This is a genomic window from Streptomyces sp. NBC_01233 (assembly GCF_035989305.1).
In the GTDB taxonomy this organism is placed as follows: Bacteria; Actinomycetota; Actinomycetes; order Streptomycetales; family Streptomycetaceae; genus Streptomyces.
In genome coordinates this window covers 1,636,285-1,692,633 of the sequence record NZ_CP108514.1, presented here as the reverse complement: position 1 = coordinate 1,692,633, position 56,349 = coordinate 1,636,285, and the positions used below count along the sequence as shown (strand labels likewise).

The 56,349-nt window shown below is 70.5% G+C and carries 51 protein-coding genes and 6 pseudogenes (1 of these 57 only partly in view); 34 read left to right on the top strand and 23 right to left on the bottom strand.

Annotation, left to right across the window (positions count from 1 at the left end; all coding sequences use genetic code 11):
* Nucleotides 1-328 precede the first annotated feature (328 nt).
* Nucleotides 329-646 (top strand): IS3 family transposase, encoded by a 318-nt coding sequence (locus OG332_RS07690; protein ID WP_327412738.1) that lies wholly within the window; start codon nucleotides 329-331, stop codon nucleotides 644-646.
* A gap of 318 nt (nucleotides 647-964) precedes the next feature.
* Here OG332_RS07690 and OG332_RS07685 read toward each other — a convergent pair whose 3' ends face one another.
* The 6 genes from OG332_RS07685 to OG332_RS07660 form a co-directional block, all read right to left on the bottom strand.
* Nucleotides 965-2,101 carry a cytochrome P450 gene (locus OG332_RS07685; RefSeq protein ID WP_327412737.1) on the bottom strand — a complete coding sequence of 379 codons (1,137 nt, stop codon included), beginning with the start codon at nucleotides 2,099-2,101 and terminating at the stop codon, nucleotides 965-967.
* A complete protein-coding gene (locus OG332_RS07680) occupies nucleotides 2,088-3,071 on the bottom strand; it encodes a terpene synthase family protein (RefSeq protein WP_327412736.1) in 984 nt (327 codons plus the stop codon). The genes OG332_RS07685 and OG332_RS07680 overlap by 14 nt, the downstream gene beginning before the upstream one ends.
* Nucleotides 3,068-4,345, bottom strand: coding sequence for a cytochrome P450 (locus tag OG332_RS07675; RefSeq protein ID WP_327412735.1), 1,278 nt, complete (start codon nucleotides 4,343-4,345; stop codon nucleotides 3,068-3,070). The genes OG332_RS07680 and OG332_RS07675 overlap by 4 nt, the downstream gene beginning before the upstream one ends.
* Before the next feature lie 14 nt (nucleotides 4,346-4,359).
* Nucleotides 4,360-5,946 carry a prenyltransferase/squalene oxidase repeat-containing protein gene (locus OG332_RS07670; RefSeq protein WP_327412734.1) on the bottom strand — a complete coding sequence of 529 codons (1,587 nt, stop codon included), beginning with the start codon at nucleotides 5,944-5,946 and terminating at the stop codon, nucleotides 4,360-4,362.
* Nucleotides 5,947-6,256: 310 nt separating this feature from the next.
* Nucleotides 6,257-7,537, bottom strand: a complete 1,281-nt coding sequence (locus OG332_RS07665) for an SWIM zinc finger family protein (protein ID WP_327412733.1) — start codon at nucleotides 7,535-7,537, stop codon at nucleotides 6,257-6,259.
* On the bottom strand, nucleotides 7,534-10,509 hold the full coding sequence (locus OG332_RS07660) for a DEAD/DEAH box helicase (protein ID WP_327412732.1): 2,976 nt from the start codon (nucleotides 10,507-10,509) through the stop codon (nucleotides 7,534-7,536). The genes OG332_RS07665 and OG332_RS07660 overlap by 4 nt, the downstream gene beginning before the upstream one ends.
* Nucleotides 10,510-11,034: 525 nt before the next feature.
* Between OG332_RS07660 and OG332_RS07655 the strand changes: the two genes are divergently transcribed.
* The 11 genes and pseudogenes from OG332_RS07655 (at nucleotide 11,035) to OG332_RS07600 (ending at nucleotide 20,897) form a co-directional block, all read left to right on the top strand.
* The gene (locus tag OG332_RS07655) at nucleotides 11,035-12,321 is read left to right on the top strand and encodes a PD-(D/E)XK nuclease family protein (protein WP_327412731.1); all 1,287 of its coding nucleotides are present in this window, start codon (nucleotides 11,035-11,037) and stop codon (nucleotides 12,319-12,321) included.
* A gap of 210 nt (nucleotides 12,322-12,531) precedes the next feature.
* Nucleotides 12,532-12,735 carry a hypothetical protein gene (locus tag OG332_RS07650; RefSeq protein WP_327419580.1) on the top strand — a complete coding sequence of 68 codons (204 nt, stop codon included), beginning with the start codon at nucleotides 12,532-12,534 and terminating at the stop codon, nucleotides 12,733-12,735.
* Nucleotides 12,736-12,978: 243 nt separating this feature from the next.
* Nucleotides 12,979-14,265, top strand: coding sequence for an aminotransferase class I/II-fold pyridoxal phosphate-dependent enzyme (locus tag OG332_RS07640; RefSeq protein ID WP_327412730.1), 1,287 nt, complete (start codon nucleotides 12,979-12,981; stop codon nucleotides 14,263-14,265).
* 142 nt (nucleotides 14,266-14,407) lie between these two features.
* Nucleotides 14,408-14,659: pseudogene (locus OG332_RS07635) on the top strand (tyrosine-type recombinase/integrase); the annotation flags it as partial.
* A gap of 78 nt (nucleotides 14,660-14,737) precedes the next feature.
* A complete protein-coding gene (locus OG332_RS07630) occupies nucleotides 14,738-15,577 on the top strand; it encodes a HipA family kinase (protein ID WP_327412729.1) in 840 nt (279 codons plus the stop codon).
* The gene (locus OG332_RS07625) at nucleotides 15,574-15,957 is read left to right on the top strand and encodes a DUF3037 domain-containing protein (protein ID WP_327412728.1); all 384 of its coding nucleotides are present in this window, start codon (nucleotides 15,574-15,576) and stop codon (nucleotides 15,955-15,957) included. Before OG332_RS07630 ends, OG332_RS07625 begins: the two co-directional genes overlap by 4 nt.
* A gap of 233 nt (nucleotides 15,958-16,190) precedes the next feature.
* Nucleotides 16,191-16,952 carry a 3-oxoacyl-ACP reductase FabG gene (fabG, locus tag OG332_RS07620; RefSeq protein ID WP_266610951.1) on the top strand — a complete coding sequence of 254 codons (762 nt, stop codon included), beginning with the start codon at nucleotides 16,191-16,193 and terminating at the stop codon, nucleotides 16,950-16,952.
* A 35-nt stretch (nucleotides 16,953-16,987) separates the two neighbouring features.
* Complete coding sequence (locus OG332_RS07615; protein WP_327412727.1) at nucleotides 16,988-17,749, top strand: SDR family oxidoreductase; 762 nt, start codon at nucleotides 16,988-16,990, stop codon at nucleotides 17,747-17,749.
* Between the two features lie 152 nt (nucleotides 17,750-17,901).
* On the top strand, nucleotides 17,902-19,485 hold the full coding sequence (locus OG332_RS07610; protein WP_327412726.1) for an ABC transporter substrate-binding protein: 1,584 nt from the start codon (nucleotides 17,902-17,904) through the stop codon (nucleotides 19,483-19,485).
* Nucleotides 19,486-19,595: 110 nt separating this feature from the next.
* On the top strand, nucleotides 19,596-20,264 hold the full coding sequence (locus tag OG332_RS07605; RefSeq protein WP_327419139.1) for a uracil-DNA glycosylase: 669 nt from the start codon (nucleotides 19,596-19,598) through the stop codon (nucleotides 20,262-20,264).
* A 96-nt stretch (nucleotides 20,265-20,360) separates the two neighbouring features.
* Nucleotides 20,361-20,897 (top strand): hypothetical protein, encoded by a 537-nt coding sequence (locus tag OG332_RS07600; RefSeq protein ID WP_327412725.1) that lies wholly within the window; start codon nucleotides 20,361-20,363, stop codon nucleotides 20,895-20,897.
* A 44-nt stretch (nucleotides 20,898-20,941) separates the two neighbouring features.
* Here OG332_RS07600 and OG332_RS07595 read toward each other — a convergent pair whose 3' ends face one another.
* Nucleotides 20,942-21,469 (bottom strand): hypothetical protein, encoded by a 528-nt coding sequence (locus OG332_RS07595; protein WP_327412724.1) that lies wholly within the window; start codon nucleotides 21,467-21,469, stop codon nucleotides 20,942-20,944.
* 117 nt (nucleotides 21,470-21,586) lie between these two features.
* On the bottom strand, nucleotides 21,587-22,111 hold the full coding sequence (locus tag OG332_RS07590; RefSeq protein ID WP_327412723.1) for a DinB family protein: 525 nt from the start codon (nucleotides 22,109-22,111) through the stop codon (nucleotides 21,587-21,589).
* 84 nt (nucleotides 22,112-22,195) lie between these two features.
* Between OG332_RS07590 and OG332_RS07585 the strand changes: the two genes are divergently transcribed.
* Nucleotides 22,196-23,101, top strand: coding sequence for a Gfo/Idh/MocA family protein (locus OG332_RS07585; protein ID WP_327412722.1), 906 nt, complete (start codon nucleotides 22,196-22,198; stop codon nucleotides 23,099-23,101).
* On the opposite strand, the gene lnt is transcribed toward OG332_RS07585, so the two are convergent.
* From lnt to OG332_RS07560, 5 genes are all read right to left on the bottom strand, one after another.
* On the bottom strand, nucleotides 23,046-24,620 hold the full coding sequence (gene lnt / locus OG332_RS07580; RefSeq protein ID WP_327412721.1) for an apolipoprotein N-acyltransferase: 1,575 nt from the start codon (nucleotides 24,618-24,620) through the stop codon (nucleotides 23,046-23,048). The genes OG332_RS07585 and lnt overlap by 56 nt on opposite strands.
* Nucleotides 24,621-24,662: 42 nt before the next feature.
* Nucleotides 24,663-25,130 carry a nuclear transport factor 2 family protein gene (locus tag OG332_RS07575; protein WP_327412720.1) on the bottom strand — a complete coding sequence of 156 codons (468 nt, stop codon included), beginning with the start codon at nucleotides 25,128-25,130 and terminating at the stop codon, nucleotides 24,663-24,665.
* Between the two features lie 69 nt (nucleotides 25,131-25,199).
* On the bottom strand, nucleotides 25,200-25,376 hold the full coding sequence (locus OG332_RS07570) for a hypothetical protein (RefSeq protein WP_319729209.1): 177 nt from the start codon (nucleotides 25,374-25,376) through the stop codon (nucleotides 25,200-25,202).
* 123 nt (nucleotides 25,377-25,499) lie between these two features.
* A complete protein-coding gene (locus OG332_RS07565) occupies nucleotides 25,500-26,378 on the bottom strand; it encodes an undecaprenyl-diphosphate phosphatase (protein WP_327412719.1) in 879 nt (292 codons plus the stop codon).
* A gap of 48 nt (nucleotides 26,379-26,426) precedes the next feature.
* Nucleotides 26,427-27,155, bottom strand: coding sequence for a TVP38/TMEM64 family protein (locus OG332_RS07560; protein ID WP_327412718.1), 729 nt, complete (start codon nucleotides 27,153-27,155; stop codon nucleotides 26,427-26,429).
* A gap of 49 nt (nucleotides 27,156-27,204) precedes the next feature.
* On the opposite strand from OG332_RS07560, the gene OG332_RS07555 reads away from it, so the two are divergent.
* Entirely contained in the window at nucleotides 27,205-27,930 is a 726-nt protein-coding gene (locus OG332_RS07555) for a DNA alkylation repair protein (protein ID WP_327412717.1), read from the top strand.
* Between the two features lie 25 nt (nucleotides 27,931-27,955).
* Here the strand turns inward: OG332_RS07555 and OG332_RS07550 are convergent, their stop codons facing one another.
* A complete protein-coding gene (locus OG332_RS07550; RefSeq protein WP_327412716.1) occupies nucleotides 27,956-28,147 on the bottom strand; it encodes a hypothetical protein in 192 nt (63 codons plus the stop codon).
* Nucleotides 28,148-28,686: 539 nt separating this feature from the next.
* Here OG332_RS07550 and OG332_RS07545 point away from each other — a divergent pair.
* From OG332_RS07545 to OG332_RS07520, 6 genes and pseudogenes are all read left to right on the top strand, one after another.
* Nucleotides 28,687-29,265: a recombinase family protein gene (locus tag OG332_RS07545; RefSeq protein ID WP_327412715.1), complete on the top strand. Its 579-nt coding sequence runs from the start codon at nucleotides 28,687-28,689 to the stop codon at nucleotides 29,263-29,265.
* A gap of 335 nt (nucleotides 29,266-29,600) precedes the next feature.
* Nucleotides 29,601-30,812 carry a helix-turn-helix domain-containing protein gene (locus tag OG332_RS07540; RefSeq protein WP_327412714.1) on the top strand — a complete coding sequence of 404 codons (1,212 nt, stop codon included), beginning with the start codon at nucleotides 29,601-29,603 and terminating at the stop codon, nucleotides 30,810-30,812.
* A gap of 299 nt (nucleotides 30,813-31,111) precedes the next feature.
* Nucleotides 31,112-31,492, top strand: a complete 381-nt coding sequence (locus tag OG332_RS07535; RefSeq protein WP_327412713.1) for a hypothetical protein — start codon at nucleotides 31,112-31,114, stop codon at nucleotides 31,490-31,492.
* A 99-nt stretch (nucleotides 31,493-31,591) separates the two neighbouring features.
* A pseudogene (locus OG332_RS07530) lies at nucleotides 31,592-32,512 on the top strand (GTP-binding protein); the annotation flags it as partial.
* Between the two features lie 99 nt (nucleotides 32,513-32,611).
* On the top strand, nucleotides 32,612-33,457 hold the full coding sequence (locus tag OG332_RS07525; protein ID WP_327419138.1) for a patatin-like phospholipase family protein: 846 nt from the start codon (nucleotides 32,612-32,614) through the stop codon (nucleotides 33,455-33,457).
* A gap of 123 nt (nucleotides 33,458-33,580) precedes the next feature.
* Nucleotides 33,581-34,372, top strand: coding sequence for a spermidine synthase (locus tag OG332_RS07520; RefSeq protein ID WP_327419137.1), 792 nt, complete (start codon nucleotides 33,581-33,583; stop codon nucleotides 34,370-34,372).
* A gap of 76 nt (nucleotides 34,373-34,448) precedes the next feature.
* On the opposite strand, the gene OG332_RS07515 is transcribed toward OG332_RS07520, so the two are convergent.
* Both OG332_RS07515 and OG332_RS07510 read right to left on the bottom strand, forming a co-directional pair.
* Nucleotides 34,449-35,777 (bottom strand): MFS transporter, encoded by a 1,329-nt coding sequence (locus OG332_RS07515; RefSeq protein WP_327412712.1) that lies wholly within the window; start codon nucleotides 35,775-35,777, stop codon nucleotides 34,449-34,451.
* Nucleotides 35,778-35,844: 67 nt separating this feature from the next.
* Complete coding sequence (locus OG332_RS07510; protein WP_327412711.1) at nucleotides 35,845-36,855, bottom strand: hypothetical protein; 1,011 nt, start codon at nucleotides 36,853-36,855, stop codon at nucleotides 35,845-35,847.
* A 97-nt stretch (nucleotides 36,856-36,952) separates the two neighbouring features.
* On the opposite strand from OG332_RS07510, the gene OG332_RS07505 reads away from it, so the two are divergent.
* The 5 genes from OG332_RS07505 (at nucleotide 36,953) to OG332_RS07485 (ending at nucleotide 41,922) form a co-directional block, all read left to right on the top strand.
* The gene (locus OG332_RS07505) at nucleotides 36,953-37,405 is read left to right on the top strand and encodes a DUF4442 domain-containing protein (protein ID WP_327412710.1); all 453 of its coding nucleotides are present in this window, start codon (nucleotides 36,953-36,955) and stop codon (nucleotides 37,403-37,405) included.
* 219 nt (nucleotides 37,406-37,624) lie between these two features.
* Nucleotides 37,625-37,825: a type II toxin-antitoxin system VapB family antitoxin gene (locus OG332_RS07500; RefSeq protein ID WP_327412709.1), complete on the top strand. Its 201-nt coding sequence runs from the start codon at nucleotides 37,625-37,627 to the stop codon at nucleotides 37,823-37,825.
* A 116-nt stretch (nucleotides 37,826-37,941) separates the two neighbouring features.
* Complete coding sequence (locus OG332_RS07495; protein WP_327412708.1) at nucleotides 37,942-40,488, top strand: beta-glucosidase family protein; 2,547 nt, start codon at nucleotides 37,942-37,944, stop codon at nucleotides 40,486-40,488.
* Nucleotides 40,489-40,546: 58 nt separating this feature from the next.
* The gene (locus OG332_RS07490; protein ID WP_327412707.1) at nucleotides 40,547-41,224 is read left to right on the top strand and encodes a DedA family protein; all 678 of its coding nucleotides are present in this window, start codon (nucleotides 40,547-40,549) and stop codon (nucleotides 41,222-41,224) included.
* A complete protein-coding gene (locus tag OG332_RS07485) occupies nucleotides 41,221-41,922 on the top strand; it encodes an ankyrin repeat domain-containing protein (protein ID WP_327412706.1) in 702 nt (233 codons plus the stop codon). The genes OG332_RS07490 and OG332_RS07485 overlap by 4 nt, the downstream gene beginning before the upstream one ends.
* On the opposite strand, the gene OG332_RS07480 is transcribed toward OG332_RS07485, so the two are convergent.
* Nucleotides 41,919-42,464, bottom strand: a complete 546-nt coding sequence (locus OG332_RS07480) for a gamma carbonic anhydrase family protein (protein WP_327412705.1) — start codon at nucleotides 42,462-42,464, stop codon at nucleotides 41,919-41,921. The genes OG332_RS07485 and OG332_RS07480 overlap by 4 nt on opposite strands.
* Before the next feature lie 143 nt (nucleotides 42,465-42,607).
* Here OG332_RS07480 and OG332_RS07475 point away from each other — a divergent pair, with 143 nt between their 5' ends.
* Nucleotides 42,608-43,369 carry an acyltransferase gene (locus OG332_RS07475; RefSeq protein ID WP_327412704.1) on the top strand — a complete coding sequence of 254 codons (762 nt, stop codon included), beginning with the start codon at nucleotides 42,608-42,610 and terminating at the stop codon, nucleotides 43,367-43,369.
* A gap of 32 nt (nucleotides 43,370-43,401) precedes the next feature.
* On the opposite strand, the gene OG332_RS07470 is transcribed toward OG332_RS07475, so the two are convergent.
* Nucleotides 43,402-44,268 (bottom strand): DMT family transporter, encoded by an 867-nt coding sequence (locus tag OG332_RS07470; RefSeq protein WP_327412703.1) that lies wholly within the window; start codon nucleotides 44,266-44,268, stop codon nucleotides 43,402-43,404.
* A 119-nt stretch (nucleotides 44,269-44,387) separates the two neighbouring features.
* On the opposite strand from OG332_RS07470, the gene OG332_RS07465 reads away from it, so the two are divergent.
* A complete protein-coding gene (locus tag OG332_RS07465) occupies nucleotides 44,388-44,966 on the top strand; it encodes a helix-turn-helix domain-containing protein (RefSeq protein ID WP_327412702.1) in 579 nt (192 codons plus the stop codon).
* Here the strand turns inward: OG332_RS07465 and OG332_RS07460 are convergent.
* Entirely contained in the window at nucleotides 44,963-45,367 is a 405-nt protein-coding gene (locus tag OG332_RS07460) for a CoA-binding protein (protein WP_327419136.1), read from the bottom strand. The two genes, OG332_RS07465 and OG332_RS07460, sit on opposite strands and share 4 nt — an antisense overlap.
* A 184-nt stretch (nucleotides 45,368-45,551) precedes the next feature.
* Here OG332_RS07460 and OG332_RS07455 point away from each other — a divergent pair, with 184 nt between their 5' ends.
* From OG332_RS07455 to OG332_RS47810, 3 genes and pseudogenes are all read left to right on the top strand, one after another.
* Nucleotides 45,552-45,926, top strand: coding sequence for a hypothetical protein (locus OG332_RS07455; RefSeq protein ID WP_327412701.1), 375 nt, complete (start codon nucleotides 45,552-45,554; stop codon nucleotides 45,924-45,926).
* Nucleotides 45,927-46,024: 98 nt separating this feature from the next.
* Nucleotides 46,025-47,716, top strand: a complete 1,692-nt coding sequence (locus tag OG332_RS07450) for a transposase (RefSeq protein WP_327412700.1) — start codon at nucleotides 46,025-46,027, stop codon at nucleotides 47,714-47,716.
* A gap of 23 nt (nucleotides 47,717-47,739) precedes the next feature.
* A pseudogene (locus tag OG332_RS47810) lies at nucleotides 47,740-47,907 on the top strand (IS4 family transposase); the annotation flags it as partial.
* A gap of 178 nt (nucleotides 47,908-48,085) precedes the next feature.
* Here OG332_RS47810 and OG332_RS07445 read toward each other — a convergent pair.
* Complete coding sequence (locus OG332_RS07445; RefSeq protein WP_327412699.1) at nucleotides 48,086-48,787, bottom strand: CatB-related O-acetyltransferase; 702 nt, start codon at nucleotides 48,785-48,787, stop codon at nucleotides 48,086-48,088.
* A gap of 172 nt (nucleotides 48,788-48,959) precedes the next feature.
* Here OG332_RS07445 and OG332_RS07440 point away from each other — a divergent pair, with 172 nt between their 5' ends.
* Together OG332_RS07440 and OG332_RS47805 are read left to right on the top strand one after the other, a co-directional pair.
* A complete protein-coding gene (locus tag OG332_RS07440; RefSeq protein WP_327412698.1) occupies nucleotides 48,960-50,645 on the top strand; it encodes an ISAzo13 family transposase in 1,686 nt (561 codons plus the stop codon).
* Nucleotides 50,646-50,789: 144 nt separating this feature from the next.
* A pseudogene (locus OG332_RS47805) lies at nucleotides 50,790-50,949 on the top strand (ISAzo13-like element transposase-related protein); the annotation flags it as partial.
* Between the two features lie 11 nt (nucleotides 50,950-50,960).
* On the opposite strand, the gene OG332_RS07435 reads toward OG332_RS47805, so the two are convergent.
* Nucleotides 50,961-53,618, bottom strand: coding sequence for an ATP-binding protein (locus OG332_RS07435; protein ID WP_327412697.1), 2,658 nt, complete (start codon nucleotides 53,616-53,618; stop codon nucleotides 50,961-50,963).
* Between the two features lie 1,760 nt (nucleotides 53,619-55,378).
* Between OG332_RS07435 and OG332_RS07430 the strand changes: the two genes are divergently transcribed.
* On the top strand, nucleotides 55,379-55,507 hold the full coding sequence (locus OG332_RS07430; protein WP_327412696.1) for a hypothetical protein: 129 nt from the start codon (nucleotides 55,379-55,381) through the stop codon (nucleotides 55,505-55,507).
* Nucleotides 55,508-55,548: 41 nt separating this feature from the next.
* Here OG332_RS07430 and OG332_RS07425 read toward each other — a convergent pair.
* Nucleotides 55,549-55,815: pseudogene (locus OG332_RS07425) on the bottom strand (IS5 family transposase); the annotation flags it as partial.
* 151 nt (nucleotides 55,816-55,966) lie between these two features.
* Nucleotides 55,967-56,263 (bottom strand): annotated as a pseudogene (locus OG332_RS07420) (IS110 family transposase); the annotation flags it as partial.
* Between OG332_RS07420 and OG332_RS07415 the strand changes: the two are divergent.
* Nucleotides 56,250-56,349: the 5' portion of a transposase gene (locus tag OG332_RS07415; protein ID WP_327419135.1), read on the top strand. 362 nt of this gene lie beyond the right edge of the window; 100 of the gene's 462 nt are visible here — the first part of the coding sequence; the start codon lies at nucleotides 56,250-56,252; its stop codon lies beyond the right edge, outside the window. The pseudogene OG332_RS07420 and the gene OG332_RS07415 sit on opposite strands and share 14 nt — an antisense overlap.

Genomic DNA, 56,349 nt, shown 5'->3' with positions numbered 1-56,349 from the left:
TGACCCGTCCGTCCCCGGCTCTTGGCTGCGGATCCTCTTGCCGCAGATGTTGCCTGGGACGGTGTTGCGTGTTGACCGGCTCCCAGCGGGCGACATAATCGGCCAAGGCGTACGGCATGGCGAGAAGCATGCCATAGCTCGTATCTGTACGGCCTTGTTAGGTTAATGGGGACGGACTTGGCTTTCCCCTCGAGCTTCGCCAACTTGGTTCGGATGACCCACCACGTGGAGTGCGTGGCGATCCTTGAACAGGTCGCGAAGAGCTCCTGACGCGTAAATAGCAGCAGGTCAGGGTGGGTGTGGGCAGGGCTCGGTGCAGCCCGGCTGCGTGATCCACAGTGACCGCGGATCGGAATACACCTCCGGCCAACTACACACCAGAGTCGGCGAGTTGGGACACCAGCAAAGCATGGGGCGGACCGGGAGCTGCTTCGACAACGCCGCCGCGGAGAGCTTCTGGGCCGTACTTAAAGAGGAGATCGGCACCCGCTTCTGGCCCGACCGGGCCACCGCCCGCGCCGACATCTTCGACTTCATCGAGACCTTCTACAACAGACGCCGCCTACGCAAGCACATCCACTGGGGCTACCTCACACCCCACGAGACGCGCCTGCGCTACTGGCAAGATCAGGCCCTCGCGGCGTAACGACAACGTGTCCAAGATCATGGGGAAACTTCAATCAGTACGTCCACCCTGCGGTCGTCCACCAGCTGGGCCGAGGTCAGCCATAGTTCCGATTCCGGTGCCAGACCCGGCGATGTCAGACGCATGTCCATGTGCGTCAGCTCTCCTGTGCGAGGCGGAGGAACGGTGCGTGACTGGACAGGGTAAAGGGGTGCCGGTAAGAACGCTGTCTCTAGCCGCACATGACCGGGGGTCACGTCCGGCGGGCGAGCGCCGGGGTCACGTTCGGCGACGTGCGAGAACCGTGACGCAGAGGCCACTAGCTCCCGGGACTGACGGCTACCAGGTCACCAGCAGTTCCTGGAAGCCCGCGAAGGTCCGGTCCCGGCGCAGGGTCAGCTCGCTTGCGGGCACAGCCAGTCGCAGCCCGGGGAACCGGTGGAACAGTCGTGCCAGAACCAGCCGCAATTCCAGCCGGGCCAGCTGCTGCCCGACGCACTGGTGCGGCCCGTGTCCGAAGGCCAGGTGCGGCGTGACGGGCCTGGTGGTGTCGAACTCCCCGGTCCTCGGCCACAGCCGCTCGTCGCGGTTGGCCGACGGCAGGTGGGCCACGACCCGGTCACCGGCGGCGATGTCCACCTCGCCGAGCCGCACGGCGACCAGCGCCGTGCGGTCCACGCCGTGCTGCACGATCGTGCTGTGCCGCAATACCTCCTCCACCAGGCGGTCGAGGCGTTCGGCCGGTCCGGCCAGGGCCCGGGGCTGCTCGGGGTGGCACAACAACAGGGCAACAGCGGTGCTGATGCTCGCCGCCAGAGAGTCGAAACCGCCCATCAGCACGGTCGCGCCGAGGTCGGTCACCTCCACGTCGGTCAGCTCACCGTGCCCGAGCAGCTCACTGAGCAGATCCTCCCCCGGCGCCGACCGCCTTCGCGCGACCAGTTCCCGCAGGTAGTCCAGCAGCCAGCCGCTCGTCCGCGCCGCCTCCTCGCGGGTGAGCTCCACCGACAGCAGATCGCTTGCGGCCTGCCGCAGCGCGGGCCAGTCGGCCTTCGGCAGGTCCATCAGCTCGCCGATCACGGTCAGCGGCACGGGCACCGCCAGCGCCTCCACCAGGTCCACCGGCCGCTCCTGCTCCGCCATCGCGGTCAGGTGCCGCTCGACCACCTCGGCGATCCTCGGCTCCCACGCGGTGATCCGCCGTGAGGTGAACGCGCGGCCCATCGGCCGCCGGTAGCGGGCGTGCTCGGGCGGATCGGTGTGCGGCAACCGGCCGATGCAGGGCGCGTCCGCGCCAGGGCTGGCCCGGTGCAACGGGTCGCCGCTCGCGCTGAAGCGGCGGTCGCCGAGTACCGTGCGCACCTCCTCGTACCGGGTGACCAGCCATACCGTCTCGCCGCCGGCCAGCCGCACGGAGGTCGCCGGCCCGCCGGAAAGCGTGGCCGAGAACGGCCAGTCCGGCTCAGACTGCGCCACGGCGCTCTCCTTCCCTTCCGGAGACCTGGTAGCGCCGGGTGCCGGGGCTCCAGTGCAGGGGCCCGGACATGATGTGGGTGAGGTTGTCGAAGTACTCCTCCAGTCCGGGCTCGCCCGCGAGCTCCCCCGCCCGTAGCGCGGCAACCCGGTCCAGGAACTCGCGTTCCTGTGCGACGACCCGCTGCGCGATCCACGCCACGCACTCCTCCGGCGACGTGCCCTCCAGCCGTTCCAGCAACGGGATCAGGCTGATGTACTCGCCGCCGCGCCGCTCCTTCGCGCAGGAGTACATGTCGTTGGTCAGCCACAGGTGGTCGAGCACCACCTCCCGCAGCGCGAGCACGCGCTCGTCGGTGGCCACCCGTTCGGACATCGGCTCGCCGTGGCCCAGCTCGGCCACGGTGAGGTACCACTTCATGGCCACGGTCACCCGGCGCCGCCTGGCGTAGGCGTCCAGGTCGCTCAGGCCGTCCTCGCCTCTGGTGCTGACCTCGATCAGGTAACCGTCGAGCATGTCCTCGAAGTCCACGAGGAACCGGCGCCACCGCGGTTCGTCGAGGTGCGGCCGCAACCGGTCCACCGCATCGCGCGCGGCGCGGGTGGTGTCCTCGACCCGGCCCCAGCCGGAGACCGCGGCCATCACCTGCTCGACCACCAGCCGAGAGGCGTGCACACTGCCGCCGACCCAGCCGGCGTCGCCCAGCGCGTCGTCGATGACCACGATGTACTGGAACAGGTCGCACATGGGCCGCGCGACCGCGTACGGCATTCCGGGCAGCATCGCGCAGCACACGGCGGCGATCTCCCCGTCGAGATACCGCTCCATCCCGGCCGTGTCGCGGAAGCATGGGCGCACCAATTCCCGTACCCACGCGTCGGACTCGGCGATCAGCTGGTCGGTGGCGGGGTGGAACCGCACGGGCAGCACGCTGGCCACCTGCGCCCCGGCGGGACTCACCACCGGGTTCATGCCTGCCCCCGTTCGCGCAGGCGCAGGCGCAGATTGCGCGGTTCGAGCATTCCGCTCGCTCTCGCCCCGACCGGGGCCATGGTGAGCGGCTCCAGCCGCCACCGCCGCAGCATCGTGGCCAGGGTCAGGACGAGGTTGTTCACCGCGAACTCGTCGCCAATGCACTTCCGGGCGCCCGCGCCGAAGGGAAACATCGCGATGCCGCGGAACCGGGAGTCGTCCTCGTCGGCCCACCGCCCCACGTCGAACCGGTCGGGGTCGTGGACCAGGTCCGACCGGTTCTGCAGCAGGTACGGGCTGATCAGCATCGCCGCTCCGGTGGGCAGATGATGGCCCGCCAGCTCCGTGTCGGCGACCGCGACCCGGGTGTACATCCAGGAGGCGGGCCGGATGCGCAGGCTCTCGGTGATGGTCCGGCGCAGCAGCGCGAACTCCGGCACGTCCTCGTAGCCGATCGGCCCCTCCGGGCGGATCTTCCGGACCTCGGCCGCGACCTCGGCGTCCAGCTCGGCGTCCCGGGACAGGAAGTACAGCGTCCAGCACAGGGTCGCTGCCGTGGTACCGATCCCGGCGATGAAGAAGGTGATCGCCTGGTCCCTGATCTCCTCGTCGGACAGGCCGTCACCCTTGTCGTCCCGGCTTACCAGGATGGACAGCAGGTCGCCGTGGTCGGTCTCGCCGGCGCGGTAGGCGCGGACGGTGGAGTCGATCCGGGCGTGCAGCTCTCTCTTGGCCTGGTCGAAGCGCCGGTTCACCGGGATCGGCAGCCGGCTGAGCGCGGGCGCCACTGTCCGCAGAAACGCGCTTTGCACCAGCGTCTCCACTGCGGCCAGCACCCGTTCCTCGGAGGCGGGCCCTTCAGCGGCCCAGCCGGCGAACATCGTGTTCACCAGGATCTGCATGGACAGCTGCTGCATGTCATGCAGGGTGTCGATGACCTGTCCGCCTCGCCAGCTGTCGGCCATGGTGGCCGCCTGGGCGGCGGCCAGCTCGCTGTAGGCGGCCATACGGGAGCGGTGGAAGGCGGGCTGCACCAGCCGCCGCTGCCGGGTGTGCTTGGCGTTGGGGCAGGTGACCAGGCCGTCGCCGAGGAACTCGCCGAGGCTGTCGAACAACGGCCCGCCCTTGTCGAAGGCGTGGTCGGCGTTGAGCAGTACCTTCTCGGCCAGGTCCGGGTGGCACACCGCGTAGGTCGGCCGGGTGCCCAGCATGATCTGCACCAGGTCCCCGTGCTCGGGTAGGGAGGCCAGGAACCGGTCGGGGGAGCGCATCATCTGACGAAGGTGCCCTATGACGGGAAGGGCACCTGGAGCGCGGGTGATAACCATGTCTGCTCCAAGTGGTGTCCGAGAGGCAAGAGGACGGCCTTGAGCGGGGGCCGCACCCGGTTGGTGGCGCTCAGGGCTGCCAGGCGGTAGACCTGGCTGAGGATCGGGACGTCGTAGACGAAGGGCCGTGGACCCAGTGAGTCGGGATCGGTGCTGGCCGCGCCCGGCTCGACCAGCCACGGCAACGCCGACGCGATCAGGTCGGCGTAGGGCACGGGCAGCTCGCCCAGTGCGGCCACCGCGTGCGCCGTGGTCAGCAGACTCACATCGGTGTCCTGCGGTGTGTACCGCCAGCCCGAATCCGCCGAGACCGACCGGCGCAGGAAGTTGGCACAGCCCTCGCGGACCGCTGCGACGGACAGCCCGGGCCGTTCCCCTGCCGCGGTGACCGCGCGCACCACGTGGAGCACCGGGAACGCCGGGCTGCGGCTCCACTCGCCGTCAAAGCCACCGTCGGGCCGCTGCCGCGTGCTCAGCCACCGCCAGCCCCGCTCCACCGCCAGCGCCGCCGCATCCCCGGGGAAGGCGGCCAGGGTACGGATGCATTTCGCGGTGATCTCGACCTCCGACGGCGCGCCTCGGGCGAAGGTCGGGAAACCGCCGTCGTCATTCTGCAGCTCCAGCAGGTGCCGCGCCCCGCGCTCCGCTGCGCCTGCGGCACCGGGGAAGCCGGTCAGAAACAGGGTGATCACCGAGGTGTCATCGGCGTCGGCCTGGCTGACCGTCTGAGCGTAGCCCCAGCCGCCGTCGGCCAACTGCTGGGACAGCAGATACTCCGCGGCGCGCTCCAACCGGCCGGACTGGATACCGCTCTCGGCAAGGGTGAGCGCCGTCAGCCCGGTAACCCAGGTGTCCTCGTCGCTTATGAACGGGAACCCACCGTCGGCGCGCTGCTGGGCGAGCAGAAACCGCACACCGCGCCGCACCGCGAGGCTGTCCGCATCGTATGCGGACAGAGCCAGCAGGACGGTCACCGTGGCGGGCAGGTGCCGCTCCCAGCCACCGTCCGGGCCTTGGGCTTCGGTGAGCTCCCGCGCCATCGCGGCGCGGTCACCACCGTCGGGCGCCAGCAACCGCAGTGCCGTCGTGATCAGCTTGATCCACCGGTGCGCGCCGGGGCTGGGTTCGGGCAGGCACACCTGTGGCCACGGACCTCTCGGCGCCAGCTCCTGGAGCAGGGCCAGCAGGAAATCCTGTTTGCGGCCGCGGGAGTGGTGGTCGAGCCCGCCGAGGAGGTCGAGCACCCGCTCGGCCTGCCCGGTAGGCACATCCTGGCCCAGTGCGCTCGCCGCGATCAGCCGGGACAGCTCTCGCTCCAGCCTGCCCTGTTCCGGCGGAGCGGATGCGGCCAGCTCGGCCTCGCAGTAGCGGGTGAGCTTACGAAGGGCCGCCCCTGACTCGCCGAGCCTGCGCAACAGGTGCAGGACCAGGCCGGATTCCAGCAACCGGCTGCGGCAACCGCCACGCCACCGCCCTTCGACGGTCAGTACGGCCAGCAGCTCCTCCTGCGCCTCGGCGAGCACGGCGCCGAGGCTCTGCGTTCTCAAATGCCAGCCACCCTCTCCGGTATGCGGCAGCTGGTCCTGCCGACAGGCTGCGATGATGAGTCGCCCAAAGTCTGCAACCCATGAACCGCTCGACGCTCCGGCGAGGTTGGCTCATTCTGCTGTGGAGAACAGGGCTTATCTCTGGTATGAGCATGCCAGTTGTGGCCAAAGTGTCGCAAGAGGGTTGCCCGGGCGATCTTCACGGAATCTTCGGCGCAAGCCTCCGGCTCTCGTCCGGATCTTCACCCAATCAGCCTTTTCCGTAGTCGGGTTGAGCCGTTTGAGCTGGGTGTTGCAACGACCACTAGCCTCAACCTGGATCGGGTGTAGCTCTTTCAGAGAGGCCGGTTCGATGTGGGCCGGGTGACTGGCGCCTGTCCCATACGGCGGTGAGGGCGGCGACCGGGTCAGGGGCGCAGGGCGCGCACGGCCACCACTCTCCGTCCTCGCGTGCGTACGGGTACCAGTGGGCGTCCGGGCCGAGGCGGAGCTGGAGCCCGGCATCGTCGAGGGTGAGGCGGTTCCGCCAGGACCGCAGGCGGGGCGGGGCGGCCGTGTCGTCCATCTCGGCCAAGGCCCGGTCGAGCGCGCTCCGGGCCGCAGCCATGAGCGCGGGCTCGGGCGTCAGGGGCTCCAGGGCGGTCGTCACACCGGTGTCGCCGCCGTGCCGCCAAGCGCGCACCAGGCGGGCGAACTCCAGCGGGCGCAGTCCCGTACCGGCCTGGAGACGGTGGAACCACTCCACGCTCCGATGGTCAGCGGCCAGCCGCAGGGCGTCGGCGCGCCGGGTGAGGTGCGCGGAAGAGGTGTCGCCGGCCATGAGGCGGGCGGCGCGGGCGGCGGTGTCCGCGGCGAGGCCCCGCAGTCCGTCGGTGGTCAGGCCGGAGTCCGGGGGTGGGTCCGTGGCCAGGGCGGGTGCCCGGTACGAGGCGGGGGCGGGCGGCTCGGGCAGCACGGGGTGTTCGGCGGCCCAGCGGGCATAGGCCGCCGCCGCGGGGACACCGGCCGGGGCGGCGGGTGCGGCGGTGGGGGCGGGGATACGGCGGCGGCGCAGCTCGGCGAAGACCTTCTCCTTCGTACGCCCGCGCAGCGCGAACAGGACGAAGGGGTCCGCATCGATGCCGGAGGCGATCGCGTAGCACAGGGCGGCGGCGTGCTTGCAGGGGTAGCCCCAGTCGGGGCAGGAGCACCCGGGGTCGAGTTCGGTGGGAAGGGGAAGCAGCGGTACCCCGGCGGCGCGGGCGTCCTCGACGAGGTCCTCGGGCATCTCCCCGTCCAGCAGCGCGGCGGTGTGCCCGGCGCGGGTGGCGATCGTGTTCAACAGCGTGTCCCACTGAGCGTCGGTCAGGGCGGGGACGCGTACGGAGGTGCGGTACGGGTAGAAGTCGCTGCCCTGCACGGGCGCCTTCACCACACCAGGGGAGACGGTGACCTCGCCGACCTTGCCCTGGCGGGCGTACGTACGGCCGCGCGAGAGGCGCCCCGCGTCCAGGGTTGAGTCCTCCAGGGCGGCGACCCAGGCCCGGCCCCACCAGGTGTCGGCGAAGGCGCGCCTGCCGCGGGCGGGCGCGCGCCGTGCCGCCGGGCTCATGCTTGCCCACTCAGGGCGACGAGCTCGGCGAGCTCGGCGTCACCGAGCTCGGTGAGCGCCCCCTCGCCGGAGCCGATCACCGACTCGGCCAGCGCCCGTTTGGCATCCAGGAGCCTGGCCACCTTGTCCTCCACGGTCCCTTCGGTGACGATCCGGTGCACCTGTACGGGCCGGTCCTGGCCGATGCGGTAGGCGCGGTCGGTGGCCTGGTCCTCGACGGCAGGGTTCCACCAGCGGTCGTAGTGCACGACATGGGTGGCGCGGGTCAGGTTGAGTCCGGTGCCCGCGGCCTTGAGCGACAGCAGGAAGACGGGCGCCTTCCCGGCCTGGAACTCCGCGACCATCTCCTCGCGGCGAGCCACGGGGGTGCCGCCGTGCAGGAAGAGCGGCGCCGTCCCCCGCTCGGCCAGGTGCTTTTCGAGGAGCTTCGCCATGCCCGTGTACTGGGTGAAGACCAGGACGGACTCGCCCTCCGCGGTGATGGTCTCCAGCAGCTCGTCGAGGAGGTCGAGCTTGCCGGAGCGCCCGTCCAGCGGCCCGGACTGGCGCAGGTACTGGGCGGGGTGGTTGCAGATCTGCTTGAGCGCGGTGAGGAGCCCCAGGACCAGGCCACGACGGGCGATGCCCTCGCTCCCGCGGATACGGTCCATGGTCTCGCGCACCACCGCCTCGTACAGGCTGGTCTGCTCCGTGGACAGCGGCACGATCCGGTCGGTCTCGGTCTTCGGCGGCAGCTCGGGCGCGATCCCGGGATCGGACTTCTTGCGGCGCAGCAGGAAGGGCCGGACAAGGCGGCCCAGGTGCTCGGCGGCCTCGGGGTCCTCGCCGGCTTCGATGGCGCGGGCGTACCGCTCGCGGAAGGCGGGAAGCGTGCCGAGCAGCCCGGGGGTGGTCCAGTCCAGCAGGGCCCACAGCTCGGAGAGGTTGTTCTCGACGGGGGTGCCGGTCAGCGCCACTCTGGCCTTGCCGGGCAGGGCGCGCAGTTCGCGGGCGGTGGTGCTGTACGGGTTCTTGGCGTGCTGGGCCTCATCCGCGGCGACCAGGCCCCATGCCGCTTCGGCGAGCCGCTCGCGGTCGCGCCGCAGCACTCCGTACGTCACCAGGACGATCTCGCCGGGGGCCAGGTCGTCCAAGTGCCGGTCGCCGCCGTGGAAGCGGCGCACGGGGATGCCGGGCGCGAACTTCTCGGCCTCGCGCTGCCAGTTGCCCAGCAGCGAGGTCGGGCAGACCACCAGGGTGGGACCTGCGGTCGCCGGGTCCTGCATGCGGTGCAGATGCAGGGCGAGCAGGGTGATGGTCTTGCCCAGGCCCATGTCGTCGGCGAGGCAGCCGCCCAGGCCGAGTTCGCACATGTCGGCGAGCCAGGTCAGAGCGCGCATCTGGTAGTCGCGCAGGGATGCCTTCAGTGCGGCGGGCTGCGGGACGGGTTCGCGGGCCTGAGGGGCGCGGATACGGTCGATGAGCGCGGCGAAGGCTCCGGTCGCGATGACGGACACGGATTCGCCGTCCACCTTCACCTCGCCGGTCAGCGCCACGGCCAGGGCCTCCATGGGGGAGAGGGGTTTCCCGCGGCGGCGCTTGGCGCGGGCGACCAGCTTGGGATCGGCGATCACCCACTGGTCACGCAGTCTGATCAGCGGGCGGCGGGCTTCGGCGAGCTCGTCCATCTCGGCCTCGGTGAGCGCCTGGCTGCCGAGTGAGATCTGCCAGCGGAAGTCGAGCAGGGCATCGGCGCCCAGCAGCGAGGGCGCGGCGGAGCCGGGGGCTCCGGGCTGCCCGATCTCGGCCTGTGCGGTGAGCGCCTTGACCAGCTCGCGGGGCCAGTGCACGTCGATGCCCGCGCCGCGCAGGGCGTCCGTGGCGTCTCCGAGCAGGTCGAGAGCCTCGTCGTCGCTCAGGTACAGCTGGTCGGGGGCGGTCTCCTGGAGCAGTCGGCCCAGAGGCGGCCAGGCGCGGGCGCCGCGGCGCAGCGCGAGCAGCGTCTCGGTCTCGGCGCGCGGCCCCAACTGCCGCTGCACGGCGGCGGGATCGGCCCACAGCCGGTCGGCCTCGACCACCAGTGCCGGGTCGTCGGCGGTGTGCAGCTGTACGACCGCGCGGAACTGCCCCCGCCGTCCGGCGGGCGGCTCGACACGCAAACTGACTGTGACCTTCGCGGACAGTCCCGCGTCGGTCTCCTCGGCCCACTCGCGCAGGGCCGGCACTGCGCGCACCTCGCGCCACGCGTAGGGGAGTCGGCCCACGGCGAGCGCGGCGGCGGGGGTGCGGGCCAGCGCGTCGGCGACAGCATCGGCGAAGTCCCGGACGAGCGGGGCGGGTTCCACGATACGTACCGGGGAAGTACCCGGCAGCGGAAGGCAGTGGGCGTACGGCGGGAAGGCGGCCGCCAGTTCATCGACGGCCTGCCGGGCCGCGGTGTCGTATGGGCCGATCCGCCAGGTGTCGTACGCCTGTGCCGTGAGCGCCGGATACAGCCGCCCCTCGGCGAGCATGCGCAGCGCGAGACGGGCGGCCGCCGCCCAGGCGGCGGCGGAGGGGTGGAGCGCTGCGACGTGCGGCGGCATCTGCGAGTGCGGGGGTGCGTCCGTACAGATGTCCGAATGCGGGAACGCGGCGGCACTCGACGGTTCCCCGGGGTGAGGCGGCGGACAGGCGTGCAGCAGCGCGATCGCGGCCGTCGCGGGCGGCACGGCGTACGACTCGACGGTGCGGCGGCGCACGGAGCGGCCGTGCGGCAGCACCAGTTCAATCCGCTCCACGCCGACGCCGACGGGATGCGGCGTTTGTGCCTCCGGGGCGCCGACGGGCCGCCACAGGTGCAGTCGCCCGAGCCGGTCCGGCTCCCCTGGCACGAACACCGCGGCCCAGCCCGTGCTGAGCAGCCCCCGCACCCAGGCCGCGCATTCTGCGTTCACCAGTGGCTCGGACGCGGGGGCATGAGAGGGCCCGACCGGAACGATGACGCGGGCCATACGAAGGTTCCGTCCCCCCTGCCGACGGCCGTTGCCGACCATCACCAACACGACGAAACGATTGCAGCACAGCACGCAGACGGCGGACAAACTCTGCCCAGAACTGGGACTGGGCCGGTGCCGGCCCAGCCGGGCGGCCAGGACCTCCGTAGGGGAGGCGTCTTGTTCCTGAGGGCGGACTGCGCATCACGACCACACTGCTGCGTCGTGTCCCCTGGCACCCCTGCCCTACACGGCCGCGGACTACCGGGCGGCGGCCACCACGGCCATCCGCCCCCACCCCCTGCCGGGCCCGCCGTCCGAAGCCTCCGGGGATCCAGGACCTGTCATGGGCACTCGCCGAACTCGGCGTACGGGTCGAGGAGGAGGCCGTACCGGACCTCCTCCTGGGCGACCTCGCGGCATCCTGATCCGGTTCCTCGGCACGCCAAGCCCAAGCCCTGTGGGAGTCCTGCCTGCGAGGGTCCTTGGCGAAGCCACCGGCGTCGGGACTTCCTGTACCCCGTCGATGACGCACCGGACGTTGTGATCGCACAGGCGGATTCTCCGAAGCCCGGAGAGTGGAATGCAGATCCAAGTACCGTGGCCGGGGTACCGGCCGGTCAGGGGGATCGAGGCGTGGAGATGTCGGCGGAATTCCGTGGCGCGGGCGTTCCACGGCAGCCCTTCTGGGCCTCGGTCGCCGACGAACTGGAGGACCTCCGGGCGAAGGGTCTGTGGGTTCCCGGACCCGCGACCGCGCTGGAGGTTCTGGGGCTTCGTCACCTTGAACGGCACCATCAGGCGCTGATCGCTTGGCTGCTGGACCCGAAGGGTGCTCACCAACTCGGCGCTCGTGTTCTCGTGGGCTTGCTGCACCGGCTGGGGCGGGGCGAAGTGGCCACCGGCGTGCTGTCCGGCTCGGCCCGGGTGGCCAAGGAGGTGACCCGGGCCCAGAGCCGCGCCGACATAGTGGTCGCCATGGACACGGCGACGCTGGTGATCGAACTCAAGATCCACGCATCCGAGGGTCCGGACCAGACCAGACGTCTCGCGGCGGACTACGCGAGCGATCCGGACCCTGTCTTCGTCATCCTCACGCACCGTGCTGCCGCCCCGGGAAGTGAGCACTTCCGCGCCTTGCGGCTCCCAGGCTTCGCGGACGTCCTCCGCGGCGCGCTCACCGCCGCGCCGTCGCCGGTGGACCACAACGGAATCGTCGGGAGGGCCACCGCGGAGAACTACCTGGCCGACGTGGAGAGGATGAGTGGAGTGGCCTCGTTGAACAGCGAAGCGGCGCGGTTCTGGCTCGCGCACGGACAGCGGATGCCGGAGGCACAGGCCGCGGCCCGCGCGCTTCTGGCGGAGCTTCCCGAGGCGACCGGGCGCGCCTTGGAGGACCTGGTTCCGGAGCTGGCCTCCCGGACTGTGGTCACGACCTTCGACTACCTCGCGCAGGGGCAGCGCGACAGCTTCGATGAGCGGGCTGTGCTGCTGTCGCGGCCGGAATGGATCTCGGCGGACGGGAGTCCCCTTGCCGGTTTCGGGCTGGGGCAGTCGCGGGGGGCGGCGGATCCCTTCAAGGATGTCCAGCGTCCCTTCGTAGGTGTCTACGTTGCCGACCCGTTTGCGCACGTGGCGCTCCGCGAACGCTGGGACAGTCAGCCGTGGGACAAGTGGGTCTGGTGGGAACACCTTGATCTCACCCCGCCGGCGCGCCCCCACGAACCGATCGACACCTACGCGGCCCGCGTGGCCCTCCGGGTCCGTCAGTGGTGGGATCAGGACTCGGGTGCCGTCGACGAGGCTCTACGCGACGCCGAAAGGGGCTGAGGTGGCGCCCTCTTCTTCCACCTCTACGGGATCAATCGCGACGACGTCGAGTACATCCTTGACACCTTCACCCTCATCAAGCGCAAGGACGAGGCCAAGTGCGGCACGTACCACACCAAGGGCCTCATCCTCGCCGAGTACGATCGCACGGCGGCGGCCGACGTCAGCCTGACCAGGCCCTACTAGCCGTGCCGTATCAATGGGCCGGACATGAAACTGCCCCTCACCATCCACCGGGCCCGGCTCGGCCCGGCGGAGTTCAAGGTGATCCGCCCGACCCGACCGCCGGCCCGTGCGGTGCTGTCGGACGGCGACTGGTACCTGGAGGCCCAGGTCGACCAGCGGGCCGCGCAGCTGATCGCCGGGCTGTGCTCCCCGCGGTGTAGGTACGGGTGCGGCCCGCACGGTCCTTGACGCTCGCCAGCGCGGCGGGCAGGCCGTCGGAGTCGACCAGCGCGCTCAGGCCCCGCTGGACGGCGTCCCGCCCGGTGCGGGCAAGGTGGAGCTCGGGCAGACGCACGTGCCGCAGGACCTGCGCTGACGCCGGCTCTGCCGCGACGAGAGCCTGATCCCACCTTCGCCAACAGAGCCAGATCACACTGGGCGTTAACTCCTTCGGACACGCTCGAACGGGTCAGAGCGCTACCCTCCGAATCCATGAGCAACGTTCAGACGATTTCGGAGACCTTGACCCGAGCGGTCGCCCTCGGCATCAGCCACGTCGTAGCTGAAGACGATCAGCTCGACGGCCGCACTGTCGTCATCGACGGCAAGCGCGTCCTCAACTTCAGCTCGTGCAGCTACCTCGGTATGGAGCTGCATCCCGCGATCCAGACGGCCGCGGCAGACTCGGCGCGCCGCTACGGTACGCAGTTCTCGATGAGCCGCACCTACATGAGTTCGCCGGAGTACCCCGCCGCCGAGGCGGCGCTGCGCAGGATCTTCGACCGGCCGACGCTCATTGCCGCGAGCACGACGCTCGGCAGCATCGCCTTCATCCCCACGATCATCAGGCCGGGCGCGGACGCGGTGCTGCTCGACGCCCAAGTGCACGCGAACGTGCAGCTCGCGGCCAAGATCTCGCAGGCGGACGGCACCGAGGTGCAGATCGCGCCACACGGCAACCCCGCAGTGCTGGACCGCAAGATCACCGAGTTGTCGCAGCGGTACGAGCGGGTCTGGTACATGGCCGACGGCCTGTACAGCATGTACGGCGACCTGCCGCCCGCCGACGAGCTGAACCGTCTCTTCGAAAAGCACGACAAGCTGTGGATCTACGCCGACGACGCGCACGCGCTCTCGTGGTACGGCAGGCACGGCCGCGGCTGGACGCTGGAGAACCTCGATCCGAAGTTCCACGACCGCGCGGTTGTCGTCGGATCGTTGGCGAAGTCGTTCGGCGTCGGTGGCGGTGTCCTCACCTTCCCGACCGAGGAGATGCGCCAGACGGTGCTCGAATGCGGTATGCCGATGCTCTTCTCCGGCCCGGTACAGCCGCCGATGATCGGCGGCATCCGCGCGTCCGCGGAGCTGCACATGACCGAGGAGGCCGAGGAGCGCAGGCGCACGCTGCGGTCCCGGATCCGGTTCTTCAACACCCGGGCGACCGAGCTGAAGCTGCCGCTGGTGAGCCTCTCCGAGGCGCCGATCCGCTTGATCGCCACCGGCAACCCGGAAGCATGCTTCGGGCTCGTCAGGCGCCTGCTCGACGCCGGCATGTACACGAACTTCGCAACCTACCCCGCAGTGCCCGCGAACCGGTCCGGTGTGCGCGTTCCGATCACGGTGAACCACACCGAGCAGGACATCAACTTCCTCCTCGACACCGTCGCCGAGCAGCTGCCGCTCGCGCTGGAGGAGGCGGGTCAGTCGTTCGACGAGCTCAAGCGCGCCTTCCACCGCCAGTTCGCCGACCGCGACATCGCGCTAGCGGTGGTTTGTTGACGGCGGGTCAGGGCTGCGGTAGGCCGGTAGCAGAGGAACGTCGCCTCGCTGCCTGGGAGTTTGTGATGACCCGTCGTCTGCCGTGTCCGCCCGCTCCGGGCCCGCTGGAAGCCTACGCCGCACGCTTCGCAAGCCCTGGCAGTGGGAGGCGGCGCACAGAGACGGCTTCCATGCCCTAAGGCACACCTACGCCTCCGTCGTTCTGGAGGCCGGCGAGTCGGTGGTGACGCTGGCCAGGTGGCTGGGGCACTCGTCCCCGACGATCACCCTGGACCACTATGCTCACTTCATGCCGGAGGCTGGTGGCAAGGGGCGCCGCGCCATCAACGGCCTGCTGGGGGAGCAGGGGAGCGAGCCGCTTAGCCGGAACTCCCCAGATTCTCCCCAGGGCTGATGGTCGGCTTCCGGGTGTCAGCGGCGACTCGGGGAAAACCTTGGATCGTGAACTGTGAACGCCGGATAGCCTGGGAAAATGCTCACAGAAGTGATCGCGACCCGTTACGTCACGGCTTTGCGCGAGGGTGGCTCGCTCCCCGGAATCGTCGAGGCCGACGACCTCGGCACATACGTCATGAAATTCACCGGAGCCGGCCAGGGTCGCAAGACCCTGGTCGCCGAGGTCATCTGCGGCCGCCTGGCCCAGCGGCTGGGACTGCGCGTCCCGACCCTGGTCCAGATGCAGCTCGACCCCGTCATCGGGCTCGGCGAGCCCGACCAGGAGGTCCAGGAGCTGCTCAAGGCCAGCGGCGGACTCAACCTCGGCATGGACTACCTGCCCGGCTCGATCGGCTTCGACCCGCTCGCCTACCAGGTGGACCCGGTCGAAGCGGGACGCGTGGTCTGGTTCGACGCCCTCATCAACAACGTCGACCGGTCCTGGCGCAACCCGAACATGCTGGTCTGGCACGGGGACCTCTGGCTCATCGACCACGGCGCCACCATGATCTGGCACCACAACTGGCCCACCGCCAAGGCCGCGTCCGCCAAGCCCTACAACGCCTCCGACCACGTACTGGCCCCCGTGGGCCCGGACATCGAGGCCGCGGCCGCGGCCCTCGCGCCGCTGGTCACCGAGGAGCTGCTGACGGAGGTCGCGGCCGACGTCCCCGACGAGTGGCTGGTCGACGAGCCGGGCTTCGACTCCACCGACGCGCTCCGCCGCGCCTACGTGGAGGCGCTGCTGCCGCGGGCGGCCACGATCCACGAGAAGATCACCATGGAGGCCGAGGTCAAGCAGCGGTCCGGTCCGCCGGGCTGGCTGGCCGAACGCCTCGCCCCCCTGCCCCACAAGAAGAAGAGCGACGACGAGTGACCAAGCGGGACGTGTTCGAGTACGCGCTGGTGCGTGTGGTGCCCCGGATGGAACGGGGTGAGTGCTTCAACGCCGGCGTGATCGTCTACTGCCGGGCCCATTCGTACGTGGCGGCGCGCACCCATCTCGACGAGGCGAAGCTCCTCGCGCTGGATCCCCGGGCCGATGTGGCCGGGGTGCGGGCGGCGCTGCGCGGGGTCGAGGGCGTGTGCGCGGGCGGGGAGTCCGCCGGACAGGCGGCGGGTGACGACGCCGGGCGGCGGTTCCGGTGGCTGATCGCTCCGCGGAGCACGGTGGTGCAGCCGGGGCCGGTGCACACCGGCCTGACGGCCGATCCCGCGGCGGAGGTGGAGCGGCTGCTCGACCTGCTGGTTCGCTGACCGGGGTCCCGCCGGTGGGCCGGTGCGGCTCCGTTGCGGGGGCTCCGCCCCCGAGCCCCCCGCGCCTCGAACGCCGGCGGGGCTGAACGTGTCCCCGTCGCCTCGAACAGCGGCGCGTCCCAAAGTGCCGCCGTTGACACCGGGTGCCGCGGCTCCTAGCGTCTCCTCAGCTGAAGCTACTAAGCGGTTGCTCACCTCTGGGCGGCCGTCTCTCAAGGGCGAGGAGATCCAGCATGTCCACCACCGAGCAGCGCGTCGCGATCGTGACCGGGGCGGCCCGGGGCATCGGCGCGGCCACCGCCGTACGCCTGGCCGCCGAGGGCCGGGCCGTCGCCGTACTCGACCTCGACGAGGCGGCCTGCAAGGACACCGTGGAGGCGATCACGGCCGCCGGCGGCAAGGCCCTGGCGGTCGGCTGCGACGTCTCCGACGGCGCGCAGGTGGAGGCCGCCGTCGCGCGCGTCGCGAGCGAGCTCGGCGCCCCGACCATCCTGGTCAACAACGCCGGTGTGCTGCGCGACAACCTGCTCTTCAAGATGAGCGAGACCGACTGGGACACGGTCATGAACGTGCACCTGCGCGGTGCCTTCCTGATGTCCAAGGCCTGTCAGAAGTACATGGTGGAGGCCAAGTTCGGCCGCATCGTGAACCTCTCCAGCAGCTCGGCGCTCGGCAACCGCGGCCAGGTCAACTACTCCGCCGCCAAGGCAGGTCTGCAGGGCTTCACCAAGACCCTGGCCATCGAGCTCGGCAAGTTCGGCGTCACGGCCAACGCCGTCGCCCCCGGTTTCATCGTCACCGAGATGACCGCCCAGACGGCCGCCCGCGTCGGCATGGGCTTCGAGGACTTCCAGGCGGCGGCCGCCACCCAGATCCCCGTCCAGCGCGTCGGCCGCCCGGACGACATCGCCAACGCCATCGCCTTCTTCACCGGCGAGGCGGCCGGCTTCGTCTCCGGCCAGGTCATGTACGTCGCCGGCGGCCCGCTCAACTGACGAGCGAAGAGATCACGAGAGGCAGGGCGCACGTCATGACGTACGACGGTATCGACAGCGGCAAGGTCGCACTGATCACCGGCGCGAGCCGGGGCATCGGCTACGGCATCGCCGAGGCGCTGGTCGCGCGCGGCGACCGGATCTGCATCACCGGACGCAACGAGGAGGCACTCAAGGAGGCCGTGGAGCGGCTCGGTGCGGACCGGGTGATCGGGGTCGCCGGCAAGGCGCACGACGAGGCACACCAGGCCGTCGCCGTCGAGCGCACGATGGAGGCCTTCGGCCGCGTCGACTTCCTGGTGAACAACGCGGGCACCAATCCGGTCTTCGGGCCGATCGCGGACCTGGACCTCGGGGTGGCCCGCAAGGTCTTCGAGACCAATGTGATCTCGGCGCTCGGCTTCGCCCAGCGGACCTGGCACGCCTGGCAGAAGGACAACGGCGGAGCGATCGTGAACATCGCCTCCATCGCCGGCATCTCGGCCTCGCCCTTCATCGGGGCGTACGGGATGAGCAAGGCCGCCATGGTCAACCTCACCCTCCAGCTCGCCCACGAGATGGCACCGGGTGTCCGGGTCAACGCGATCGCCCCCGCGGTGGTCAAGACCAAGTTCGCGCAGGCGCTCTACGAGGGCCGGGAACAGGAGGCCGCTGCCGCCTATCCGCTCGGTCGGCTGGGGCACCCGGAGGACATCGGAGGGGCCGCCGCGTTTCTTACATCTGCACAAGCGGAATGGATCACGGGCCAAACTCTGGTCGTCGACGGTGGGATGTTCCTCAATGCTGGAGTGCACTGACCGATAATCGGACACATTTACCTCCGAAAGGGAGGCAAATGTGTATCGAATGTGCACGGAACCGGTCAAGTGCCCCACGAAACCACCCCATTGGATTCGTGGGGCACTGCGGTAGGGTCTGCCGCACCCCTGGCTGATCGAGGAGCGTGCACGTGTTCAACCGGACCAGATGCCTGCAGATCACTGCGGCCCTTGCGTCCATATCCCTGCTCGCCGGATGCGGCCTGCTGTCGGAGGACAACGACGAGGACGCCAAGAGGATCGTCGTCGGCACCACGAGCGCACCGAGCACCCTCGATCCCGCTGCCGCGTGGGACGGCTCCTGGGAGCTGTACCGGAACGTCTACCAGACGCTGCTGGCGTTCCCCACGGGTTCCACCAAGCCCCAGCCCGACGCCGCCCAGAACTGCGAGTTCACGGACGGCGCGAGCCAGGCCTACCGGTGCACCCTGCGCAAGGGCCTGAAGTTCTCCAACGGCGAGCCGCTCGACGCCAAGGCCGTCAAGCACTCCCTCGAGCGCATCAAGACGATCGGCTCCAAGGTCGGCCCGAAGGACCTCTTCGGCAGCCTCGACAAGATCGAGACCCCGGACGCCCTGACGGTCGTCTTCCACCTGAACACCTCGGACGCCACCTTCCCGTACGTCCTCGGCTCGCCCGCCGCCTCGCTGGTCGCGCCCAAGGACTACCCCGCCGACAAGGTGCGCCAGGACGGCAAGGTCACCGGCTCCGGCCCGTACGTGCTCGACTCGTACAAGGAGGGCAACGAGGCCGTCCTCAGTGACAACGGGAGCTACACGGGCTTCGCCAACCGCCGTAACAAGGCAGTGACCATCCGCTACTTCCAGGACTCCCAGAAGATGGTCTCGGCCCTGAAGGCCAAGGAGATCGACGCCACCTACCGAGGCCTGTCGGCCACGGAGGTCACGGACCTGCAGACCCCCGCGGCGCACGCGCAGGGCGTCCAGGTCGTCGAGAACGTCGGCGCCGAGATCCGCTACCTGGTCTTCAACCCCAAGGACCCCGCCGTCAACAAGCTCGCGGTCCGCCAGGCGATCGCCCAGACCGTCGACCGCGGGACCCTCGTCTCCAAGGTCTACCAGGGCACCGCGGAGCCGCTGTACTCGATGGTTCCCAAGGGCGTGGTCGGCCACAAGACGCCGTTCTACGACAAGTACGGCGCCGCGGACGTCGCCAAGGCCAAGAAGATCCTCAAGGACGCCGGGGTCCCCACGCCGGTCGACCTGACCTTCTGGTACACCACCGACCGGTACGGCTCCTCCACCGCCGAGGAGTTCACCGAGCTCAAGCGCCAGCTCGACGAGAGCCAGCTCTTCCGGATCACCCTGCGCAGCCAGCCCTGGAAGGCCTTCCAGGAGGGCTACAAGGGCCAGGAGTACCCGGTCTTCGGCCGAGGCTGGTTCCCCGACTTCCCCGACCCGGACAACTTCATCGCGCCGTTCGTCGGCAAGGAGAACGCGGTCGGTACCCCGTACGAGCCCACGGAGATCCTGACCGACCTGCTGCCCAAGTCCCGCCGCGACGGAGACCGCTCCGCCGGGGTCCAGCAGTTCGAGAAGGCACAGCAGATCTTCGCCGAGGACGTCCGGCTGCTGCCCCTGTGGCAGGGCAAGCTGTACGTCGCCGCGCAAGAGGACATCGCGGGCGCCGAGCGGGCGCTGGACCCGCAGACCGCCATGCAGATGTGGGAGCTGTACCGCAAGACCAGCTGGTAGCGGCCCCGCCCGGGGCACCGGCCCCGGGCGGCCGACGCGTTGTCAGTGGCCCCCGGTAGGTTCTGGAGCAGTTGCACGAACTTGTACCGGAGGTTTTCGCCGTGACCCAGATGCTGCCCGAGTCCTGGCTCCCCGTCCTCGGAGGGGAGCTGGACCAGCCCTACTTCAAAGAACTCACCGAGTTCGTCGAGAAGGAACGGGCGAACGGGCCGGTCTACCCGCCCCGCGAGCAGGTGTTCGCGGCCCTGGAGGCCACTCCCTTCGAGAAGGTGAAGGTGCTGGTCCTGGGCCAGGACCCCTACCACGGCGCGGGCCAGGGTCACGGCCTGTGCTTCTCCGTGCAGCCCGGGGTCAAGACCCCGCCGTCGCTGCGCAACATCTACAAGGAGATGAAGGAGGAGCTCGGCCTGCCGGTCCCGGACAACGGGTACCTGATGCCGTGGGCCCAGCAGGGCGTCCTGCTGCTCAACGCGGTCCTCACCGTCCGGGAGGCCGAGCCCAATTCGCACAAGGGCAAGGGCTGGGAGAAGTTCACCGACGCCGTGATCCGCGCGGTGTCCGAGCGGCCCGACCCGGCCGTCTTCGTCCTCTGGGGCGCCTACGCCCAGAAGAAGATCCCGCTGATCGACGAGGAGCGGCACGTCGTGGTCAAGGGGGCCCACCCCTCCCCGCTGTCGGCCAAGAAGTTCTTCGGATCCCGGCCCTTCACGCAGATCAACGAGGCCATCGCCGCCCAGGGCCATGAGCCGATCGACTGGCGGATCCCGGACCTCGGCTGACGTCCGACCGCGCCTCGGCGCCATTGCCGCCACCTCCGGCTAGCTTCGTGATGATCAGACCCGGAGCAGGTCTGGCGGAGCAAGCCGGAGGCCGCGGTGACGGAGCAGCAGGAGGCGTCGGAGGACGCCGTCATGACCAGGATCGGCCAGGCGGTCATCCTGCTGCACGCCGGGGACCGCGAGGAGGCCCGCAACCGGCTCGGTGCGATCTGGTCGGAGATCGGCGAGGAGGGGGACGACCTCCACCGCTGCACCCTCGCCCACTACATGGCCGACGCCCAGGACGATCCCGCCGACGAACTGGCCTGGGACCTGCGGGCCCTGACCGCCGCCGAAGCCCTGGGCGACCGGCCCGCCACCGGGGCCCGGGACGGGGGGACGGCGCCGCGGGAGCCGCATCTCGCGATGCGCGTGTTCTACCCGTCCCTGCACCTCAGCCTGGCCGCCGACTACGTGAAGCTGCAGCGTCCGGAGGCCGCCCGGGTCCACCTGGCGCGGGCCCGGGCGGCCACCGGGAACCTCCCGGACGACGGGTACGGGAACGGCGTGCGCGAGGCCATCGCACGGCTGGACCGGCGCCTGGCCACGGAACCGGGCGCCGGGCCCCGGCCGTTCCCGGAGCAGTCCCCGTAGGGGCGCCGCGGCGCGGCCCGATCCCGAAGGGCGGGCCCTGGCGGTCAGCCGTCGCGGACGCCCGCGCAGATGCGGGCCTCCGGGCTGTCCGGGTGCCAGCGGCCGTGCCGGCGGCCCAGCGCGCACACGTCGGCCGGCCGCACCGGCAGCTTCCGTACCAGTTCGCGCTCCACCTCGCCATCGCGCCGGGAATGCTCAGGGCGGCCGCCGGGACGCCCGGACGCGGGCTCGGCGGGCTTCGGCGGCTCCGGGATGTCAGGGACCGGCGGCACGTCCGGTGCGGGCCCGCCGGAGGGGCCCTGGCCGGGCTGCCGGGCGGACGGCCGGGCGGGCGCGGGGGCCACCGGGTGAGCGGGCTGCTCCGGGACCGCTTTCAGCGCCTCCAGGGCGGGCGCCTGGACGACCACGGGGGCGGCCCCGGGCCTGCCGCGCGGCTCGTGGCGGGGCGCCTCGCCGGCGGGGACCGCCGCCGGCTGCACGGGACCGGGGCTCACGTTCACACAGCCGGAGACGGCCGAGACGGCACAGGCGACTCCGAGGAGCAGGGTTGTCGTGGTTCGGGTTGGATGCACCCGCGCAACTCTGCTGTGCGGGGACCTCGTTGCGGAAACCCGGAGCGGATATTCACCCCGCACGGGTGACGGCGAGCGGGGTGTCCGGCGGATCCGGCCCGGCCCGGAAGCCGGGTTCTAGTCGCCCGTGGCTCCGTCTATCTGCTCGCGCAGCAGGTCCGCGTGGCCGTTGTGGCGCGCGTACTCCTCGATCATGTGGGTGTAGACCCAGCGCAGGCTGAAGACCTCGCCGCGGTGGTGGCTCTCGGCCTGCGACAGCAGGTCCAGCGAACGGCCCGAGGCGGCCTGGCGCGCCAGTTCGACCTCGGTCTGCCACACCTGCTCGTTCTCGGCCCAGGTGGCGTCGTCGCTGAAGTGGAAGTCGCCGTCCGGGTCCTCGTCGGTGCAGTACAGCTCAGGAAGGTCCGCGCCGAGCATGATCTCCCGGAACCAGTACCGCTCCACCTCCGCCATGTGCCGTACGAGGCCCAGGAGGCTCAACTCGGAGGGCGCGAGCGGGGTGCGGCGCAGCTGCTCGTCCTGGAGCCCCTCGCACTTCCAGGCGAGGGTCGCGCGGTGGTAGTCGAGCCAGCCGTCCAGCATGTCCCGCTCGTCGGCGGTGGTCGCGGGCTCGGTGCGATGTGATCCAGAACTGGTGGTCATGAGGGACATCCTCGGTGAACCGGGCCCCTGCCACCAGGGATTAAGCTGCTGAAGTCCCACAAGGATCAACCTGGAGGTCTCCCGGTGAAGGTCGGCTGCATCGGACTCGGCGACATCGCGCAGAAGGCGTACCTGCCCGTCCTGACCACCCGCCCGGGCCTCGAGCTGCACCTGCAGACCCGCACTCCCGCCACGCTGGAGCGGGTCGGCGAGATCCACCACGTCCCCGCCGCGCGCCGGCACACCGACCTCGACGCGCTGCTGGCCGAGGGGCTCGACGCCGCCTTCGTGCACGCCTCGACCGCGGCCCACCCCGAGATCGTCACGCGACTGCTCCGGGCCGGCGTGCCGACGTACGTGGACAAGCCGCTCGCCTACGAGCTCGCGGACTCGGTGCGGCTGGTGGAACTGGCCGAGGAGCAGGGGGTCTCGCTCGTCGTCGGCTTCAACCGCCGTCACGCGCCCGCCTACGCGCAGTGCGCCGACCACCCGCGCGATCTGATCATCATGCAGAAGAACCGGGTCGGGCTGCCCGAGGACCCGCGCACGCTGGTCCTGGACGACTTCATCCACGTCGTCGACACCCTGCGCTTCCTGCTCCCCGGCGCGACCGACCACGTCGACGTCCGGGCCGTGGTGCGCGAGGGGCTGATGCACCAGGTCGTGCTCCAGCTGTCCGGCGACGGCTTCACCGCGCTCGGCATCATGAACCGGCTGTCCGGCTCCACCGAGGAGATCCTGGAGGTCTCAGGCCGGGACACCAAGCGGCAGGTCGTCAACCTCGCCGAGGTCATCGACCACAAGGGCCAGCCGACCGTGCGGCGCCGCGGGGACTGGGTGTCCGTCGCCCGCCAGCGCGGCATCGAGCAGGTCGTGGACCACTTCTTCGAGGCCGTCGAGACCGGCAAGACCCTCAGCGCGCGGGACGCACTGCTCACCCACCAGTTGTGCGAGCAGGTGGTGAAGTCGGCTCTGGAGCAGGCCTCCTGAGCGAACGGACGCCCGCCACCGCGCAGTACACCGCGAGCGCGGCGAGGGAGGCCCCCACCGGCCAGTCCCCGAAGCGGCCGTAGAGGGTCGTGCCCCGGGCGAGCGGGACCTCGTACACCGCCGCCGCGCTCGCGGAGGTCGGCAGGGCCGCGCCGATCCGCTCGCCGGAGGGGCCGTGCACGACGCTGATGCCTGTGAGGGTGGCGTGCACCATCGGGCGGCCGTTCTCGGCGGCGCGCAGGGCCGCCAGCGAGGCGTGCTGGGCCGGGGCCCAGCTCTCCTGGAAGGTGGACGTCGCCGACTGGGCGATGAGCAGCGAGGCCCCGTCGAGGGTCAGGCGCCGGCTCATGTCGGGGAAGGCCGACTCGAAGCAGACCAGGGGACCGAGGCGGACACCGGTGGGGGCGCCGGCCCCGTCCGGTCGCGCGGGCAGGTCCATGACCACCGGGGCCGCGCCGGGCACCCGGTCCTCGCCGGCCGCCTTTCCGACCGAAGTGGCCCAGCCGAGCAGCGCCCGGGCCGGTACGTACTCCCCGAAGGGGACGAGCCGCATCTTGTCGTACCGGTCGCCGGTGGGCCCTCCGGGGCCCACGAGCACCGCGCTCTTGTAGATCCCCGGCCGGTCCGCCCGCCGCGCGTCCACGTTGACCAGCAGCGGAGCCCCCACCTCCGCCGACAGCGAGGCCAGCCGCCGGGCCAGGTCCGGGCGGGCCGTCAGGTCCTCGCCGACGCTGCTCTCGCCCCACACCACGAGGTCGACCCGCTGCCCGGCCAGCGGCCGGGTCAGCCGCTCACCGACCGAGAACCGTCGCTCCACGCTGTCCGGGCCGTCCGGCACCGGGCCCGGCTGTACGACGGCCACGCGCAGCCGGCCGGACTCCGCGGGGCCCGCCGCCCACACCCACACCACCGCCGTCAGCACCGCGCACCCCGTGATCCCCGCCACCGCCGGGATCCGCGCCCCCGGCACCGCCAGCAGCAGCACCAGGGCACAGTTCACCGCCACCACCAGCAGGCTGACCAGCCACACGCCGCCCACGGAGGCCAGCCGCAGCGCGGGCGGCACCTGCCACTGACTGGCTCCCAGCAGCCCCCACGGCCCGCCCAGCCCCTGCCAGGACCGGACCAGCTCCGACAGCAGCCAACCCGCCGGTACGAGGACCAGCGCGGACACCGCCCGGCCGGCCGACGGGACCCCCCCGAGCAGCTCCCGCACCAGGAGCGCCCAGGGGATCCAGAGCAGCCCCAGCAGCGCGGCCACCGGAATCAGGAAGACGTGCAGGCTGGGCAGCAGCCAGTGGTGGACGGCCACGATGAACCCCGCGCCGCCGAGCCAGCCCTCCAGGGCAGCCCGCCGCCCGGTGGGGGCCGACCTCAGCAGCAGCATCCAGGGCGCGAGGGCGACGTACGCGAACCACCACAGCGCGGGGGCGGGGAAGGCGAGGGCGGGCAGCGCTCCGGCGGCGACCGCGGCGGGCGCGCGCCACCGACGCATCCACTCGTTCCGCATCGCGATCATGGCGCCTCCGCCTCCAGTCTGGCAGTGCAGGGCCGGGCAGGCTCAGGCGGACATGTGCCGCCACGTCTCGTGCACGGTGACGCGGGTGAGCCGCCAGCCGTCACGGGTGCGGGCCAGCGCGAAGGCGTAGCGTCCGGCGGCGACGAAGTTGGGAGCGGTGACGGCAGGATCGGACTCCGGCCCCGCCAGGCGCATCGGGTTGAGGAAGTCCGCCCGGACCTCGGCGCTGTCGCCGGGCGAACCGCCCAGGTCCTCCAGCCGGACGAGCCGGTTGACGATCAGGTGCTGACGTACGGGGAAGAGCTTCATGGTCTGCGCGAGCCAGTCCGCGACCTCCCCCGCCGAACCCTCGATCCCGCCCGCCGAGCTGTAGTCGACCCGCCCGGAGGCGGTGAAGAGGGCGCGGTAGGCGGCCCAGTCGCCGTCGTCGACGGCCACCGCGTAGCCCGTGACCACTTCGTCGATCGCCAGCCGGTCCATTACCGTCGCGAGATCCACACGCTGAGTCATCGGGTCAGTGTGGGGCTGCACGGGCCCGAGGCCAAGGGGCGTGCGCGGACCGGATCTTCCCGCGGGCGCTCAGTGACCGGAACGGGCCTCCCGCTGGCGGACCACGACGAGGAACGCGTCGCTGTCCAGATCCATGACCACCTCGGCCGGCACCCCCTCCCGCATGCGCTGCGCCGCGTACTCCTCGGCGGGCCAGCTCCCCCTCGGACTTCCGGCCGGAAAACGCTCCAGCACCACTCGACCCATGGGACACCCCCTGCTTGCTTGCCTTCCGGTCTCTTCAGGTCTCTTCAGGCACAACGACGCGGAAGCCGCCCGGGAACGTTCCCGAGCGGCTTCCGGTTCACGCGAAGGGGTAGATCGGTCCTGCTAGGAGCCGGACTCGCCCGCGTGCGGGCTCAGCACGTCCGCGCCGATCAGCACGAACAGCAGGATGCCGAGCAGGATCCGGTAGATCACGAAGGGCATGAAGCTCTTGGTGGTAATGAAGCGCATGAACCACGCGATCACGGCGTAGCCCACGAAGAAGGCGATGACCGTGGCGAAGATCGTCGGACCCCAGGAGATGTGGCCCGGCTCCTCGACCACGTCCAGGATCTCGAACGCTCCCGAGGCCAGGACGGCCGGGATGGCGAGGAGGAAGGAGTACCGCGCCGCGGCTTCGCGGGTGAAGCCCAGCAGCAGACCGCCGGAGATCGTCGCGCCGGACCGGGAGACGCCCGGGATCAGGGCCATCGCCTGGCAGGCGCCGAAGATCAGGCCGTCCTTGACGCTGAGCTCCTTGAGCGTCTTGCGCTCGCGGATGGCGCGGTGCCGGCCGCCCTCCTCGTCGCGTGCGGCCAGCCGGTCGGCGACGCCGAGCACGATGCCCATCACGATGAGGGTGGTCGCCGTCAGCCGCAGGTCACGGGCCGGGCCCACGATCGCGTCCTTGAAGACCAGACCGAGGACGCCGATCGGGATCGAGCCGACGATCACCAGCCAGCCCATCTTGGCGTCCTGCTCGGAGCGCAGGGCCTTTGTGTACAGGGAACGGAACCAGGTGGAGATGATCCGCGCGATGTCCTTGCGGAAATAGATCAGGACGGCGGCCTCGGTGCCGATCTGGGTGATCGCGGTGAAGGCCGCTCCTGGGTCGTGCCAGCCGGCGAACGCCGCGGTCAGCCGCAGGTGGGCGCTGGAGGAGATCGGGAGGAACTCCGTAAGCCCCTGGACGAGACCGAGGATTAGGGATTCGAACCAGCTCATGTCGGGGTGCGCTCGTCCTTGTGATCGTCGGGCAGTTCGCGTCCGATGCTAGAGCCCGTGCGAAGTGCCACTGACCACGGGGGGGTGCTGGGGCGTCAGTTCGTACGCCGAATCCCGGGATCGCGGGGGTGCCAGGCGGTGCCGCTTGCGCCAGGCGACGGCCCCGGCCGCCACCACCGAGACCACGATGAAGGCGAAGGAGACCAGGAAGGCGGGCGAACCGGGGGAGGAGGCGCTGGCCCCGGCGATCACGTACGCGGTGGTGTTCGGCACGACGCCGAGCGCCGTCGCGAGGAGGAAGGGGATCCAGCCGCAGCGGGACACCGCCGCGCAGTAGTTGGCCACCACGAAGGGCACACCGGGAAAGAGCCGGACGGCGAGCATCGAGCGGAAGCCGTGCCGGCTGAGCTGGCCGTCCGCCGCCTCGAGCCAGCGGCCGCGCAGGTACGGGCGCAAAGCCTCCTGGCCCATGATCCGGCCGAGGCCGAAGGCGATCCCGGCGCCGAGGACGGTGCCGCCGACCGCTGCGACGAGGCCGAACTGGGTGCCGAAGACGGCTCCCGCGGCCAGGTTCAGCAGGGGGCGCGGTACGAAGGCCGCGGCGCACACACCGTACGCGGCTGCGAACAGCAGGACCGCCGTGCCCACCGGGAGGCCCGGGGGCCAGCCCTCCGAGAGCAGGCGCTGGGGCTCGAACAGCAGCACGCACACGCCGGCCGCCACCAGCAGCACGACGAGCAGCGACAGCCGGGTCCACGGCGCGAGGAGGAGGGACATCCCGGGAGAGTAGCCGACGTATGCGGCGTCGCGCCGTAATCTGGGCCTCATGCTGTCGAACGACCGGCGGCCCCCGAGGGTTCCCGGCAGCCCCCTCGCGGACACCCTCCTGGACCGGCTGACCAGGACGTACGCGGCAGCCGCCGACCCCGCGCGGGCCGCGGCGATGACCGCGTACATGAAGGGCGTCGCACCCTTTCTCGGCATCCCGACGCCGCGGCGCCGGGAACTGTCGAAGGCCGTGACCCGGGACACCCCCACACCGTCGGAGGGGGACTGCACGGCGCTCGCGCTGCGCTGCTGGCGGCTCCCCGAGCGCGAGTACCACTACTTCGCGGTGGACTACCTGCGCCGCCACGTCCCCCGGTGCTCCTCCGGCTTCCTGCCGGTGATCCGGCATCTGATCGTCACCGTCCCCTGGTGGGACACCGTCGACCTGCTGGCCGCGCACGCGGTCGGCCCGCTGGTGGCAGCCGACCCGGAGCTGGCGGAGGTGATGGACGAGTGGATCGAGGACGAGGACCTCTGGCTCGTCCGCGCCGCCCTGCTGCACCAGCTCCGCTACAAGGCCGCCACCGACACCGGGCGCCTCTTCGCCTACTGCCGTCGCCGGGCCGGCCACCCGGACTTCTTCCTGCGCAAGGCCATCGGATGGTCCCTGCGGGAGTACGCGAAGACCGACCCCGGCGCGGTGCGCGCCTTCGTCGAGGCCGAACGCGCAAACCTGGCCCCGCTGTCCGTGCGCGAGGCGCTCAAGAACCTTCCCGCCGCGTAGGGATCGGCCCTCGGCGCCGAAGGGGCTATCGGCCCTCCTGGACCGCCAGCTCCTTCCGGACGTCGGGAGTGTCCTCGTGGACGCGCCACTCGACGACCTGACCGTCCCGGATCCGGGCGGTCCAGAGCGCGGTCCGGCGAGGCCCTGTCGATATCGCACGTCCGCTGATCCACCACATGCGCGAGGTGGCGTCAGAGGTGGAGTCCGCTTCGGACACTCGGGCAACTCAGCTCCTCTCGCTGGCTTCACAGTTCGACGCCTTCCGTGCCCCGCTGAACGATCCGGCGTCATGGGTGCGGAACCTTGGCTCTGCGCCGCATGGCGTGCACGTACGTACCACTGCGGCATGGGAAGCGTTCGTGACTGCGGAACCCGTCTTGGCTCGTTCGCTGGGTGCAGTGACGGGGAAGCGCGCTCTGTTCGCTGCGATGGACAAGCGGTTTGGTGTGCGCCGGAAGCTGGCCGGCTATGAGGGTTGGCGGGGCGTCGCGCTGCCGGAGTGACCCCCCCAGGGGGGGCACCCTCGGGCCGTCTCAGCCATGAGCGGCAGTGAGAGAAAACTCCCTGATGGCTAGTCAGGACGTTTGCGCGGGATGATCGTTGCAGTGCGTGACCGCCGATGAGGCGTCCATCAAACGATGGTTTATGAGACGGTCGCGTTGACGATGTCAGGGGCCCGAATTGGTGTCCACTACCCGTCTCAAAACCTCCCTGAAACCCTTGAGGTTCTGAGATGAGTTGTGAGACGATGTGGTCATGAACACGAACGCGGGACACCTCATCGGTTACGCACGGGTCAGCACGGATGACCAGGAAGCTCAGCTCCAGCACGACGCGCTTGCGGCAGCGGGTTGCGCACGGGTCTTCACGGACAAGGCGAGCGGCAAGAACACGGACCGCCCTGAGCTTGCCGTCGTTCTCGACTACGTGCGCGCCGGGGACACCCTGTGTGTGTGGAAGCTGGACAGATTCGCTCGCTCGCTGATCGACCTGGTGAACATGGTGGACGCTCTCGCTGCCCGTGGGGTCGGGTTCAAGGTGCTGACGGGTGCGCTGGCGTCGATCGATCCGAACACGCCGGACGGACGGCTCATGCTTCAGGTGGTGGGCGCCATGGCGGAGTTTGAGCGGAGCCTGATCAAGGACCGGACGCGTGCGGGTCTGGACGCTGCCAGGGCTCAGGGGCGTGTGGGTGGCCGTCCGGCCGTGATGGACGCTGACAAGCTCGCTGCGGCGAAGGCTCGCAAGGCTCAGGGCGAGAGCGTCACAGCCATCGCCAAGGCTCTCAAGGTGTCCCGCGCGACGCTGTACCGGGCGCTGGACGAGAGCAAGTAGTCCACCTTCCGAGAGACCGTCTACCCCTCTGCGGGTGGACGGTTTTTCTGTTGTCCGGGCGGGGTGGGGCGCTGCGAAAGTTGAGCCGGCGAACCGTCCGGCGATCCCGGCTCAAGCTCGGAATGCGTGCGCTAGGTGCAAGCCTTTTTTCCGGGAGCACTGGGCACTTGATCAGCGGGAACACCCCGCAAGCCACTTCAGAACGACCCTGTTAAGGGGCGGGGAGGGGGTCCGTAAGGGGTAGATCAGGGACCGCAACGTGATGGCGGGCCGCTCCCCGTACGGGTTTTGACGTCGATCACACAGACGCGCCGCTCGGGCGTAGCTTCTGTTTCATGGCTACTGAGCACCTGGGCGACCGCATGGCCAGACTGCGCCGCCTCGCTGACCTCACCCAAGAGGGACTTGCCGAGCGCTCCGGCGTGTCCGTGGACGTGATCCGAAAGCTAGAGCAGCACCGGAAGCACAGCGCACGCCTGCCCACCTTGCATTCACTCGCCAAGGGGCTCGGCGTGGAGCTGACGGGTCTGCTGGGAGATCCGCCCGGCGTACCGTCCAGCGGCGATGCCGAACCGCCTCAGCTCGTTGCCGTACGACGCGCGATCATGCCGCCCCTGTTCGCTCCGCCCGTTGAGCCGACGGGGGTTGAACGGCTCTCGCTGCCCCTTCTGCGGGCTGAACTGGCGGAGGGGTGGACGCTGTACCACGCAGCTGAGTTCGGCCGTCTCATGGACGTTCTGCCGGGCATCATCGCTGACGCGCGCCTACTCGCTGCGGTAGGAAACCCGGAGCAACGCGCTGCCGGTCAAGCAGCACTCGGCAAGGCGCTCCAGCTCGCCGGACACCTGGCGATCCGGCTCGGGAAGACTGACCTGGCACTGTCCGCACTGGAGCGCGCCTATGCTGCTGCCGGAGACTCGTCAGACCCCCTGCTGGCCCCGATGGTCTCCAACTCCGTGGCGTGGGCCTACCAACGCCAGGCCCGGCTGGACGACGCCCGGAGCCTGGCCGTACACGCGGCGGACGGGGTGGAGCGCGAACACACGGGCACGTCGGAGGGTGTCCGTGTGTGGGGCGGCCTGTTGATGTCTGCGGCTACGTCGTACGCCCGCAGCGACGACTACGAGACCGCCAACGACATGATGGTCACGGCGGAGAAGGCAGCCGGCCGCCTGGCGACGCTCCCGCCCCCCGCTGACAGCAAGCTCGTGTCGGTGTTCAACCGATCGTCAGTGCGCATTGAGCGGGTGCGCCTGGCCGTCCAGCACGAACGGCCGGAGGAAGCCCTTTCCTTGGCCAAGGGGATGCGGCTCAGCCCGGACACTCCCCCGTCGTGGCGGACGTGGCTGCTGCTGGACGTGGCCCGAGCCCATACCGACATCGGGGACGCAGCCGGAGCCGTCAAGGCGCTTGAGAAGCTGCGGCAGGTGGCCCCAGGGTGGATGAGGCACCACACCTTGGCCGTAGCGATCGTCTCTGATCTCTGGGCAGGGTCGGCAAGGCCCCCGGGGCTGCGGAAACTGGCGACGTTTCTGGGGGTCGCCTAAGGGCGGAAAAGTAGGACGTTGCGTCCCTGTGTGCTCGCGCTGACCGGCGGGACGATCTCCGGCACGGGCAGACGACCGAAGGGCGCAGCGATGGCGACCGGCAGTGAGACCGACGCAACCCGATTCGAATACGAGACCTTTGCTCCGGCAGGTGAGACGTGCCCCGCCTGTATGAGGCCGATCAAGACACTTGAACGCTGCCGGAGGGGGAGCCTTGAGAAGCCCAAGGGGCCGGACGTGGTGGTCTATTGCCACATCGACTGTGACGACCCGCAGGGGCTCAAGCGGGGGCGGAGGCGGTGAGCGGCTTCAAGCTGGGGGAGAAGGTGTTCGACCGGCAGCAGCAGAGCCGGGGCGAGATCGTCAAGCTCTACCCGGCCCCGACCGTGGTGCGCCTGATGGACGCGGGTGGCTTCCAGTGGATCGCCCGTACGGCGTGCTGTGTACCCCTCAGGCGGCGCGCGCCACGGGAGAAGCCCCCGGTCCGCATCCCGCCGGGAACGGCCCCCGTGGACTGTCCGCCGCATGAACTCAAAGTCGGTGATCACGTCTTAGCGGGTGGCCACCTGATCCCGATTGCCGATCTTCGCTACCGGGCCGGAGCAACCCGAACGATGATCCTCCGCAACGGGGCTGTGTGCGTCGCTGAGCGGACCATCCGCGTCTATCGCAGGTACTAGGCTCCCGCCCCGCCGAGCGACGGCGAGCAGGACCGTTGGGCGGGCTCTTCCCACGCCTACATGCCACAGATACAGTCATGCAAGGGTGAACCAACCACATACATCAAGAACATGGTCACCGGGGCCGCGCAGCTCGACGGGGCGATCCTCGTCGTCTCCGCCCTCGACGGGGTCATGCCGCAAACGGCCGAGCACGTGCTCCTCGCCCGGCAGGTCGGCGTCGACCACATCGTCGTCGCACTGAACAAGGCCGACGCCGGGGACCCCGAGCTGACCGACCTGGTCGAGCTGGAGGTCCGCGAGCTGCTCACCGCGCACGGCTACGGCGGGGACGCCGCGCCGGTCGTACGGGTCTCCGGGCTCGGGGCGCTGGAGGGCGACCCGCGGTGGACCGGGGCGATCGAGGCGCTGCTGGACGCGGTGGACACGTACGTGCCGACGCCGGTGCGGTACACGGACGCGCCGTTCCTGCTGCCGGTGGAGAACGTGCTGACCATCACCGGGCGCGGGACTGTCGTGACCGGCGCCGTCGAGCGCGGCAGCGTCCGCCTCGGCGACCGCGTCGCGGTGCTCGGCGGCGACGGCGAGCCGGCCGAGACGGTCGTCACCGGACTGGAGACCTTCGGGAAGCCGATGGAGTCCGCCGAGGCCGGGGACAACGTCGCACTGCTGCTGCGCGGGGTCCCGCGCGACGGCGTGCGCCGCGGTCACGTGGTGGCCGCGCCCGGCAGCGTGACGCCCAAGCGGCGCTTCACCGCGCAGGTGTACGTGCTCTCCGGGCGCGAAGGCGGCCGTACGACGCCGGTCGCCACCGGCTACCGGCCGCAGTTCTACATCCGCACCGCCGACGTGGTGGGGGACGTGGACCTGGGCGAGGCCGGCGTGGCCCGGCCGGGGCAGACGGTCACGATGACCGTCGAGCTCGGGCGGGACGTCCCGCTGGAGTCGGGGCTCGGCTTCGCGATCCGCGAGGGCGGGCGGACGGTCGGCGCGGGAACCGTGACGGCCGTGCTGGGGTGACCCGGCCGACCTGAGGCGGACCCCTCTGTGGTGACGGCGGAGCTGCTGCGCCAGACTGCCGTCACCACAGGCAGGCGCGAAGCAGAGGGGCGGGCGGCGATGGGCGGCGACACGGCACTGGTGCTGGGCGGCGGCGGACTGACGGGCGTGGGCTGGGAGTGCGGAATCCTGTACGGGCTCGCCTGCGCGGGCGTCGACCTCACCACGGCCGACATCGTCGTCGGCACCTCGGCGGGCTCGGTGGTCGGCGCCCAGCTCACCTGCGGGCAGCTGTCCGTGCGGGAGCTGTACGAACGCCAGCTCGGCGACGCCACCGGGGAGATCGCCGCGAAAATGGGGGCCGGCGTGATCGCGCGGTACGCCGTCGCGATGGCCCGCTCCCGCAACGCGACGGCCTACCGGCAGCGGGTCGGCGCCATGGCTCTGGCCGCCGACACCGGGCCCGAGGCCGATCGGCGCGCGGTGCTCGCCGCCCGGCTGGTCTCGCACGAATGGCCCGAGCGACGGCTCGTGGTCACCGCCGTGGACGCGCTGACCGGCGAACCGGCCGACTTCGACCGGGAGAGCGGCGCGGGGCTCGTCGACGCGGTCTCGGCGAGCTGCGCCGTGCCGGGGGTGTGGCCGCCGGTGACGGTCGGCGGACGCCGGTTCATCGACGGAGGCGTCCGCTCCGCCACCAACGCCGACCTCGCCGCGGGGTACGCCCGCGTCGTGATCATCGCGCCGATCTCCCTCGGCTCAGGGCTGGTCCCCTCGCCGGCCGCGCAGGCCGCGCGGCTGCGGGAGGCTGGGGCGCGGGTCCTGGTGATCAGCCCGTCGGCGCAGGCCCGCAAGGTCTTCGGGCGCAACGTACTCGACCCCGCCCGGCGGGACCCCGCGGCGCGGGCCGGTCTGGCGCAGGCGGTGGAGCACGTCGAGGAGGCGGCCGCCGTCTGGTCCGCCTGAGCCGGGTCCGGTCCGGTCGCACCCCCTGGCGGACCGTCCCGTTGCGGACCGCCCGACAATGGTGGGGTGAGCGACGAACAGATCCCGGTCGTCCGGGACGTGGGCCAGGGCACTGCCAAGCTGATGCCGGACGTGGACGCGGAGCGGGCCTGGCTGCTGACCGTCGACGGGTCCCCGCAGTCGTATGTGGACCTGGACGATCCGGAACACCTGGAATTCGAGTACGTACGCCGCCTCGCGCACGTGCTGGACTGCGCGGCGGAGCCCGGGCGCGCACTGGACCTCCTGCACCTGGGCGGCGGCGCGCTCACCCTGCCCCGCTACGCGGCCGCGACCCGGGCGGGATCCCGGCAGGCGGTCGTCGAGTTCGACGCGGGCCTGGTCGAGCTGGTCGCCGAACACCTGCCGCTGCCGCAGGGGTCCGGGATCACGGTGCACACCGCCGATGCCCGGGCCTGGCTGGAGGCGGCGCCGGCCGCGAGTGCGGACGTGGTGGTCGCCGACGTCTTCGGCGGCTCGCGGGTGCCGGCGCAGCTGACGTCGGTGGAGTACGCGCGGGCGGCGGCTCGGGTGCTGCGGCCCGGCGGGCTGTACGCGGCGAACCTGGCCGACGGGGCGCCGTTCGACTTCCTGCGGGCGCAACTGGCGAACTTCGCGGAGGCGTTCGGGGAGCTAGCGCTGGTCGCGGAGCCGGGGGTGCTGCGGGGGCGGCGGTTCGGGAACGCGGTGCTCCTGGCCTCCGATGCCGGGATTCCGGTGGCTGCGCTGGCCCGGCGGTGCGCGGGTGACGTGTTTCCCGCGAGGGTGGAGTACGGGGACGGGCTGGTCCGGTTCATGAAGGGCGCGGCGCCGGTGGCTGACGCGGACGCGGCGCCGTCTCCGGCGCCGCCGGAGGGTGCGTTCTCGATCGGGTAGCCGGCGTGCTGCCGTGCCGGGCCGTGCCGGGCCGTGCCGGGCCGTGCCGGGCCGTGCCGGGGCTCCGCCCCGCGCCTCAAACGCCGGCGGGGCTGGAGGGGGTCGCCGGGGCGGACGGGCTGGAGTGCGGGGTGGGGGGCTTGGGGAGGGGGGTTGGTTTGGACTTGCGGGTCATGTGGCGGACGTCCGGGATCAGGAGGACCAGGGCGGTGGCCAGGATGACCAGGGCCGCGCAGCCCCACAGGGCCTGGGTGCGGCCGAAGGCCGATTCGGCCGGGCCGGCCAGGGCGGTGGCCAGCGGGAGCATCGACACGGAGCCGAACCAGTCGTAGGCGGAGACCCGGGAGAACTTCTCCTCCGGGATCTCCTGGTGCATCGTGGTCATCCAGCTCACGCCGAAGACCTCGATCGCGGCTCCGCTGACGAACATCACCGTGCACAGCCCCCACACGGGCAGCGGCACGGCCAGGCCCGCCGACGGCAGCGCCAGCGGGAACACGCACAGCGTGCCGATCAGCAGCAGCCGGCGCGGCTTCCACACCATCATCAGGACGGCCCCGGCGATGGTGCCGACCCCGAAGAAGGCGAGGGCCACGCCCCAGGGAGCCGCCCCGCCCAGTTGGTCCCGGGCGACCAGCGGACCGTAGACCGCCTCCGCGGCGCCCACGACGGCGACGACGACGGAGAACTGGAGCACAATGCTCCACAGCCAGGGGCGGGTCCGGACCTCCGTCCAGCCCTCGCGCAGGTCGGCCACCAGGCCGCCACCCGGGGCCCGGCCGGGGACGTGGCTCACGTCGAGGAACGCGCGCAGCAGGCCCGCGACGGCGAAGGCGGCCGCGTCCACGGCCAGGACCCAGCCCGGCCCCATCGCGGCGATCATGGCCCCGCCGAGGGCGGCGCCGCCGATGCCCGCGCCGTTCATCGCCATGCGGAACAGCGCGAAGGCCCGGTTGGAGTGCTCCCCGGAGACCGTGGAGAGCAGCATGCCCTCGGCCGCGGGATTGAAGAAGGCGGTGCCGGTGCCGCACAGCGCGGTCAGCAGCATCATCTGCCACAGCTGGGGGTCGCCGGTGAGGACGAGCAGCGCGAAGGCCGCCTGCGAGAGGCAGTTCAGGGCGTTGGCCGCGACCATCACGCGGTGGCGCGGCAGCCGGTCGGCGACGGCGCCGCCGATGAGCAGGAAGAGGACGAGCGGCAGCGTACGGGCGGCCGCGACCAGGCCGATGTCCCCACTGGATCCGCCGGCCTCCATCACCGCGAAGGTGGCCGCGATGAGGGCTCCGTGGCTGCCGAGGTTGGTGACGACCGCCGCGCCGGTCAGCAGGGAGTAGTTGCGGCCCGCCCAGTCGGGACGGCGACGGCGTGCGGGCGTACGGGGCGCTGCGGCGGGGGGAGAACTCACCCCCGGACTATCCCCGCCCCGGGCCGAGAATCCAAACGGATTGCCGGACCGGGGCGGGGAGGGGCGATCAGCCGGTGGAGAGCCGGATGGAGCTGAGCATCTTGTCGGAGACGTCGGTCGGAACCTCGTCCTTCACGCCCGCCGCGCCGACGATCACGAAGCTGGCGAAGTCACCGACGGCGTTCTTGAAGGCGAAGCCGATCGCCTTGCCGTCCGAGGAGCACTTGTTCTCCTTCTTCACGTTCGGCGCGGTCGCGACCGCCGTGTGGCCCTTGATGCCGGAGGCGGTCGTGTACTCCTTGGGCTCGGTGACCTTCACCGTTCCCTTGGGCTCCTTCTGGGCGTATGCCGCCCAGACCCAGGTGCCGGTGTTGTCGCTCGCCACCTGAGCCGTGTCCTTGGCGCCCTGGGCACCCTTGACGCCGGTGTCCGCGAGCGAGTACTTCTCCGGGGTGCCGTCCGCGTTCTTGTCGACCGTGCACCACTCCTGCTTGAGGGTGGCGGTCCCGGACATCGTGACGACCGGCTTGCCGTCGGCCTCGTCGTGGTTGGAGAGGGACACCCCGGAGTCGTTGACGTTCCACTCGGGGGGCACGTCGTAGGCGACGTTGTACTTGGTGTTGACGACCACCTTCCAGCCCGGGATGACGGGCTGCATGCTGCCGCCGGCCCGCGGGTTGGCGCTGCTGCCGGCCGGGGCGGGCGTCTCGGCAGCCGCCGGGGAGCTCGCCGCCGGCGGCTTGTCGTTGGCCTCGGTCTTCTTGTCGTCCCGGGTCAGGACGTACGCGCCGGTCGCGGCGGCGGCCACCACGACGGCGGCCGCCGCGACGATGGCCACGGTCTTGGTCGAGTACGGGCTTCCGCCGCCGCCCTGGGGCTGCTGCTGCGGCTGCTGGGGCGGGCCCCATTGCTGGCCGGGAACGCCTGCGGGCGGCTGGTACCCCGGCTGCTGCGGGTATCCGTAACCGGGCTGCTGCTGGTACGGGTTCGGCTGCCCGGGCTGCTGCTGGTACGGGTTCTGGTGCGCGTCCTGGGGGTTCTGTTCGCCCCCGGGCGGCTGCTGCTGTCCTGGCCACATGGCCGGTAACGATAGTGGGAGCGGACCTCGGGAGCCACGGCCGCCCCCTGGAGAAGCTCTGGCCAAAGATGTCTACTCGCGGGTAACATCGCCGCCCATGAGCGCAGATCAGATGAACGTGGGCGAACTGCTCGCCGCGACGGTGCCGATGGCCCAGACCCTGAACCTCCAGTTCCTGGAGACCACCCCCGAGCGCGCGGTCGTCCGGCTCCCGGACCAGCCCGACTACCACAACCACGTCGGCGGCCCGCACGCCGGCGCCATGTTCACCCTCGCCGAGTCCGCGAGCGGCGCGATCGTCCTGGCCGCCTTCGGCGACCAGCTCTCGCGCGCCGTGCCCCTCGCTGTCAAGGCCGAGATCGGCTACAAGAAGCTCGCCAAGGGCGTCGTGACCGCCACCGCCACCCTCGGCCGCCCGGCCGCGGAGGTCGTCGCCGAACTCGACGCGGGCGGCCGCCCCGAATTCCCGGTCACCATCGCCATCCAGCGCGAGGACGAGGCCGTGACCGGCGAAATGACCGTCGTCTGGACCCTGCGCCCCAACGCATAGGTCCCGGCGCCGCTGCGAAGGCCCCCGCCTCTGCCGGGCGGGGGCCTTTTGCCTGCCGCCGCGACGGCAGGACGCACCCGCGGGGGGTGAGCAGGGAGCCCGTGGTCCCGTCGGCCGGGCGAGCCGGCCGGGGGAGTCGGCCGGACGAACGGGCGGAACCACGGATTCCGAAGGTGTGCGGCGGCTAGAGTCCGTCGGACGACGATGGAGGGAGCGCCCGTGGCCAAGGTCAACATCAGCCTCGATGCCGAGCTCGTGGTGGAGGTGATGGTGCTCGCCGGGGTCGGCTCGCCGCAGGACGCGGTGGAGGTCGTCGTACGGGACTACATCGCGCGCGGGCACCGCACCGAGGCGCGGGTCCAGCGGCAGGACGAGCCGCGCCGGACCGCCGACACCATGCCGCCGCTGCCGGAGGGCTGAACCTGGGCGTCCGCGGTGGCGCGTCTCGGCCGGGCACGCCGGCGCGCGGCGCACAGTGGGCGGGGGAGCGGTCCGGCGCGGGCCGCTCCCGCCGAACCACGCCGCAGGGAGCGCCGATGAGCGAGTCCGTGTCCAGACGTTCGGCGATGCGGCTGCTCGCGGCGGCGGGCGGGGTGGGAGCGGCCCTCGGCGCGGGGGCCTGCGCCCCCACCGTGCCGCCAGGTGCGGGACTCCCCACGGCGACGCCCGCAGCGGGACCCGCCGGGGGATCCGCCGCCGGGCCCGGGCCCGGGCCCGGGGCCGGGGCCGTCGGCGCCGCCCGCATCGACGCCCTGCTGGAACGGCTCACCCTCGAAGAGAAGACCGCCCTGCTGCACGGAGCCCGGGACCCCGCCCCCCTCGGCCAGGCCGGCTACGTGCCCGGCGTACCGCGCCTGGGCATCCCGGCGCTGCGCCTCGCCGACGGGGCCGCCGGAGTACGGGTCGCCCAGCACGCCACCGCACTGCCCGCGCCGGTCCTGCTCGCCTCCGCCTTCGACCCGGCGCTGGCCCGCGAGTACGGCCGGGTCCTCGGCCGCGAGGGCCGCGCACTCGGTCAGGACGTCCTGCTCGCACCCATGGCCAACCTCATCCGGACCCCGTACGCGGGCCGGAACTTCGAGACCTTCGCCGAGGACCCGCGGCTGACGGCGGACCTGGTCGCGGAGGTGATCCGGGGCGTCCAGGAAGAAGGGCTCATCGCCACCGTCAAGCACTTCGCCCTCAACAACCAGGAACACGGCCGCGACACCGTCGACGTGACCGCCACCGAGCAGACCCTGCACGAGACCGAGCTACGGGGCTTCGAGGCCGCCGTGGCCGCCGGCGCGGGCGCCGTCATGGGCGCGTACAACAAGGTCAACGGCGTCCACGCCTGCGAGAACAAGCCGCTGCTCGACGAACTGCTGCGCGGGAGCTGGGGGTTCGACGGCTGGGTGATGTCCGACTGGAACGCCACCCACAGCACCGTCGCCGCCATCGGCGCCGGCCTCGACATGGAGATGCCCGGCGGCACCCACTTCGGCGGGCCGCTGCGCGAGGCGGTGCGCGGCGGATCCGTGACCGAGGCCGCCGTCGACCTCGCCGTCCACCGGATCCTGACCACCATGGACCGCTTCGGGCTGCTGGCGGCCCGGCCCGCCGCCCGGCCCGCGCGCGACGCCACCGCCGGGGCCCGCGTCGCCCGCAAGGTGGCCACCGCCGGGGCGGTGCTGCTCCGCAACGAAACCCGCACCCTGCCCCTGACCGGCGCCGCCGCCCGCTCCATCGCGGTGATCGGGCCCACCGCCCAAGTGCCGTTCGTCGGCGGCGGGGGCAGCGCGCACGTGGTCCCCGACGGGGCGGCCGCCCCGCTCACCGCCCTCCGCCAACGGGCCGGGAACGGCTCCACCGTGCGCCACGCCCTCGGCGAGGACCTGTACGGACGGCCTCTCCCCGCGCAGCTGCTGACCCCGGCAGCCGCCCTCGACGAGCAGAGCGTGGCCCCCGGGCGCGAGTGGAGCCACGAGGGCGAGTTCCGCCTCGCCGCGGACGACGAGTGGACCCTGATCGTCCACTACACCGGGCAGCGGCCCGCCGTGCGCCTAGACGGCGAGGAACTGTTCCCCGTCCGGCAGGGCATGGCCGAGCACTTCGCCGGCGGACTCCTCGGCTCCGCCCCCGACGGGATGGCCGTCCGCCGCCGCACCCTCGCCCTCAAGGCGGGCATCCACCGGCTGGCCGTGACGGCCGGGGGCGGAGACGGGGGCCAGCGCTTCCGGCTCCGGCACACCACCGGGGCGAGCCGGGCCGCGGACCTCGCCGAGGCCGTGAGGACGGCGAAATCGGCCCGCAGCGTGGTCCTGTTCGCCTACGGGGACGCCACCGAGGGCAGGGACCGGACCTCCCTGGCCCTCCCCGGCGGGCAGGAGCGGCTGATCGAGGCGGTGGCCGCCGCGAACCCCCGTACGACGGTGGTGCTCAACACCTCCTCCGCCACGACCATGCCGTGGCTCGCGCGCACCGGGGCCGTCCTCCAGATGTACTACCCGGGGCAGGAGGGCGCGGGAGCCACCGCCGACGTCCTCTTCGGCGACGTGGACCCGGGCGGCCGCCTCACCCAGACCTTCCCGGCCGACGAGCGGGCGACCCCGGTCGGCGGCGACCCGCTGCGCTACCCGGGACTGGGCGGCCGGCAGGAGTACTCCGAGGGCGTCCACGTCGGGCACCGCTGGTACGACGCCCAGCAGGTGGAGCCGCTGTTCCCCTTCGGGCACGGGCTCTCCTACACGACCTGGCAGTACGAGAAGCTCACGGTCCGGCCGGAGCGGGGCGGGCTGCGCGCGGAGTTCACCGTCCGCAACACCGGCCGCCGCAAGGGCACCGAAGTGGCCCAGGTGTACGTCGGCCCGTCCCCGGAGCTCCAGCTCGACCAGCCGGTGCGCGCACTGGCCGGCTACCGGCGGCTCACCCTCGCGCCCGGCGAGGCGCAGCGCGTCGCCGTCGACGTCGACGCCAGGGCGCTGTCGTCCTGGGACCCGGAACGGCATGCGTGGGTGCTGGGTTCCGGCCGCCGGGAGGTGTTCGCGGGCCGTTCCTCCCGCGAGCTGCCACTGAAGTCAAAGGTGGTGGTGGCGAGCCGATAGGCTGCCCGTTCGGCGTGTCACAGGGGGCGCGCCGGGGACGACACGGGAGGACGTACCGGTGCACATCCAGGAATGGCTGGAGACGATTCCGGCGGTCAGCATCTATCTCCTGGTGGGTCTGGTCATCGGGCTGGAGAGCCTCGGCATTCCGCTGCCGGGTGAGATCATCCTGGTCAGCTCGGCGCTGCTGGCCTCGCAGCACGGCGAGATCGACCCCGTGGTGCTCGGGCTCTGCGCGATCACCGGGGCGATCGTGGGTGACTCGATCGGCTATGCGATCGGCCGCCGGGGCGGCAAGCCGCTGCTGGAGAAGCTCGGCCGGCGCTTCCCCAGGCACTTCGGGCCGCAGCAGGTGGCCCTGGCGGAACGGTCCTTCGAGAAGTGGGGCATGTGGGCCGTCTTCTTCGGGCGGTTCGTGGCGCTGCTGCGGATCTTCGCCGGGCCGCTGGCGGGCGTGCTGCACATGCCGTACTGGCGGTTCCTCGTCGCCAACGTCCTCGGCGGGATCCTCTGGGCGGGCGGCACCACGGCCGTCATCTACTCGGTCGGCATCGTCGCGGAGCCGTGGCTGAAGCGGTTCTCCTGGCTGGCCCTGGCTCTTGCCGTGCTGTTCGGGCTCGCGGTGACCCTGGTGATGCGCAGCCGGATGAAGAAGGCGGCCGCCGAGGCGGGCGCGGCCGGGGCCGGGGCCGAGATCCCCGCACAGTCGGAGGCCCGGGCCACGGTCGGCGAGTGACGGCGGCGCGACGGGAAAGCGAGTCGTCCGACTGGTCCGGCGCGGGTCGGGAGGACCACTACCACCCGCTGGTGAACGGGCTGGGACGGGCGGCGGAGAACGGCGACACGGCCCTGGCCGAGCGCCTCCTGGCCGAGGGAGCCGATGCAGACGACTGGGTCCAGGGCGGCCGCAGGGCGCTGGACCTGGCGGTGTGCGCGGGGCACGCGGACATCGTGCGGCTGCTCCTTGCCGCGGGCGCCGAGCCCCGGCACGTCGCCGGACCGTACGACGAGTCGGGGCTGCTGTCGCTGGCGGCGATGAACGGGCACACGGACGTCGTGCGGGCGCTCCTCGACGCGGGCGTCGACCCGGACGGTCCGGAGGGGAAGCTCAACCACGTGCCGCTGATCCTCGCGGCCACCTCCATGGAGGCCGGGCACCCGGACACCGTGGACCTGCTGCTGGAGCGGGGCGCCGACATCGAGGGGCGGATGAAGGACAGCACCGCCCTCGACCTGGCGGCCGCCTGCGGATACCCCGCGATGGTGGACCAGCTGCTCGCGCGCGGCGCCGCGGTCACGAGGCGGACCGTGCTGGGCGCGATGGCGGGCCGCAACCGCAACGCGGACGGCGGCATCACATACGGCTGGCGCGACCGCGACCCGGAGTACGCGGCCGTCCTGTCCGCACTCCGGGTGGCGTGGGACGCCCGCTAGCCCTCCACGGTGACCGAGGCCCGGTGCTGCTTGGCCAGCTCCACGTACATCGCGGCGTTGATCCGGATGTGCTCGCGCTCCTCCTCGGACAGCTCACGGCGCACCTTGGCCGGGACGCCCGCCACCAGCGAGCCGGGCGGGACCACCATGCCCTGCGGGACCAGCGCCTGCGCGGCCACCAGGGAACCGGCGCCGATCACGGCGCCGTTCAGCACGGTCGCGCCCATGCCGATCAGGCAGTCGTCCTCGACGGTGCAGCCGTGCACGACGGCGTTGTGGCCGATGGAGACGCGCTCGCCGATCGAGACCGGGAAGCCCGGGTCCACGTGGATCGTGCAGTTGTCCTGCACGTTGCTGTCGGCGCCGAGCGTGATCGGGCCGCAGTCGGCGCGCAGCACCGCCGAGTACCAGAGGCTCGCGCCGGCGGCGAGGGTGACGTCGCCGACCACGACCGAGGTGGGCGCGGTGAAGGCCGTCGGGTCGATGTCCGGGTTCTTGCCGCCGACACCCGCCACGAGTGCCTGGGCCGCCTGGTGCGTCATGTTCTCTTCCTCTGCCGTCTGTCTGTCGTCCGGGTGCCGCGCCAACAGCACCGTAGGGCACGCGGCCCGCGGCACCCGCGATGGGGTGAAGATCACAGGATGGTGGTCCGGACGACCGACGCCGGGCGCATTAACGTGGCCGGGTGCCGAAGAAGCAGAACACGTTCTCATCTCTGACGGCCCTGCGCCGCCGGCTGGCGAGCCGCGCGGTCCACACCGGCTGGCGCTGGATGCAGCAGGCCGGCGCGGTGACCGCGCAGACCCCGGGCCAGCTGCGGTTCGGCGCGATCGGGGACGGCACCCGGCTCGCCTTCCCGCAGGGCACCGTCTTCGGCGAGGCGTGGATCCGGCTCGGCGCCCACTGCATCATCGGCGAGCAGGTCACCCTCACCGCCGGCATGATGCCGGACCTCGACCTGGGCAAGGAGCCGATGCTCGTGCTCGGCGACGGGGTGGTCATCGGCCGGGGCAGCCATGTCATCGCCGACGCCCGGATCACGATCGAGGCGAACACCTTCTGCGGTCCCGGCGTCTACATCACGTCCACGAACCACAGCTACGACGACCCGCACCAGCCCGTCGGCCGGCAGTGGCCGCGCAGCGCGCCGGTGGAGATCGGCCCGGGGTGCTGGCTCGGCACCGGCACGGTGATCCTGCCGGGCGCGCGGCTCGGCCGCAACGTCGTGGTGGCCGCGGGGGCCGTCGTACGGGGCGAGGTGCCGGACCACGCCGTGGTGGCGGGGGCGCCGGCGCGCATCGTACGGCGCTGGGAGCCGGAGACGGGCTGGCAGCCGCCGCTGCGCACGCCGGCGCCGGTGCCGGTCCCGGACGGGATGACCCCGGAGCAGCTGCGCGGGCTGGCCGAGCTGGCGGAGGCGGAGCAGGCGCAGGTCGAGCCGGCTTAGGGGTGTTCGCGGCCGCCGGGCCGGCCGGCCGGTCAGCCCGCGGCCAGGAGAACCGTTCCCGCCAGGGCCAGGCCGGCGCCCGCCGCCTGGATGCTGCGCAGCCGCTCCTTGAGCACGGCGAAGGCGGCGAGCGCGGTGACCACCGGGTAGAGCGAGGACAGTACGGCGGCCATGGTGACCGGGCCGCTCTGGGCGGCGATGGAGTACGTGCCGTTCGCCGCGACGTCCGCGAGGCCGACGAAGGCCAGCGCGGGCAGCAGCCCCCACAGGATCCGGGGACCGGTGCCCGCCGGCAGGGCCGGGACGCCGCGCCGGGACTGGGCCCACAGGGCGGCGCCGCCCACGGCGACGTTGGTGACCCGCTGGACGAACAGTGCGAGGAACAGTCCGGTGAGGGTGGCGGACGCCTCCGCGATCAGGGCCATCACCGCGCCGAACCCGAAGGCCGCGACCAGGGTCAGGACGACGGCCTGCCGCTGGACGGGCGCGCCGCGCAGCTCCGGGCCGCCCGCCAGGACGATGCCGACGACGGCCACCGCGATCCCCGCGAACTGGCCGAGGCCGGGCCGCTCGCCCAGGACCAGGCCCGCGGTGACGGGCACGACCACCCCGAGGGAGCCCAGCGGGGAGACCACTCCCATCGGTCCGAGGGCCAGAGCCTTGTAGAAGCTGAGCATCGCGACCGGCCCGACCAGACCCGCGCCGACCGCGAACCACAGCTGCGGTCCGGCTTCCCGCCAGGCGCCGGTGCCGAGGACCACCGCGCCGAGTACGAGGACCGCGACGACCTGCGAGACGACTACCACCGTGAGCGCCGGTATCCGGCGGGTCAGCAGCCCGCCGCCGAAGTCGGCGAGACCCCACAGCACGGCTGTGGCCAGGGCGAAGAGGGCGGTCATGCGGAGCCTCGCAGTACAGTGCAGTGAACGGTGGAGTGCAGCATTGATGACACCGGATGATAGTTCAGTCTATTGGACTGCGTCATCCAAGATATTGGACGAAATGGAGTGGGGAGTCCGTGTCCGATCTCGAAGAGCTCACCCAGGCGCTCGCCCGCAACCTCAAGCGGTGGCGCGGGGAGCGCGGATTCACCCTGGACGGGCTCGCGGCCCGGGCGGGGGTGAGCCGCGGGATGATCATCCAGATCGAGCAGGCCCGTACGAATCCCAGCGTCGGGACCACGGTCAAGCTGGCCGACGCCCTCGGCGTCAGCATCACCACGCTGCTGGACCACGACCGCACCCCGCAGGTGCGGGTGGTGCTGCCCGGGCAGGGGGTGCGGATGTGGTCATCCCAGGCGGGCAGCGGTGCGAGCATGCTGCTCGGCGACGACAGGCGCGGTCCGGTGGAGATGTGGATCTACCGACTCGAGCCCGGGGACGGGACCGCCTCGGACCCCCACCCGGCCGGCGCCTTCGAGATGCTGCACGTCACGGAGGGGGAGCTGACCCTCGAAGTGGACGGCGAGCGGTACGCGGTCCCGGCGGGCGGGGCCGTCTCGTTCGAGGCGAACCTGCCGCACGCCTACCGCAACGAGGGGCCGGGGCCGATGGAGATGACGATGGCCGTCTCCATCCCGCCCGTCCGTCCGGTCTAGAGCGCGGGGATCTCGATCGCCGGGCAGCGGTCCATGACCATGGTCAGCCCGGCCGCGCGGGTGCGGTCGAAGGCGGCCTCGTCGATCACTCCGAGCTGGAACCAGACGGCCTCGGCGCCGATGGCGGCCGCCTGGTCGGCCACCGGGCCGGCCAGCTCGCTGTTCACGAAGACGTCCACCACGTCCACCTTGAACGGGATCTCCTCCAGCGAGGCGTACCCGCGCTCGCCGTGCACCGTCTCGGCCTTGGGGTGTACGGGGACCACGCGCTTGCCGAACCGCTGGAGCACGCGGGCCACGCCGTAGGCCGCCCGGTCCTGGTTGTTCGAGAGGCCCACCACGGCCCAGGTGTCGCCGAGCTCGGTGAGGATCTTGCGGATGGTTGCCGGGTCGCCGTACACGCGCGCCGCCTCCTGTGGTTCTCGTCCGTCGTTCAAGCCTGCTGCGGTTGCCGTTCAGCCTGATCAACCGAAAGGACACATGTCCGATTCCCCGTAGACACCTCAGGGCCCTAACGCGTCAAGTCGCACACACATGGCCGCTGTGTAGCCTGTCGATCTGTTCGAACGGGATGAGGGGGCGCGGGTGGATGTCGAAGGGGCGCATGCCGCGATCCAGCTCCCTGAAGGGTCCTGGTGGGACTGGGACGTCGTCGGCTGGGATGGCGGGGAGCTCAGGCTTGCCGCCGGCCACGACCTGTCCTACTACCACAGCCTGGAGCTGGTCTTCGGTGATCCGTTCTTCGTCAGCTGCCCGTCCACCTTTTACGATCCGGTCTTCCGCGCACCGACGCTGGACGAGCTCCTGAAAGTCACTCGTCAGCTCGGCGAGGAGCCAGCCGTCGTGGTCGCCTTTGAGGCCGATGCAGCGACTCTGTTGCTCAATTCCGGCTGCGTGGTTCGGTTGGTGCGTGATGATCTATCGTGCGGTCGCTTCCCTGTCGTGCGGCCGTGGGGGTGATGTGGATGTCGCTGCGGTCGAGCGGGTTGCCGCCAGTGCCGGAACGGACGGCGCGGGTGGCCCGGGCCGCTTTCCCGAAGGGGAGTCTGCCGATACGGGTGCGGGATCGGCTCGGTGAGGTGTTCGCGGACGAGCCGTTCGTCGAGGCGTTCGGGGTTCGTGGGGCCCCGGGATTGTCGCCGGGGGTGTTGTCGCTGGTCACGGTCTTGCAGTTCGCGGAGAACCTGACCGACCGGCAGGCCGCGGTGATGGCGGTGCGGGCGATCGACTGGAAGTACGCGCTCGGGGTGGAGCTGGAGGATCCGGGGTTCGACTTCAGCGTGCTGTCGAAGTTCCGGGCCCGGCTGGTCGAGCATGACATGGAGCGGGTGGTCTTCGAGAAGTTGCTGGAGCACTGCCGGGAGGCGGGGCTGGTGGCGGCGGGCGGGAAGCAGCGCACGGACGCGACCCATGTGATCAGCGCGGTGCGGGACCTGAACCGGCTGGAGCTGGCCGGGGAGAGCGTGCGGGCCGCGCTGGAAGCCCTCGCGGCGGCCGCGCCGTCCTGGCTGGCCAGCGTGGTAGACGTGCCCGAACTCGCCCACCGCTACGGGCAGCGGATTGAGGGCTGGACGCTTCCGGCCTCGAAGACGAAGCGGGAGCGGCTCGCGCTGGTCTTCGGGCAGGATGCGCTGGCCCTGTGCCGGGCGGTCTGGGCACCGGGGGCGCCCGGGTGGCTGCGGGAGATCGAGCCGGTCGCCCTGCTGCGGCAGGTCCTGGTCCAGACGTACGTGATCAGCACCGATACGCGCGGGCGGGAGGTGGTCAGGAAGCGGGAGGCCGACACGGACGGCGTTCCGCCCGGTCATCTCCGCCTCGCCTCGCCCTATGACGCCGACGCGCGCTGGGCGGCCAAGGGCGAGGATCTGTTCTGGCTGGGCTACAAGGTCCACCTCACCGAGACCTGCGACACTCCCGCCGAAGCCGAAGCCGAAGCCGAAGCCGAAGCCGAAGCCGAAGCCGAAGCCGAAGCCGAAGCCGAAGCCGAAGCCGAAGCCGGGGCGGTGGGGAGGCAGGAGCCGGTCCGGGCGGTGAACCTGATCACGGATGTGCTGACCACGGTGGCCACCGTCCCGGACGTGAAGGCGACCGCCACCGTCCAGGCCGCGCTCACCGCCCGCGGCCTGAAGCCGGCCGAGCACTACCTCGACTCCGGTTACCCATCGGCCGACCTGATCACCCAGGCCGCAGGGCAGGGCATCATCATGGTCACCCCCGTGCTCCTGGACCACTCGCCCCAGGCCAAGGCGGCCGCCGGCTATGACAAGAACGCCTTCGGCATCGACTGGAAGACACGCCAGGCCACCTGCCCCGAAGGCCGCACCAGCACCGGGTGGCACCCGGTGAAACAGCACGGACGCGACGCCATCGTCGTCGAGTTCGCCCGCTCCGACTGCCGCGAGTGCCCCGTCTTGAAGCTGTGCACCCGGTCCCGGCGCGGCAACCGGATGCTCACCCTCTACCCCGAACACCTCCACGCTGCCCTGACCACGGCCCGCGCCGAGCAGAAGTCCCGGACCTGGAAGGACGAGTACGCCCTGCGCTCGGGCATCGAGGGAACCATCAACCAGGCCCTCGACCTCACTGGCCTGCGCAGGGCCCGCTACCGCGGCCTCCCGAAGGTCCGCCTCCAACACACGTTCTCCGCCACCGCGATCAACATCGTCCGCCTCGACGCCCACTGGACCACCACGGACACCCCACCCCGAACCGGCCGCCTCGCTCGCCTCGGCTACCAGCTCACAGCCTGACCCCGGAATTGAGCAACAGAGTCTGCAGCTCCATCAAAGTCCCTGACCGGGAACGAAACCGCAGCTGGCTGGGCCGTCCGAACAGCGGGTGGGGCTGGGCCGGATACCCGCTCGTGCGGCTGATGGTCCTGTGCGAGACCGGCACGCGGGGCCTCCTTGGAGCGGTCTTCGGTCCTACGCGCAATGGCGAGAAGAGGGTCTATGCGGCCTATCAGCGACCGAGGCATTCCGCCTGCGTGTGCCCGCCACAGAAGAGCAAGGTGCCTGTTTGGGCGGGCCCGTTGGGGCAGAAGGTACACACAAACCCTGAATGATCATGAAACGTCAGAACGCCATGATCGGGGACCGTGCCTGCACCGCTCCACCCGCCTACTTGTGCACGTTCTCAATGGACTCGCCCGGGAGCATGCTGGGGTCGTCGTCTTTGGTGACGTCTTCGGGGTCGATGCCCGCGTAGCGTGCCAGGGCGAGCACGTCGCGTGCCTGGAGTAGCGGGAGTGCCTCGGTGATGCGTTCGTCAGACCAGTTCCACCAGGCGATGCGCCACAGGAGCTTGCGCCGGAGCGGATCGAAGCGGTGCCGGACGGTCGTGTTGTTGCCGACTACCACGGCGTAGGGGGCGATGTCCTTGCTGATGACGGCCCGCGCTCCGATAACGGCTCCCGTGCCGATGGTCACTCCGGGCAGAATGACTGCCTCGTAGCCAATCCACACCTCGTGGCCGACGACCGTGTCGCCCACCGGAGCCCAAGTGTTCGCGGCCCCGATGGAGAAGCTGTTGACGAAGCCGTACGGGGTGACTGCCTCGATGTCGTGCCCCTGGTTGCCCCCGAGTAGGAAGGCCATCCCAGAGCCGAACTGGGAAAAGTTGCCTATCCGAAGGCGGTCGATGGGTATGCCAGCGTACTCGTCGCGGTCCGAGAACGCATAGCGTACGCGCCTGACGAAGCTTTCTTGGTGGTGGTATCCGCCATACACACTGTGGCGGCCTTCCTCAAGCACAATCGCCCGGTGGGCGGCGACCTCTGGGTCCTGGTCGAGTCGTTGCACCTGGATGAAATCAGTCAGCATGCGGACGACGCTAGCAGGAGTTCCAGTAGTATTCACCGAAAATCGACAGCCCCACCAGCCGAACCCACTCGGCGACGGGTAATGGTCAAGGTGGGGTTTGCCCAAGGCCAGGTAGTTAGGGCTCGCAGAGGATTAACCCGTAGCTTCCCGATCTGGCGGTCGTTGGCGTGGTATGGAAGCGGCGGAAGAGATAGCGGCGGCCTTGGTGGCGAAGTTCACGGTGCTGTTCCCGCATCTGGACGAACGTCAGCGTCGTCTCCTGCTGGCGGCCGAGGCCCGGGTACTGGGCCATGGCGGGATCAGGCTGGTCGCCCGGGCGGCTGGAGTGCGAGAGGCCACGGTGTCGCTTGGTGTCACTGAACTGGACTCCGGTGAAGCCCCGTTGGGGCGGGCGCGCCGGGTCGGTGGTGGCCGCAAGCGGGTAGTGGACCTGGACCCGGGACTGCGTCCGGCACTGTTGGCCCTGGTCGAGCCGGACATGCGCGGGGACCCGATGTCGCCCCTGCGGTGGACGACGAAGTCCACCCGCCACCTCGCCGCCGAGCTCACGCGCCAAGGCCACCGGATATCCGCCGACACCGTCGCCGACGTGCTGCGCGAGGAAGGCTTCAGCCTCCAGGGCAACGCCAAAGTCATCGAAGGCCGGCAGCACCCGGACCGGGACGGCCAGTTCCGCTATATCAACGAGCAGGCCAAGGCCCACCAGGTGGCCGGCGACCCGGTGATCAGCGTCGATACGAAAAAGAAGGAAGTGGTGGGGCCGTTCAAGAACGGCGGCCGGGAATGGCGGCCCGCAGGCAACCCCGAGCGGGTCAGCACCCACGACTTCCCGGACAAGGAACTCGGGAAGGCCGTGCCCTACGGCATCTACGACCTGGCTGCGAACACCGGCTGGGTCAGCGTCGGCACCGACCACGACACCGCCGCCTTCGCCGTCGAATCCATCCGCCGCTGGTGGAATGCCCGCGGCAAGGAGGACTACCCGCAGGCCAGGCGGCTGCTGATCACCGCCGATGCCGGCGGCTCCAACGGCTACCGCACCCGCGCCTGGAAGGCCGAACTCGCCGCCCTGGCCCTGGAAACAGGCATGGAGGTCACTGTCTGTCACTTTCCTCCGGGCACATCGAAATGGAATCGGATCGAGCACCGGCTGTTCTCACACATCACCATGAACTGGCGCGGCAGGCCGCTGACCAGCCACGAAGTCATCGTGCAGAGCATCGCCGCGACCACCACCCGCACCGGGCTGAAAGTCCACGCCGAACTCGACACCGCTACCTACGAGACCGGGGTCCGCATCGGTGACGGGCAGATGGACGTCCTCCCCGTCACACGCCACGACTGGCACGGCGACTGGAACTACACACTCCGCCCCGAGGCATACACCCAGGTCAACGACGCACCAGACCCGTTCGATCAGCCGAGCCCCGACCTCGCCTGGCTATGCCACCCCGCCCTGACCGTACTGCCGCCCGCCGAGTGGGACACCCTCATCACCGCGCTGACCATCCTCCACGACGCCCAGCGCGAGACTCACCTGGACCAACGACGCGGCCACCGACCTCGCGTCAAGGGCGACGGCACCACCGGCCGACGCCCCGTCCTCACCCTCGCCGACCGGCTCCTAGCCACACTCCTCCACTACCGGCTCGCCCTGCCCCAAGTCGCCGTCGCCGCCCTGCTCACCGTCCACCCCGGAACAATCAACAGACGCATCCGCGACATCCGGCAGCTCCTGGAAACAGCCGGGCACCCCATCCAGCCCGCCGACGACCGACTCGCCACCCTCGACGACCTCTACGACTTCGCCAGCACCCGTGGAATCACCCTCCCAGCAGAGATCAAACCAGCGAGTTAATGATCTGCGAGCCCTAACTACCTGACCTTGGGTCAAGGCCCGAGCCGGCTTCACCCTCCACCGTCACCGCCGCCTCCTCGGATAGCACCACCCTCCGTCACCACCCAATGTGAGATAGGGCCGTCCACCGGACGGACCCGGCCCATCATCGTAAAGAGTCTCAAGGCGACCACCATCCACATCGGGATGAAAGTCCACGCGGAACTCGATCCAGGCACCTATGACAGCGGCATCAAGGTCACCAACAGAGGCTTCGACGTTCCTGCCCATGCACCGGCACCGCTTCCACGGCGACTGGAACCATGCACGAGCTCGTCAGTCGTTTCGCAGGTTGTCGAGACGGTCGGCAACTTCCCGACGGCTAGCGACGCCGAGCTTGGCGAGGGCGGCCGCTACGTGCTGCTCCACGGTGCGCACCGACAGCACCAGCGCCGCCGCGATCTGGGCGTTGGTGAGTCCCTGGCGGATCAGTTGCGTGACCTCCGCCTGTCGGCGGGTGAGGCCGTGGGGGTTCTGTCGGGTCGTTGAGGCGGGGCCGCGCGGGGCGCGGTGGATCCCAAGTTCGCGCATTCGGGTCCGTACGATCCGGGTGAGCGGCTCCGCGCGGAGCCCTTCGAGGAGCCCGAGCGCGGTGATGAGATCGTCCTGGTGGCCTGTTTCTGCGAGCGCGGCGGCACGCTCGTACGAGTGGCCTGACTCCCTCCACGTGGCAGCCGCCTTCGCCCACTGCCCGGCAGCCTGAAGCGCGTACGGGTGGGTGTCGCCGTCCATTTCGATGGGAACGTTCATTCGAATAAGCCAGTATGTGAGCTCGTGTCGTGGCCGACTGTGGCCAGCCTGGCGCGCCCACCTGTACGCCGACTCGGCGTGAAGTCGGGCGGTGTCCCTGTCTCCCCTCAGCCACGCTGCCTCGGCTAGGCCTGCAGCCGCTTCCTCAACCCCGTGCACGTCGCGGATTTCCCGGGCGATGTCGGAGGCACGGGTGAGTAACTCCTCGCCGCCCGAACCACCACGTCGTACGAGTACTCGCCCGCGGACCGCCAGAGAGCCCCAGCGGGACACCAGGCACTGTTCGTCCGAGGTTCGCTCCGCGCTCTGGACCGCCAGGTCCCAGTCGCCGGCGCTGAAGGCCACGAAGGCGCCTGCCATGTGCATGCGACCGAGAAGGCCGAGGTGCTCCCTGCTCTCGGCCAGCTTGACGCCCTGCGTGAGGTAGTGCTGGGCCTCGTCCAAGTGCAGGTCACTGAGCAGCATGTGCGCCAGGGTCAGGTACGCCTGACAGGCATGCTCGATCTCGTTTGCCGCGAGTGCCGTCTGAAGGCTCTCCTCGACCACGGAGCGGCCGGACACTCGCGAGCCCCGCACCCACTGCACTGTTCCCATACTGGTCAACGCGTGTGACTCAATCGCGCGGTCTCCCAAGTTCCTGGCCAGTTTCAGAGCCCGTTCCCCGTACTCGATTCCTTCAGAGGTCTGGGGGTCTGCTACATGCAAGCGTGACTGGTTGCTGTACGCGAGGGCCAGCAGGCGCTGGTCTCCGACGCCGCTGACTACATCGATGGCCTGCCGTGCGGTGCGTTCGGCCGCCTGTCTCTGGCCATTCCACGAGTACATGCGCGACAGCCAGCACAAACTGGTTCCCAGCATACGTGGATCGCCCAGGCTTCGACGCAGCTTTACCGCTGAGACCTGGGCTTCCATTGCGTTGTGGCCTTGCCCGATCGTGTAGCACTCGACCGCGTACTCCTGTAGCAGATCCGCCTGCTGGACCGGCCTGTATCGGGCGAGCAGGTTCAGCACCGACTGATAGCGCGCTACTGCCTGGCGATGCGAACCGCACCGGGAAGCCTCACGGGCGGCCTGCGGGCCGTAGTAGGCCATCGCGTCCATGTCGCCGGCCTCGGTCGCGTGATGGAGCAACCGCGACAGGTCCACCCCCTTGTGGATGACCATCGCCGCGAGGACCCGTGCGTTGAGTTCCATCCTCCGCGCCCCAGGCAGCGAATCGGCTATCGCTTGACGGGTCAGTTCGTGGCAGAACGAGATGCCTTCGGGGGAGACTGAGATCAGGCCCTGCCCCTCAGCGGCGTCCAAGCCGCCTGTTTCCCCGGCGAGGAGCACGTGGGCAAGCCACCACTCGACAGGCGTGGGAATGACGGAGAGTTGCTCCACAGACCTGCGAACTTCCACTTCAAGCCGGCGTGTACGGGCCAGAAGCGCGTCGGCTACCGATGGCGGTACTTCAACATGGGCGCCGTAGGACAGGACTTCGGTGACCAAGTATGGATTGCCGGAGGTCGCTGCATATAACTGGGCTGCATCGATTGCGCTGTTGGCGCTGAGCTGTCGTACGGCATGGAGCGAGAGTGGTCTCAGCTTCACCCGGCGCGGTCGCGTAGTGGTCGCAACCTGACCGAGCAGCGGACTCAGCCGACGCCGGCAGTCGATGACGTCGTCACGATAGGTCAGGACGAGAGCCACCGGCAGTGCGGCGATGCGTCGGACTACGTAGTGCAACACATCGAGTGTGGCGTCGTCAGCCCAGTGCACATCCTCGATGACCACCATCACTGCCCCGGGGCGCTTCGGCTGCGTGTCCAATACGAGGTCCAGCACGCTTTGGGCGTCCATGTCGTCTTGCAGTCTGCTCGCCGATCCGGCGTCTGTGATCAGATCCCGGATCGGTCCGAGAGGACGGGGCGCTGCCAGGTCATGGCAGTAGGCGAACCTGAGTCGGAGGTTGACCGGCACGGTCTGCGGCAAGGCTGCCACTAGGCTCGACTTTCCAATCCCTGCCTCGCCATGGATCAGTGTGACGGAGCCGCATCCCTCAGCCGCCTCGTACGCCACGGAGGCGAGACTGGCCAACTCCGCCTCGCGTTCGAGAAGAGGCCGAGGCAACTCGCGGCGGCGTGCATCGCATAACCGGGAATCGGTGACGACGGGCAGGCTCGAAGAATCAGTGGAATCCATGCCATGAAAGATGCGATATGCAGTCGAAGCCAGGCCCGTCGAGCGGCGGGTTCTCTGGTTCCGGAGATGCCACACGTTCTCAACTGCTCCGCTGTCCACGTCATTTCCGCCGTCTCCGAACACATCGAAATCGGAGCGTCTCTTTTGCAATTCCGTTTCCCTCTCGGTCGCGTCGGATTTCTATTCGAAAAAAGCCTCTTGGCTAGTATTTGGTCAATCGCGTTAGTGCGATGCTGCGCCCCAAACTTCGCAGAGAGAAAATCTCCTCAGGGTTCGGTGATGGAGCGTAGAGGAGGGCACGCAATATAATTGCTGCTCCATCAGCTCTACGGACATGAGCTCAACCATTCACAACTATGCTGGAAGGCTAACGGTTCCCGTCCGGCCCGTGGACCGCAATCCTGGGCAACGCAATAATGCGGACGCAAGGAGTCGGCTCCCTCGTGACAGAGTCGTGATCACGTCACATGGAGTCAAACCATATACTCTGGATAACTCTTGAGGCAATCGCTTGGATGTCAAACCGCGCCAACCGGGCCACGCAGAATGCTCGATTGAGCTCCAGTCGGAAAAATGGGCGCTCAATCGTGCAGTAGCCCATTTGGCGTGGGGCGCCTGAGGCGATTGTGTTGATCTGCGGGAGCTGGTACAGGTTCCAAGCGGCGATTGACCCTGGCTATTCAACGAAATCGAGTCCGGCCTGATCTTGAGCAATGAGAGGTGTGCCAGCCTGCAAGGCTACGATTGCCGAGACCGCATGCAGCGTCAGGATGCTTATCTGGTGGCAGAGCACACTGGATGTGACCGGCGGTTGACCGTGGCCGCCGATGGCAAGGGGCTGATCGGGCACGCGGGGGCGGCGCGGTTGCGCCGGTGTGCGGACCGCACGGGGCTGACGGCCACGCTGGGGCCGGGGTTGCCTCACGGCGGTGGCGCCGACTGGCGGGAGGGGGCCGAGGAGCTGATCACCCTCCGGCGCGGAAGAGGTCCGCCCACCGGTCGGCCTGCGCCTGCGCGCGGACCGCGCACACCGTGAACTGAACGCGTTGCTCACCCCGTCCGTGGCGAGCAACTCGCCGAGCTGGGGCCGCTCTCCCTATACGAGCACGAACTACACATCGGAACGGAGCATCTACCCCTCGCGGGAATCGCCGCGCACTGCGAGCCCGCCCGCTCAGGCAAGAATACGCACCCCTGCGTTACGTGCCCTGGCGGCCAATCTGAACTCCACCCGGTGGATACTGGCGATCACCCCAAGGACGCTGTCCGACAGTCAGCGTCCGTCTTCATAACGCCATCGTCGCCGGCGCGTTCGACGCCTCCGTGGTCGTTGCGAGCAGGCAGCGTTCGCGACTACCGGCCGGTGGGCCGCGAACGCCCCGCAACGACCACGTTGACGACGGGCGGCCTGCAGCAGCCCTCGGTCAGACAATTCTCAACGCGCATCGACTCGCTGCCCTTCAATACACACAAAGAGACCGACGAATTTCACTTCACAGCTCTTTTGCTCGAACGAGAATTACTGGGGGCACGCTTCCGATCCGTGCCGCCACTGGCATCACCTTCAGCCCACGCCCTTCACGCTCGCCGCGGTGATCAGCACGGTGAGGAGGAGCCCGAGGCAGGGCGGTTTCAAAGCCCGAGCGGCTTGGCCGGCTCGCCAGGTCGCAGTGGACCATCGAGAACCGGCTCCACTTCGTCCGCGACACCGTCTTCGGTGAGGACGCCTCGAAGATCCGCACGGCCACGGCCCGGAGAACATGGCGACCTTGCGCAACCTGGCGATCAACACCCTCCGCACCATCGGGCACCACAACTTCGCCGCTGGCCTCCGACAAGCCTCCTACGAGCCCTTCACCCGCCCGCTCCATCTCCTGGGCATCGCCTGACCAGCAGGCTCACAAGATCATGAAACTTTGCAACATCCCTGGAGCCCGAGGGTGTCGGTGACGATGTTCCACTTCCTGCCGACGATCTTCTTCCCGGCGTCGATGCCCTGGCTGGAGGCGAGCACGCTGGTGGAGGTCTTGGCGCTCTGGGCATCGATGACGCAGGCCGATGGCTCTGCGTCCCGGCCCTCCTTCTCCCTCAGGGTTTGCCTGAGCAGGCCGTTGAGCTGGGCGAACACGCCCTCGTCGGCCCATTTGGCGAAGTAGCCGTAGACGGTGTTCCAGTGCGGAAAGTCGTGCGGGAGGTAGCCTCGCCGTTTCAGTTGTGGCTGGGGGTAGCCGAGCGGGGTCGTTTGGGGCGGTGGCGGTTGGTGGGCATGGTGACGGCCCGGCGCGGTGGTCGGGGTCTCCAAGGTTCCTCGGGTCGTGGGTGGTCAGACATCCCATGCCGTTTTGATGTCAAGCGGCGGCGGGGATGGTTGCGTGGTGTGACCAGGCGGTGCCCTCGTCGTAGAGGGTTCTGGTCTTGAGGCAGCCGTGGAGGATGCCGACGAGGCGGTTGCCGAGCTGGCGCAGGGCGGGGTTGTAGCCGGCGTCGCGGGCGCGTTGTTTGTCGTAGTAGCGGCGGGCGCCGGGTGAGATGTTGATGGCGGAGAACGCCTGCCTTTGGAGGGCGTCGGCGAGGCGGTCGTTGCGTACGAAGCGGGCCTGGACGGAGTGAACCTTGCCGGAGGCGCGGGTGATGGGGCTGGTGCCGCGTCACATCCTGACCGACACCGAGGGCCTGCTCCTGGAGGTCACCGTGACCACAGCCGATGTGCACGACTCCAAGGCCGCTCCCG

What these genes read in the sequence shown, in the direction of transcription:
- OG332_RS07565 (WP_327412719.1), bottom strand. Translation starts at nt 26,378, where the DNA reads ATGAGCTGGTTCGAATCCCTAATCCTCGGTCTCGTCCAGGGGCTTACG.
- OG332_RS07435 (WP_327412697.1), bottom strand. Translation starts at nt 53,618, where the DNA reads ATGGATTCCACTGATTCTTCGAGCCTGCCCGTCGTCACCGATTCCCGG.
- OG332_RS07630 (WP_327412729.1), top strand. Translation starts at nt 14,738, where the DNA reads ATGCTCACAGAAGTGATCGCGACCCGTTACGTCACGGCTTTGCGCGAG.
- fabG (WP_266610951.1), top strand. Translation starts at nt 16,191, where the DNA reads ATGTCCACCACCGAGCAGCGCGTCGCGATCGTGACCGGGGCGGCCCGG.
- lnt (WP_327412721.1), bottom strand. Translation starts at nt 24,620, where the DNA reads ATGATCGCGATGCGGAACGAGTGGATGCGTCGGTGGCGCGCGCCCGCC.
- OG332_RS07575 (WP_327412720.1), bottom strand. Translation starts at nt 25,130, where the DNA reads ATGACTCAGCGTGTGGATCTCGCGACGGTAATGGACCGGCTGGCGATC.
- OG332_RS07525 (WP_327419138.1), top strand. Translation starts at nt 32,612, where the DNA reads ATGGGCGGCGACACGGCACTGGTGCTGGGCGGCGGCGGACTGACGGGC.
- OG332_RS07440 (WP_327412698.1), top strand. Translation starts at nt 48,960, where the DNA reads ATGGAAGCGGCGGAAGAGATAGCGGCGGCCTTGGTGGCGAAGTTCACG.
- OG332_RS07555 (WP_327412717.1), top strand. Translation starts at nt 27,205, where the DNA reads ATGCTGTCGAACGACCGGCGGCCCCCGAGGGTTCCCGGCAGCCCCCTC.
- OG332_RS07675 (WP_327412735.1), bottom strand. Translation starts at nt 4,345, where the DNA reads ATGATGCGCTCCCCCGACCGGTTCCTGGCCTCCCTACCCGAGCACGGG.
- OG332_RS07605 (WP_327419139.1), top strand. Translation starts at nt 19,596, where the DNA reads ATGCTGCCCGAGTCCTGGCTCCCCGTCCTCGGAGGGGAGCTGGACCAG.
- OG332_RS07495 (WP_327412708.1), top strand. Translation starts at nt 37,942, where the DNA reads ATGAGCGAGTCCGTGTCCAGACGTTCGGCGATGCGGCTGCTCGCGGCG.
- OG332_RS07540 (WP_327412714.1), top strand. Translation starts at nt 29,601, where the DNA reads ATGGCTACTGAGCACCTGGGCGACCGCATGGCCAGACTGCGCCGCCTC.
- OG332_RS07430 (WP_327412696.1), top strand. Translation starts at nt 55,379, where the DNA reads ATGGCGACCTTGCGCAACCTGGCGATCAACACCCTCCGCACCATCGGG.
- OG332_RS07640 (WP_327412730.1), top strand. Translation starts at nt 12,979, where the DNA reads ATGAGCAACGTTCAGACGATTTCGGAGACCTTGACCCGAGCGGTCGCC.
- OG332_RS07560 (WP_327412718.1), bottom strand. Translation starts at nt 27,155, where the DNA reads ATGTCCCTCCTCCTCGCGCCGTGGACCCGGCTGTCGCTGCTCGTCGTG.
- OG332_RS07505 (WP_327412710.1), top strand. Translation starts at nt 36,953, where the DNA reads ATGAGCGCAGATCAGATGAACGTGGGCGAACTGCTCGCCGCGACGGTG.
- OG332_RS07470 (WP_327412703.1), bottom strand. Translation starts at nt 44,268, where the DNA reads ATGACCGCCCTCTTCGCCCTGGCCACAGCCGTGCTGTGGGGTCTCGCC.
- OG332_RS07520 (WP_327419137.1), top strand. Translation starts at nt 33,581, where the DNA reads ATGCCGGACGTGGACGCGGAGCGGGCCTGGCTGCTGACCGTCGACGGG.
- OG332_RS07510 (WP_327412711.1), bottom strand. Translation starts at nt 36,855, where the DNA reads ATGTGGCCAGGACAGCAGCAGCCGCCCGGGGGCGAACAGAACCCCCAG.
- OG332_RS07570 (WP_319729209.1), bottom strand. Translation starts at nt 25,376, where the DNA reads ATGGGTCGAGTGGTGCTGGAGCGTTTTCCGGCCGGAAGTCCGAGGGGG.
- OG332_RS07445 (WP_327412699.1), bottom strand. Translation starts at nt 48,787, where the DNA reads ATGCTGACTGATTTCATCCAGGTGCAACGACTCGACCAGGACCCAGAG.
- OG332_RS07650 (WP_327419580.1), top strand. Translation starts at nt 12,532, where the DNA reads ATGAAACTGCCCCTCACCATCCACCGGGCCCGGCTCGGCCCGGCGGAG.
- OG332_RS07660 (WP_327412732.1), bottom strand. Translation starts at nt 10,509, where the DNA reads ATGGCCCGCGTCATCGTTCCGGTCGGGCCCTCTCATGCCCCCGCGTCC.
- OG332_RS07590 (WP_327412723.1), bottom strand. Translation starts at nt 22,111, where the DNA reads ATGACCACCAGTTCTGGATCACATCGCACCGAGCCCGCGACCACCGCC.
- OG332_RS07545 (WP_327412715.1), top strand. Translation starts at nt 28,687, where the DNA reads ATGAACACGAACGCGGGACACCTCATCGGTTACGCACGGGTCAGCACG.
- OG332_RS07680 (WP_327412736.1), bottom strand. Translation starts at nt 3,071, where the DNA reads ATGAACCCGGTGGTGAGTCCCGCCGGGGCGCAGGTGGCCAGCGTGCTG.
- OG332_RS07615 (WP_327412727.1), top strand. Translation starts at nt 16,988, where the DNA reads ATGACGTACGACGGTATCGACAGCGGCAAGGTCGCACTGATCACCGGC.
- OG332_RS07665 (WP_327412733.1), bottom strand. Translation starts at nt 7,537, where the DNA reads ATGAGCCCGGCGGCACGGCGCGCGCCCGCCCGCGGCAGGCGCGCCTTC.
- OG332_RS07480 (WP_327412705.1), bottom strand. Translation starts at nt 42,464, where the DNA reads ATGACGCACCAGGCGGCCCAGGCACTCGTGGCGGGTGTCGGCGGCAAG.